Raw genomic sequence first — 57,671 nt, forward strand, 5'->3', positions numbered from 1 at the left:
TTATTTTATCTCAGAATTTCAGAGCCCATAACTTTCCCTTTATGAGAAAAACATTGTTTATAGGAGGTCTGAATTTTCATCTCTTTTCTTTTTGCAAAAATAGTAATTTTAAATGAATATTCAAATTCTATTTTTCAAGGATCGTTTCAATGGCTGCAATCTTCTTGATTTTTTCTTTTAACTCATTGTTTTTCTCTTCATTAGAAATTTCCTGAGCTGCTTTGTCAAAGTTGTCATTAAAGAAAGGTAGTGAAAAAGTTTCTACCACATTTCCTCCATGAGAAGGGAAACGCTTTGATGCAGCTTCCAAAACTCCCGCTCCACCTCTGCCTCCAGGAGATGTAGACATCAATAGCATTGGTACTTCATTCCAAACTGTTCTGTTTTTGATTCTCGATACCCAGTCGAACACATTTTTGAATGCTGTAGAATAGGTTCCGTTGTGCTCTCCTAAAGAAACCAATAATACATTGGCACCATCTATTTTTGCTGCAAAATCATGAGCTTCCTGAGGAACACCTCCCGCTACTTCTCTTTCATGCTTATAGATTGGCATTTCGAAAGGATTTAAATCAATCACTTCTACTTCTGCATTTTCAAATAATGTTGATGCATAGGCTACCAGCTGTTTGTTCATTGAAGCTTCTGAGTTACTTCCTGCTATTGCTAAAATTTTCATATATGAAGTTTATTTTTAAGATTACAAATTTAGTTTTTTATTTAAGATAAGATGGCAGGTCCATTGGGACTTCCATTAATAATACTTCAGTGTCTTCCACTGCTTCAATATTAAAGCTCTGTGTATCCCAGATACCCAATCCGTCTCTTTCATTCAGAATACGGTCTCCGATTTTTGCACTTCCTTTTAAAACAAATGCATAGACTCCGTTTCCTTTTTTGTTGAGCATATAATTTTTGCCATTTCCTTTTTTAAAGTTGGCCAGATTGAACCATGCATCCTGATGAATCCAAACTCCATCATCATTTTTATCTGGGGATAAAATCTGTTGGAATCCGTTGATCTTTTCACCTTCTTTAATGCTTTTCTGGTCATATCGGGGTTCAACATTCTGCTCTTTCGGGAAAACCCAGATCTGCAGGAATTTCACCTCTTCATCTTTATTTTTATTGTATTCGCTGTGCATTACACCGGTTCCGGCACTCATCACCTGGATTTCTCCTTTTTTGATTACCGCTGTAGTTCCCATCGAATCTTTATGTTCCAAATCTCCTTCCAAAGGAATGGATATAATTTCCATATCCCTGTGCGGGTGTGTTCCGAAGCCCATTCCCTGAGAAACGGTATCATCATTCAATACTCTTAAAACACCAAAGTTTGTTCTGTCTCTGTTTTGATAGTTGGCAAAACTGAATGTATGGTAAGAATTTAGCCATCCGTGGTTGGCATGTCCTCTTGAATCTCCTTTATGATATACTGTTTTCATTTCTGTGATTATTTATGGTACAAATGTACGGTATGTGGATACTTTAAAAGTTGATGTAGGGTAAGAAAGGAAACTGGGGAGATAAAAGGGTAAAATATCCGGCAAGTTGGAGAGCGCAAAGACGCAAGGTATTTTTCTTCATTGTGTTTTTAAGGCGCAAGGATTTTATCTGCGATAAAATTTTATACTGATTATTATTTTTCCCCGCAGATTGAGCGGATTAGGCAGATTATGAAAGAAAACGCAAACATCTGTGTTATCTGTGAGATCTGCGGAAGATTATTATATTTTAATCATTAAGAAAAACCTATATATTAAGTAGACTTTAAGTTTTGGCTAAAGCCAATTAATGAATAGATAAAGAGAAGACGGGCTAAAGCCCGTCCCTATTGAGTTTTATGATGTTATTTCAAATTACATTTCAAAACACATCACTTTTCTAATTTCTAACTTCTAGTTTCTACTTAAAAATGCACCTGCTTGATCTCTTCTTCAATTTCCTTAGGAGTTTCATCTTCAGATTTAACAAAAATCATGGTCACTACAGCTCCTATCAGCATGCAAACTCCGCCTACCACGACATAATCCATCGCTTGTTTTCCAAAGATGCCACTTACAATAGGTCCTCCGAACAAACCATTGATAATCTGCGGAATGACAATAAAGAAATTGAATATTCCCATATAAACTCCCATTTTCCTTTGGGGAATAACATCAATAAGCATCGCATAAGGCATTGCCAGAATACTGGCCCAGGCAAAACCTAATCCAATCATTGAAATCCATAAATGATCAACTTCTTTAATGAAATACATTGAAACAAGCCCTAATCCTCCACATAATAAGGCTAAAGCATGGGTTTGTTTTTTTCCAATCAGCTTAGCTATTGGCGTCAATAAAAACGCAAATGGAATAGCCCAGAGATTATACATTCCAAAGAGTTTCCCCGTTAAATCTCCAGCATCATTAAATGCTTTTGAGTGGGTATCTTCCGGAGAAAGTCCTAAATGATGGGTTGCTAATGCGCTGGTTGTAAATACCCACATCGTAAATAATGCAAACCATGAAAAGAACTGAACAATTCCCAGCTTTTTCATCTGTACAGGAATTGAAGCGAAGTCTTTGAAAATATCCGAAAATTTAGATTCGTGTTTCTCTGCTTCTTTTTCGTCCTCAAATTCAGCAAATTCCTGAGGAGAATATTCTCTGGTTGTTATGATAGTGTACAGAATAGATATGATCAGCAGCCCGGCCCCTATATAAAAGGAGAAGATGACATTATCAGCCACAAATCCTGCAGGCGCTTCATTGGAAATCCCCATTTTTGTCAGCCACTCCGGCAGATAAGATCCTAATACAGCTCCGATTCCGATCAGAATCGTTTGTACTGAAAATCCTATCGTTCCCTGATGTTTCGGGAGCATATCTCCAACCAAAGCTCTGAAAGGCTCCATTGCGATATTCACCGAAGCATCCATCATGGCAAGGAATATTACGGCTAATAAAAGAGCATTGGCAGCAAACATCTGAGTAACAGAAGCGGCATTGGGAAGGAGTACCAGCCCAACGGCACATAAAACGGCTCCAATTAAAAAGTAAGGTTTTCTTCTTCCTAACGGACTCCATGTATTATCTCCCATATGTCCGATAATAGGCTGAACAATCAATCCTGTAATGGGTGCTACAAGCCAGAACCACGATAATTCGTGGACATCTGCTCCTAAATTACCCAGAATACGGCTAGCATTCCCGTTCTGTAATCCAAATGCCATCTGAATTCCGAGAAACCCCATACTCATATTGATGATCTGAAGCATTGATAAATTGGGCTTTTTTCTTCTTCCCAATGCTCCCGTATCATATTTCCCTACCATCTCTGCCATTATAACTTCAGTTTTTGGATTAATGCATCTTCGATGGGTGCTTTCTCAGTAACCACTTTATCCACCACTTCATTAGGAACTGTCACAGAAAGAACATATTGCTTCACCTTCCAGCTTCCGTTGATTTTTTCTACCACCCCTGAACCTCTGCAAATTTTCATTTGAGTATCCAATAATTCATCAAACCAAGCCAGTTTTCCGTCTTTGCTGAAGTAAATATTTCTTTTAAGGGAAGTAAAATTCCAGGTTTTCTTTTTATCAAAATGAGGTTTCGCCCAAATCATGAATTCTTTTTTGTCCCAGATCTCAGTAGCATCTGTTCCAATAAAGGTAGATTCATCGGCAAAGAAATTAAAATAAGCACTGTAATCTGCTTTTGCAGCAGCTACATTGAATGCATCAAGCATAGTACTGATCTCTGTTTTTTCTTTGTCAAATCTGGTCTTTGACTGTGCACTCAGTAAAGAAAATCCCAGTAGAAAAAGGATTAATGTATAAACAGTCGTTAATTTTTTCATAGGTAATAATTATTTTTCAAGTTCAATGATTAGTGGAGTTTTTGCAGGAATATTCATACTGTTTTGTAATGAAATTTCTTTTCCTGACATTATCTCTTTTCCTTTTGTAAAGCCATTAAGTGATTCTGCAAATCTTTTCAAGTCTAACGTGTGATCTTTTTCATTATTGTTGACAACCACCATTACACTTTCTTTTGCATTATATCTGAAATAAACAAAAACACCGTCCTGAGGAACGAAATTTTTAGTTTTCCCATTATGAATCACCTCTTTACCTTTTCTCCAGTTCAGCAGCTTCTGAGTAAACTGGAAAAACTCTTTCTGCTCCGGAGTCTGAGCGGACGGGTTAAAAGCATTTTGTTGATCAGACTTCCAGCCTCCAGGAAAATCCCTGCGGATATCTGCATCACCTCCTGTCTTTTTATCTCCTCTCATTCCTATTTCTGATCCGTAATAGATCTGTGGAATTCCCCGTACTGTTGAGATCAGGGTAAGTCCTATTTTGTAAGCATTAGGATTTGCATTAAAGATTTCATTCCATCTTTCGGTATCATGGTTTTCAAAGAAGACCAGAAGGTTATTGATATCCGGGTAAAGGAAATCGCTGGTAAAAGAGTCATACATTCTTATCATCCCTTTATCCCAGCCTTCTTTTTCACTAAGAGCTTTAGGCATATTTTCAAAGAGCATAAAATCCATTACCGACGGTAAATTTGAATTGTACCCTTCTATTTCTCCTATTTTCGAATTTTTCTGCCATGCTGCAATTTGTGCTGCTGTATACAGCCAGGTTTCTCCAACAATATTGAAGTGCGGATATTCATCTGTAATGGCTTTAGCCCATTTTGCCATGGCTTCTTTATCATTGTAAGGATAAGTATCTACGCGGAATCCGCCTAATTCCGCATATTCAATCCACCAGATTGCATTTTGGGTTAAATATTTCAGGACCAGCGGATTTTTCTGGTTGATATCAGGCATTGTAGTATCAAACCATCCGTCCAGCGCATATTTTTTATCAATATCAGAAGCGTTGGTGTCAAATTGCGTTGTCGTTTTATAATTGGAGCGCTTAAATCCTTTCTCCCCTTCATCAAACCAGTGTATCCAATCTTTTGAAGGAAGGTCTTTGATCATCCAGTGTGAGCCACCCCAATGGTTGGTAACATAATCCATCACCAGCTTCATATTTCTTTTGTTGAGCTCCTGAGATAAGGTTTTATAGTCTTCATTGGTTCCGTAGCGGGCATCAATTTTATACAGATCGGTCTGGGCATAGCCGTGATAAGAGTATACTTTTTCGTTATCCTCATTCACCGGAGTTAACCAAACGGCTGTAGCTCCAAGGTTCTGAATATAATCAAGATTGTTGATAACACCCCGGAGATCTCCGCCATGTCTTCCGTTTGGAAGGCTTCGGTCTGCTTTTTCTGTAAGCTCCGGTCTGGAATCATTTTTCTCATCACCATTCGCAAAACGGTCCGGCATGATAAGGTACATCATATCTTTTGAGGTAAAAGATTCCCGGTTGGCAGATCCCTGATTTCTCTGTTTCAGTTCATAGGTATATGAGCCTACATTTTTTTTACCTTTTCTAATACTGATGGTAAACTTCGGAACGTTTATTTCGTTGGTATTGATGGTAATAAAAGCATAATTCGGATTTTCCACTTTCCGGATTTCTTTGATCTGTACTCCATCTGAAAGCGTAATCTCATTATTGGCAATGTCTTTTCCGTAAACAAGAATCTGAAGTTCAGGATTTCTCATCCCTTTCCACCAAAAAGCAGGCTCTACTCTTTCCACTGTTTTTTGGGAAAAAGCGGCAGAAGCTATTGAAAGGGCAAATGCTGCATATATTGTCTTCATATTAGTGTTCAATTTAGCATTAAATTTTCATATATTATAGGTTTAATGCATAATTAGAATGCATCTTTTTTATCGTTATAAATATAAAACTTTAAGATACCACACCTGTTTTTTGATTCTTATCATAAATAGTTAAATTTTTCATAAAAAATTCACCTGAAAATTTGACTTTTCATCCTTTTTATCTTTAGTTTTACAGAAAAAAGATGTTGGATTTCAGTAATATGTTCAAAACTGAGGGGCCGGATGTTGTTTACACCTGGACTATTCCTGTGTTTGCTGTAATTATTTTTGCAGAAATGGCCTACAGCCACTTCAATAAAGAAAAAATTTATGAAACCAAAGATGTAGCAACCAATGTTCTTTTTGCTTTGCTCAATTACGGGCTGGATATCATCATGAAAGGTTTTTCTTTGTTTGTGATGATGTTTTTTTATCAGCACCGTATCTTCGACTGGCAAGAAGGGATATGGTATTGGATTGCGGTATTCCTTGCCCAGGATTTTGCCTATTATGTTCATCATTATGTAGATCACCACTCGCGTGTTTTTTGGGCGGTACATATTACCCATCACAATTCTGATTATTTCAATATTAGTACAGGATTTAGAAGCCCTGTATTTCAACCGTTGTACAGATATTTATTTTTCTCCCCACTAGCATTCATGGGCTTCCATCCATGGCATATTCTGGTAGCTTATTCTGCAATACAGATCTATGGTACTTTTGTACACACCCAATCGATCAAAAGTATGGGCTTCTTAGAATATATCCTTGTAACTCCTTCCCATCACAGGGTACACCATGCCTGTAATATCAAATATCTTGACCGTAATATGGGAATGGGACTGATCATCTGGGATAAAATTTTTGGAACATTCGAAAAGGAGGATCCTGAGGTTCCTGTGAAATATGGCATCTATCCTAAGATGGAGTCTAAAGATCCGGCAACTACTCTATTCTATGAATGGCGAAGAATAGGCAAAGATATCAGACAGCCCGGAATTTCTTTTAAAACCCGATTGAAATACCTTTTCTACTCTCCGGGATGGAGACATGATGGTACCGGAAAAACGGTAAAACAGTTTCAAAAGGAATATAAGGAAAAGAAAAAAAATAAAACTCCTTCCTTGAAGAAACAAGAACCAAGTACGGAATATCAATATTCACAATTGGAGAAGCAAGCGGGAGATCAATAATCTTTCTGCAAAAAAATACCCCGGAACATCGAAAATTCAATGAACCGGGGCACCTTAGTGTATCGTTAAAATTATTTCACTGGCTTGATAGAAACTGCGAAACCACCGCTTCTTACCATTTTAAAATTAATTTTTGACTTACTTGTAATCTCTTTCTTATAGATATTATAGCTTTGAGGATTATCAATATAATCAGCATCTTTTCCATCTTCATAGATCATTGCCTCATATTTTACCCCTTTGTCCAAGAATGAGAAGTCTACTGTGTATTCGCGTTTGTTTTCATCGGTAATACCTCCTACAAACCAGTTTTCAGTACCTTTTGCTTTTCTTGCCGTGATCACATAATCTCCTGGTTCTGCAGATAAGATTTTCGTATCATCCCAATCTGCCGCTACATCTTTAATAAACTGAAACGCATCCATATGTTTTTTGTAGTTCTCAGGAAGATCTGCAGCCATCTGAAGCGGCATATACATCGTTACATAAAGTGCCAGCTGTTTTGCAAGCGTAGTTTTTACAAAACGCTTATCTCCAGGGAAATAATAGTCCAGCTTCGTCTGGAAAATTCCCGGTGTGTAATCCATAGAACCACCCATCCATCTTGTGAACGGAAGAACGGTCTGGTGATCAGGCTTATTTCCTCCGAATGCTTCATATTCTGTTCCACGGGCTGCTTCAGCAGAAATATAGTTCGGATAGGTACGGCTTTCTCCTGTAGGACGTACAGATTCGTGAGAATTGACCATGATTTTATAGTCGTTTGCTTTTTCAGCAATTCTATAATAGTGATTAATTGTCCATTGAGAATAATGATGTTCTCCTCTAGGAATGATATCTCCTACATATCCTGTTTTCACAGCGTCATAGCCATATTTATTCATGGTTTGGAACGCTTTGTCTGCCCATCTTTCATAGTTCGTAGCAGAACCTGAGGTTTCATGGTGCATAATCAGCTTTATTCCTTTTGAATGTGCATATTCATTCAACATTTTGATGTCAAAATCCGGGTAAGGGGTAATGAAATCAAAAACGAATTCTTTGGAGTGTCCGAACCAATCTTCCCAACCGATGTTCCAACCTTCGATCAATAATCCCTGGAATCCGTTTTCTGCAGCAAAGTCAATATATTCTTTAACTTTTGTATTGTTAGCAGCGTGTTTTCCATTCGGAGTCAGTTTAGCAAAATCGGTTTTTCCTAAATGAACATTTTCAGCGGTAGAATAAGCCCACTGTGATTTTCCGATGATCATTTCCCACCAAACTCCCATGTATTTTGTAGGGTGAATGTAAGATGTATCGGTATATTTTGTAGGCTCATTAAGGTTAAAGATCATTTTAGAATCCATTACCTGCTCTGCTTTCGGAGCTACAATAATAGTTCTCCAAGGGGTTACCGAAGGCGTCTGAATGTATCCTTTCGCCCCCTGTCTGTCGGCTGTCAAATGCGTTTTGAACTTATAGTTCTGTGCATCTACTTCCAGATGGGAAGCCGGATAATCTAATACTGCTGCCTCGGCAACGTTGATATACAATGGCTCTTTTCCTTCTTTTTTAAGCATTAACGGAGACTGAACTGCATTTTTCACCAATGACTGGGAAGCGTTCGCATCGTAAGCTTTATCCCATTTTGAAGGGATTTCAGAAACTTTTGTTTCCTGATACTGATATTCCTGAGAATCGTAATCCGCTACCATCCACCATGCTTTCATGTCGGTAGGGAAATCGATTTCAGAGTCTTCTTCTCTAATAACGAAATAGTTCAGGTTCTTTTGCTGAGGAAATTCATATCGGAATCCAAGACCATCGTTAAACAATCTGAATTTCACGACAATACTTCTGTCTGTAGAAGCCTGATTCAGTGTAACTGCCAGTTCGTTGTAATGATTGATATAGTTTTTCTTTTCTCCTAAAACCGGCTGCCAGGTTTCATTTTTGGAGTCTCTTTTTTCATCTGCCTTTACAAAACCGTTATTCAGGTCGTATTTTGCATCTTCTGGTTTGGCTATTTCAGAAGCGAATTTTATGGCTGTGTCTTTAAATAATCTCAATCCCAATTTAGAATCTTCAACTACTACCGCTCCGTTATATTTCAGGTTATAGTAAGGTACTCCTTCTTTCAGCTGAAAGTTCATTTCAAACTTCCCGTCCGGAGATTTTAAAGATTGTGCTTTCACACCTGCGAACATCATTGAGAGCAAAAGCGCTCCAACTGTAATTTTCTTCATAATGACTATTTAATTAACTTAAAAAATAGATAAAGTGCCGCGGTAAAGCAGCACTTTGCTTTATTTTAATTTGATTTACAATTTTGTAACGGTTAACTTATAATATGCTGAATTGTGTAAATCCAGCTCAATTTTATAGCTACCTGCCTGTGAAACTTTATATCCGGAATCTCCCGTAACAGTTCCTTCGGTATTAAAATAAGTTTGCACCCCTTTTCCGGAGGTCAAGGTCTCATCATCTTTTTTAGGCTGGAATTTCAGAACCCAATCATCATTGGCTCTAAATTTAAATACACCTGTATTACTCAATGCGATAGAATTAATCACAAAAGTCTTTGTTGTAGGATTGTATACAAAATCAGTATCTGAATTCCATCCTGTAGGTGTTGCATCACCAATAACTCCAAAGTTTGCCAGCACAGAAGAGTAAGTATTCGCTGCCCAATTTACCTTAATATAATAGGTTCCTATTGCAGGGGCTTTTATGTTTGGCCCGTCTAGTTTTAATTTTCCGGTATTGGTTCCATCGTCTCCTTTATTTCCCGGCCAGTCCTGATTGATAGAAAATTTATATTTTCCATCATCATCACCAGCAACAGTATTGATCCAGATAAATCCTCTGTATTCATCATTTTTTCCCGGAGAAAACAAATTTGGAGAATTAGCCGGAGTCCAGTTTGCATACCCTGCTGCTCCCGCATATGCTCCCGGCACATTGATCTTAGGATATACCAGATCCGGGTTTGGTGTATAAGGAGTTACTTTGAGTGCAATTACATTGGAGTAAAAAGCTGCTGACCCTACGGAAGTTTTCAATCTTACCTCGATATCATTTACTACATCCGGTACAGCTCCAATAGAAAACATGGCTGCATTCATTGCTGCATGGGTAGCAGCACCTGAAGTCATATCATTAGAGAAGTCAATGGCAGCACTTTTTTTGAAACCATCACCCTTAATTCCAAATTCTATTTTCTGATTGGGAACTACTGCAATATTAAATGTTGGTTTTGTCCATGTAAAACTGATGACAGCATCATTGGCATTGAGCTCATTAAGAACAATTGCACTTTTATCAGCAGAAACTTTACCTGCGGATGTTTCGTTTATAACAGCCTGATCCTCGTCTTTTTCACAGGAAATAACTAAAAGTCCTGTAAAAACCAAGGCTAATATTTTGAATAAATTTTTCATTTTCAACAGAATTTTAAATTAATACCCAGGATTCTGAATCAGGTTGGGATTTGCTACAATATCTTTAGCAGGAATCGGGAAAAGGTTTCTATAGCTTTCTACGGCTTTACCATCTTTCACATTCCCTTTCCATGGCCATACATAATCTCCTGTAGTAAATTTATTGAAACGGACAAGATCACTTCTTCGGGTTGTTTCCCAAGATAATTCTCTAGCTCTTTCATCTAAAATAAAATTAAGATTGATAGAAGATACGTCTCCGCTTGTATTTCCATAAGCACGCTCTCTCAGCTGGTTGATATAACCAATCGCGGTAGCCTGATTTCCACCGGCACCACCTCTAAGCACCGCTTCCGAATACATCAGATAGATGTCTGCTAAACGATATAACGGAATATCAGCCTCAACCCAGTTGGTATGAGCTCCAGCAGATCCATTGCTTTTAACATTTTTGAATTTGATAAAAGCATAACCATCCGTAAATGAACCTAAATCATTAATTTCCAGGTTCTGCCCTGTAGTAAAGAATCTTCCTCTTTTGTCGCTTCCATTGGAAGGAAATAACCCTACAAATGATTTTGTAGTTCTTAAACCACTCCATCCACCGTTCACTCCAAAGTCAACCGCTTTCATTTCTCCCCCTATTGCAGCATGCACCAGGAAAGTCGTTCCACCGTTGGTTTGAGTATTGATTCCGTCAAAATTTACACTTAAAATCTGTTCCGGGTTATTGATATTGTTATCCGCAAGGAATAAATCTTCGTACTTCGGTTTTAAGGAGTAACCTGCTGCAATCACTTTGTTACAATAGGTGATACAATCTGTATTTCTCTGCGTTCCTGTATATACTTCTGCATTTAAGTATAATTTTGCCAGCAATGACCATGCAGCGGCTTTATCTGCTCTTCCATAATCATTGGTTTTAGGGTCCTTCAATTCTCCTGCTACAGCAAGCAATTCAGACTCAATATAATTAAACAACGCTTTTCTTTCTATTCTTTTTGGCGGATTGATAGATCCCGGCAGATATGATTCATCTACAAAAGGAACATTTCCGAACATATCTATCGCGTGATAATACGACTGAGCTCTCAGAAAACGGGCTTCTGCTCTCATTAATTTTGCCTGAGCAAGATTATCTCCGGTAATATTATTAGCTGCTAATTTTTCATCCGTTACATTTCTCAGAAATTCATTACAAAAAGCAATTTCTGTATATACTCTATAGTACATTGCCGCAATAAATTCGTTGGAAGCGTCCCATGTCATTTTGTGAAGGGTATGAAGGTTTCCATCGTTCCATCCAATGACTGCTTCATCAGTGGTCACCACGTTCAGGTTGTACAATAGTCTTGTATACTGGGAAAAACCACCATTGATCCCGTTAATATCACTATCCGGCTGATCTCCGTCTCCACTGACCTGGCCTCCCATGGCAAGTCCTCCGTAAAGTTTTGCCAGAACATTTTTATAATTGGCAAAATCCTTATAAATACTGGCTGAAGTAACGTCTGTGATAGGTTCTCTTTCAAGATCTTTCACACAAGAAGCTGCCGTCAATAAAAATACTGCTGAAAGAGGCAATACTATATTTTTAAGTTTAATTCTATTTAGTTTCATTGAATTCTTATTTAAAATTGGAAGTTAAAGCCCAAAGAGTAAATCTTAGGCATTTGATAGTAACCGTTGTCTATTCCGCCAAAAACTTCAGGATCTACTCCAGAGTATTTAGTGATCACAAAAACATTCTGTGCCATGGCATATACTTTCAGATTACTTCCTTTAGTGAAAATTTCTCCGAAATTGTACCCGACATTGATATTATCTAATCTCAGGAATGAAGCATTCTCAACGTAAATATCTGATTTATACTGAGGAACTGCGAATTGGTACTGAGGTGCAGTAGAGAATACATTCTGAAGGTATTCGTTTGTAGATGCAGACTGCAGTGAACTATTTGAAGCGGCATTATTATATACATAATTTCCTAATACTGCTCTTGCACTCAATGCAAAATCCCAGTTTTTGTGAGATACTTTGGTTGAGAAACCTAAAATTGCATCAGGTGTCGTAGATTTGTAATAATACATATCTTTTGTATTGATTATTCCATCTCCATTTCTATCTACATACGCACCATCAACTGGTTTTCCGTTCGTATCATATACCTGCTGGTATACCCAGAATGAATTAGGAGCATACCCTACAGCATGAGCCTGGATTCTGTTTCCTGAACCTCCTTCAATTCCTCCGACTTCCATATTGAAAAACTCATCAGCTCTGTCTTTAAGCTTGGTGATAACCGGTTTGTAATGAGTAGCATTAAAACTTACTTCCCAGGTTGTGTTCTGATTTTTCACCGGAATTACAGTAATACTTCCTTCAATCCCTTCATTTTTCATATCTCCAACATTCTGCCAGCTTGCGTTACTTAAGCCCCCTGCAGGTTCATCGGCATATACAAGAAGGTCTTTCGTATCTTTTCTGAAAACATCAATTGAACCTGTAATTCTGTTTTTATTAAATCCAAAATCCAATCCTAAATTTTTGGTAGTCGTTGTTTCCCACGTAAGATTTGGGTTATAGTTAGCAGGTCTGAACATAAAATAAAATTCATTTCCGAACTGATATCCTGCTCCCTGATAACTTGGATTGTAGGCTGCAAAAGCTGGGTAATTATTAGGTTTATTACCGTTCAATGCAGGCAATTCCTGCTGACCCGTTTTACCCCATCCTGCTCTCAGCTTTAAAGTGCTGATTGAGGATATATTTTTGATGAAGTTTTCTTCATTAAGCTTCCATGCCAAAGAAACTCCCGGGAAAACGCCCCATACATTATCTCTGGTTCCGTTAAAGAATCTTGAAGAACCATCTTTACGAACTGATCCTGAAATAACATATTTATTAGCTATCGTAAAAATAGCTCTTCCATAAAATGAGATCAATGTATTTTGAGTTTTGAAATCTAAATCCTGCGAATTAATTCCTGTCCCTCTATAAGTTATAGCTCCTGGAAGATAAATATTGAAATCCTGATAAGAATACCCTGCAGTAATATCCACACCTGTGTTGATCGCACTGATAGTCTTTACATAATTAAAATAGGTTTCCAAAAGCTTGTTTTTCTTTTCCATCGAATAGAAATTTGAGCTTCCTTTATCTTCAAAACCTGGTCTTAAATTAGCATTCTTAAATTTATGCCCGTCACTTTTTGTGTAATCGTATCCGGCATTTACATTGAAATGCAGGTCCGGAAGAAAGTGAAATTTATAGTCTAACTGAATATTCCCCAATCCTCTGAGTACAGAAGAGACATCTCTTACCCCATTGATCATTCCAAGCGGGTTTGAATTGGCATTCACATTATATCCTGTTGCAGAACCCGAATCCAGCCATTCATAATACCCTCCATAATTGGAATTTCCTGAATATACTGGTTGTGTAGGATCAAAATAGGTAGCCGCCTTGATCACTCCACCGTCTACAAATCTGTTATCTGTAAATGTTCCTTTTACATTCACATTCACTGATAAATGATTGTCAAAGAATTTGGGACTTAAATTCAATCCCACAGAAGTTCTGCGGAAAGAATTTGATTTTACGATACCATTCTGCTCATTATAGCCTAATGATAAACGATATGGCAGCTCTTTAATTCCTCCTGAAAGGGCTACGTTATTATCTGTACCCCATGCTGCCTGGTAAATTTGATCCTGCCAGTCGGTATTGGCATTTCCCAGTTTGGTTTTATAACCTGCAGGGGCATACGTATTCACAAAATCTCTAAACTCCCGGGCATTTAATACATCTACCTTACCCATTTTAGTAGAAACTGAAGCAACTGTGGAGAAATTCACTTTAAATCTCCCGGCTGTTCCCTTCTTGGTTGTGATAAGGATAACACCATTAGAAGCTCTGTTACCATAAATGGCAGTAGCAGAAGCATCTTTCAGAATATCAAATGTTTCAATATCATTTGGATTAATTAAGGATAAAGGATCAGAAACTCCGTTCATTCCTACAAAATCCTGAGGAACTCCATCAATTACAATTAATGGTGAGTTTTCTCCACTTAAAGAAGAGGTACCTCTGATTCTGATCTTGGTTCCGGAACCCGGTGCCCCACTGTTATTGGTAATCTGTACCCCTGGTGTTTTACCCTGGATCAGCTGTCCGGCGGAAGTAGCTCCTCCGTTGAAGTCTTTTGCTGTGACAGAGGTTATAGAACCGGTAAGATCAGATTTTTTCTGTTTTCCATATCCGATCAAAACCACCTCTTCAATCTTCTTCTCCTGAGGAAGAGAATCTTTCTTCTGCGCGTGCATTACTGTACTGGCCAATAAAAAAGCAGGCGCGATTTTTAATACTGTTGTAAAGTTCTTCACAATCATATTCTTTTATAGTTTCGTTTTTTCAGTCATTTTTTGGCTTGGAGCCAGACTCGCAATTTATAAAAAAATTAGAATTATCATAAATTTAATATAATTTTAGTTAATTTTATGTATATTACGAAACCGATTTTAGTTAGTTTTTTAAAATCCAATATTTTACAACGACTTATGCAATGCATAATATTTACTTCAAATTAACAATATGTTAAACATTTGTTTAACTTTATTTCACATCGAACCTTTAGAAATTGCATAATTGATCATAATAACACCGTCAATAGCGGTATTCAGCAGATAATCCTTATCTTTGCAGTCAAAACTTTACTATAAATGTCAAACAGAAAGATGATTACGGCAGCTTTGCCTTATGCAAACGGGCCGGTTCATATAGGACATTTGGCAGGTGTTTATATTCCTGCGGATGTTTACGCAAGATTTCAGAGAAGATTAGGAAAAGATGTAGCGTTTATCTGTGGTTCAGATGAGCACGGGATTCCTATTACAATAAGAGCTAAAAAAGAAGGAGTTACTCCTCAGGATATCGTTGACAAATATCACGGGATCATAAAAAAATCTTTTGCTGATCTGGGAATTTCATTTGATGAATATTCAAGAACGACGTCTAAGAACCATTATGAAACCAGTCAGGATTTCTTCAAGGTTTTATACGAAAAAGGAAAATTCACAGAAGAAGTTTCTGAGCAGTATTTTGATGAGCAGGCAGGAGAATTCCTTGCTGACCGTTATATTGTAGGAACGTGTCCTAATTGTGGTAACGAAAATGCTTACGGTGACCAGTGTGAGAAATGTGGTTCTACCCTATCTCCTTCTGAGCTGATCAATCCGAAATCAATGCTTAGCGGAAATGTTCCTATCCTTAAAGAAACAAAAAACTGGTATCTGCCTTTAAATGAATATGAAGATTTTTTAAATGAATGGATCATTGAGGGCCATAAAGATGACTGGAAGCCCAACGTATATGGACAGGTTAAGTCTTGGTTGAATGACGGCCTTAAACCTCGTGCCATGACCAGAGATCTGAACTGGGGAGTTCCGGTTCCTCTTCCAAATGCAGATGGGAAAGTATTGTACGTATGGTTTGATGCACCTATCGGTTATATCTCTTTCACCAAAGAATGGGCAGAGAAAAACGGAAAAGACTGGAAAGATTACTGGCAGAGTGAAAGCAGTGACCTGGTACACTTTATCGGAAAGGATAATATTGTATTCCACTGTATTATTTTCCCGGCAATGATGAAGGCTCACGGAGACTACATTATGCCTAAAAATGTTCCTGCTTTTGAATTTCTGAACCTTGAGAACGATAAGATCTCCACTTCAAGAAACTGGGCAGTATGGGCTCATGAATATGTAGAAGATTTCCCTGGACAGCAGGATGTTTTAAGATATGCTCTTCTTTCATCGGCTCCGGAAACTAAAGATAACAACTTTACATGGAAAGATTTCCAGACTAAGAATAATTCTGAGTTGGTAGGGATCTTCGGAAACTTCATCAACAGAGTGGCAGTTCTTATTCATAAATATTATGATGGTGTTATTCCACAAGGAGATGTAAACAGCCCTGAATTACAGGAAATAAGTAAATCGGCAAAAGAAATCTCAGGATTTCTTGAAAATTATGAGTTCAGAAATTCATTAACTGCATTGATGAACCTTGCCCGTTTTGGAAACCAGTACCTTCAGACTGAAGAACCTTGGAAAACCATTAAAGACAACCCGGAAAAAGCGGCTCAGTCTTTATTCGTTGGAGCACAAATAGCTGTTGCTTTAGCGCAGTTATGTGAACCTTTCATGCCTTTCAGTTCTGAAAAGCTATTGAACATGTTCAATGTTGAAAAAAAAGACTGGAATGCGATTGAAACGCAATCAGTTTTAATTGAAACAGGTCATAAAATCAACGAATCATCTCTTCTTTTCTCAAAAATTGAAGATGATGTAATTGAAGCTCAGATCCAGAAATTAGAAGATACAAAACAAAACAATAAAAAAACAAACCCTAACGCAAACCCTATGAAAGAAGAGATCACATTTGATGACTTTACTAAAATAGACCTTAGAACAGCCACTATTACAGAAGCTGAAAAAGTAGAAAAAGCAGATAAATTATTAAAACTTACTGTAGATACAGGAGTAGATGTAAGAACTGTTGTTTCTGGTATTGCAGAAAGTTTCACTCCTGAAGAATTAATCGGGAAGCAGGTAATGATCCTTCTGAACCTTGCTCCAAGAAAAATCAGAGGAATTGAATCTCAGGGAATGTTATTATTAACAACAAAACCAGACGGAAAATTATCTTTCGTAACACCGGACGACAGCAATGTTGAGAACGGTATTGAGATCGGATAATCAACCTCAATATAAGATAACAGGCTGTTTCACTAGAAGCAGCCTTTCTTTTGACAGATAATATAAGGAGCTTATTCCCGCTATCCACTCTTACTCCTCGCGCCTGACTCCCAGCCCGAGCATGGGCCGAAGAATCCCAACCGTATGCTGCGGGGTAACCGTTACTATCGGGGCTAGGTAAAGGCACAAAAAAAGTCATCCCGGTTTACAGAATGACAATGTATGCTAATTTATGAGATTGCTTCGCTTACAGCTCGCAATGACTTGTTGTACATTATTTCTTAGTCAGTTTTGCTAAGTAAGAATCTTCATCCTTCAAAACTTTTTTTATTTTGAAACCATTGTTTTCAGCTGCATTCTTCAAGGTATTGAAGTCAAGATACAGCCAGGTGATCGGTTCCTCAGATTCTCCTTTGTAATGAACCACATACTCCAGTTCTCCATAATATCCTCCGGCAGGAATATACACTCCTCCATCCTTATCACGGTCAAACATATAAAGAATATCTGTACTGTCAATCAGAACCTGTCCTTTATCATTTAATAAAGTATGTAATTTCTGAAGATAGGTGTCAATTTTAGCAAGGCTTTCAAAAACACCGGTACCATTCATCAGTAATAAAAGAGTGTCGAAGGTCTCCCCGGAAAAATCAAGCATATTTTCACAAACTGCTTTATTAATTCCTCTCAGCTGACAAACCTCAATAGATTTTGGTGAAATATCCAATGCGGTCACATCAAGATTCCTTTCATTTTGAAGGTATAAAGAATGAGAACCGGCACCGGCACCGATATCCAGAACTTTTCCTTCGGATAACTGCAGTGCTTTCTGCTCAATATCGTTCATTTCTTCAAAATCTCTGAATAAATAATCTACCGGAAGTTCATCCAGCTCAGAAATTGATGTTTCAGTCTGCAGATTTTCCGGATTTTCATTGTGGTAATAATCCCAGATCGCTCTGCCCATTAAATCTTTCATACCTGCAAAGATACAGCTTCAGGGTACAAAGTTCAAAGTTTTCAGGGTAATGTTTCGGGTTACGAGTTACGGGATTGTTATTGCGAGTTACTACTTTCTAGTTTCTTTTTGCTGCTTATCATTATCCTGAATCTCATCTCTTACCTCTCCATCCAAAAATTCACCATTGACATCAATAAACCTTCATCGATATTTCACAGAATATTTTCCCAGCTACCTACTACCTTTTATCTGCCACCTGCCAACTACTCCATCGAATCCTTCTCCTTATGTCTGTCTGCCTGAGATTCATTCTCCGCAACTCCTGCTTTCCAATAAGAATAGGCATATAATTCCTGAGAGGTCCAGTTTTTTTCTTTTCTGAGATAAGTACGAATCTCTTTCACGCTTGAGAATTCACATGCAACGTAACCAAATTTGGTTGTCTCGGGAAGATCAATATTTTTTACAGTATCTGAAATTTCACTGCTGATCTGAGGGTGGGCATTGTGCAGCCATTTAAAATCAATTTGAGCTTTGGTTTCAAGCAGTTGTTCGTCTTCTTTTCCATGAACTTCAATAATACAGGTTCCTTTTGCCGTTTCAGGAAGCGTTTCCAAAATAGCACTGATCACCGGAATGGCTGTAGCATCTCCTACTAACAGATACCAATCTGCTGTCGGATATAATTCTTTACCTTCCAAACGCATCATCACTCCCAGTTTTGAACCTGCTTCCGCCTCTCTCACCCATTTAGAGGCAGGACCTCCGTCTCCATGGTCTACAAAATCGATAATTAATTCATTTTTCTCCAGATCAATTCCCCGGTGTGTATAGGTTCTGATGGCCGGAGCGATCTCTTTAGGCGGATACACCCACTGATGATTTTCATCCAGCGTCGGAAAATGAATCTCGTTCAAACCAGCTGGAGGGACTGCAATTTTATTATTGTCGCCCACCACGGTATTTTTGAATACCTGAACTTCCGGTGAATATAAATACACTCTGATAAAGTGGTCAGTAATATATTCTTTTCTGGTTACTTCGGCAACGATCTGCCCTGTTGAAATTTTAGCCATAACTGATTTTTTAAAGTTAAAATCCGGTTTCCGATCGATCTCAGAAACCGGATTTGAAATACAATATGTTTTCAGATCAAGGCACTTTTACCTTCATCTTATTTTTAAAATTCAAAAGTGTAAGAAAGATTGAATGTTCTTCCTCTTCCTTTATAATTGAACAGATCCGGAAGTCCATACGTAGAATATAAAACCTGGGAACGCTTACTCCAAATGGTTTGATAATCCGTATTAAACAGGTTCTGGATTCCCAGACTGAATTTCCCCCAACTGAATCGATATCCCATCATAAGGTCTGAAGTATTGTAGCCTTCCACCACATTATTAAGCTCGTCTTTCTGCTTGAAGTTCTGCAATGACTGGAATCTGAATGACCAGTTTTTGATATTATACCCGATATAGGTCACCAATTTTGACGGAGAAGCATTATAGATTTCCTGTTTCTGCCATTCTCCCTTGTTATCTACCTCAGATTTGATCAAAAGTCCGCTTGCTCCGAAATACACTCCATTGTTTAAAGCATAGGAAACCTCAGCTTCGATTCCCATATTTCTTAATTTCAAATCATTCACAAGGATCTGGAAGGTCTTCTTGTCCACTGCAACGGTCTTATCAGAATTACTAAGGAATCCGGCAATCTGAGCTTTTAAACCTCCTCTATTGACGCGGTATCCTACCTCAAACTGATTGGTTTTAATGGCCTGCAAAGGTTGTTCTTTTACATTGATACTGGATACTACATCCCAGTTTGTTCCCACCAATTTGTACTGACCAATCCCATAAAACTTAGCAGGATCTGCTAAACTTGCTCCCTGGGAAAAGGTTCCCCAAACCTGGTGCTGCTCATTGAATTTATATAATAGTCCCGCATTCGCCAGTGTCACATTATAAGAACTTTCACCTCCGGGAATTGCCGATGCTGAACTTCCATAGCCCATGGCAACCTGCGTCTGCTGTTCTGAACCTACAAAATCATCCATTTTCACATTGATATGCTGATAACGAATTCCTGCATTCAATTGAAGCTTTGGAAGAATATTATATTTTGCCTGAACATATCCCGCGTAGCTCTGTGAGTGGTTGGTAGGATATCTTCCCAGACTGTATTTTGTTTCATTGACTAAACCTCCGCTGGACATAGTCTTAGCAATATCATAGACAGATTGTGCTCCCTCAAATTTTTCAAAATCAAAATCTGCTCCATAAGTAACGTTCAGTCCTCTCCATGATTTTGATAATAAAGCCTTAATCCCTGAATAATAAGTATCCTGCTGAGAAGAGGACATATAAGGTATTTTTCCTGTCTGCAATGTGACATTACCCGGGAATGGATAAAATCCTAACTTTTCACCACGGGTAGCTAACTGCACATAAAGGTCCTGTCCGCCCAAAATTCCGTTTCCGGTATAGGCTACCGTAGCCATATAACGTTCTGTTCCTACATTTTTATCGGATGAAAAACCATCTCTCATTTGCAGCAATGAAGCATTTTTTGTTGTGAATGCACTTAGATTTTCACCCAAGAATAAACTTCTGTCCCCGTTAAACTTAGAGTTGTAATACTGAAGGGAAGCTGTTATTTTATGCTTATTGTTAAACTGATATCCTCCTGTAGCCAAAATGTCAATCGACTGGTTGTACTGAAGGTCAGTTTGTGTAATATCTGTAAAAAGCTGTTTCTGGTCTGCTCCATATACTCCACCGTTCTGCTGGTACGCAACTCCCAGTCTTCCGAAGAACTTATCTCCCTTGGCAGCTATGGATTGAGCGGCACGGAAATCATGATCATCTTTGCCCATAAATCCTGTACGTACCCCCAATTCTGTTTCTCCACTGATCCCTTTCTTGGAAGGTATTTTGGTTATAATATTGATAATACCACCCGTAGCATTTCCTCCATAAATTGAACTTGCTCCGGAAAGGACTTCAATTCTTTCAATATTAAAAGGATCAATAGCATCCAACTGGCGGCTGATAGAGCGGATACTGTTCAGAGAAACTCCGTCGATCATCACCAACGCTGAACGTCCTCTCATATTCTGTCCGTAATTGGTTCTTCCCTGTGGACCAATATCCATAGAAGGAATCAGAATCGACAACATTTCTTTGATAGGAACACCGCTTTTAGCCTGTTCCTGAATTTTTTCTTTCTGTACTACCCAGACTGTTCCCGGAATTTCAGAGATTTTTGTAGGCTTTCTGGAAGCTACGATCACCACATCGTCAATACCTTTAGAGGCAATAGAATCTTTAGCGGTCTGGGAAAATAGTAATCCCGAAGCCAACAGACCTATGAATGCATACTGCTTTTTCATTCTTTCTACTCAAAGTTTTATAATCTCACAAAGATAATTCTTATTTAGAAAGAATAAAAATAACAAAGTATGAGATTTTCCCTTATTTTATCATCTACAAACATCTTTTTACAGAGAAGTTATTTAATCTTATCAAAAATATTGGATATATATTAAAACCATTAAGAAGGATTTAAGAAATAAAGGATAGTTAAGATAAATCATTCTGATTTTAAGCTTAAAGCGAAGCTTATCTTAATGCTCTAAACACCTTATACAATCTTAATGTTTCAAAAAAATTAAAGCTTGCATCTTCTTAAAAACGTAAAATCCCGGCCCACGAAGGACCAGGATTCTACTAGTGAAAAACAAGGTATCTTTATACTGCAGGACCTGCAGCATCTTTTATCTCTTCTAATAATTGTTTTCGTTCGCGTAGTCTTCTTCTTGCAATGACAGATTTACCGCCCAGAACTCTTACAAATCTGAAATACTGAAAGCGTTTTGCTCCGAAGTGATGCGTAGCAACATAAATCAGCACTCCAAATCCGACTAAAATAATATATCCGAATATCTTTTTGCTCGCTATGATAATGGCATTAAGCTGAATGGCTTTCATATTAGCCGCTACATTCTGAGGCGTAACAGTCATTCCGTCCATATAAACTGCTAAGTCACCTATTGCTGTAATCTGGAAACGATATTGAAACCATGAGTACAGTGTTGAAAAAATTCCCACGGCCAGAAAAGTTCTCCAGACCAATACAAGTCCGATCGCCGCAAGCATTTCATCCATTTCAAGTTTATCCAGAGTATAAAACCATACAGAGATAAACAGGGAACACATTCCGTAGCCTTTTAAAAACATAGGCAGATACCAGTTGTCATAACTGAACTCCAATACCATAGAAAAATACATAATAATGGCATATCCGATCATTGCTGAAAAACCGGAAAAAATATACATTTTCAAAGGTTTTTCTTTTTTGAACCAGAAAATTGCAATGACTCCAGCCAGAATAATTCCCGGAATCATCAGTAAGCTCAGTCTTGTATTCGTCAATTGATCATAACCCAGGACCCCCACTGCAAAAGTATTCTGAATAGAAGCGGTTCCCAAGAACATTCCAAGCCAAAAAAGCATAAACAAACCGTGCTGTACATTGTTTTTTGTGAAAATTTTAAATGAAAGGTACGGTCGTTTTAATGTCAACTGACGGATAGAAAGCAGTGCAAAGCTCAAAAAAGCAGTAATACTTGCATAAATGATATTCTTTGAATTGAACCAATCCTGCTGTCTCCCAAACGAATATACATACGCCGAAAACATAAAAGTGGAAATGAAAAGTAAAATACTTAACCAATCAATATAATGCAGCGGAACCTTTAATGCAAAGTATTTATTATGCATAAAAATCCAGTGTATCAATGCCAGTATAAAGCATAAAACGGCTGTAAACAGGTAAAACTGCTGCCAGTTGTAAAGAAGGGCAAATTCTGCGGCATAATAGGTCGCCACCTGATTCATCACCAGAACGAATGTATAGAAAGCCCCATAAAATATCCCTCGGTTTCCAATCATGACCATCAGGGGAAGAAACAATTCTATGGTCACCATCATCTTCATAAAACCAATCAATAATGAAGTAGCTATAAAGACCGCTGGCTGTAAGGTGGTTCCGTTCACATAGCTGAGCAGTCCTAAGAGCACCAGAAGGAGAACAAGCTTATCCCTTACTTTGAACCTCATTTTGATTCTGATGACCACAGGCATACAGGCTCCCATCCCAATGGTAGTCGCATAGTTGGCCCACATAAAATATTCTGTCATCGCACCGGTACCACTTGCCAGAGAACTGATATTCCCTGTATACACCCCACCAATAGGCATTACCACAGCAAGCAGTAATACAATCAGCAGCAGCTGTACGGGTTTGGGTACCCAATCGCTATATAATCCTTTGTTGTACATGATTTTTTAGGTAATAGATTTCAGATATCAGATGGCAGACTTCCAACATTCAGCCTTAGCTTTCCCCAAGCATAATGTCTGGAATCTGATATCTTACATCTTTTAGTCTTTATTAATATTCACATTCATATTCATTCCTGCGCTCAGTTTATCCAGATCTTCTTTTTTGTTGGAAGCCGTGAATTCTATTCTTACAGGAATTCTTTGTTGTACTTTGATGAAATTTCCGGTGGAATTGTCAGTCGGTACGCTTGAATATCTTGATCCGGTAGCTGCAGAAACGGCTGTTACTACTCCCTCGAATTTCTGTCCTCCTAAAGCATCAGCTGTCATTGCTATTTTTTCTCCTACTTTAATATTTGGCATCTGGCTTTCCAGGAAATTGGCTGTTACCCATTTCTGACCATTCAGAACAATGGTTGCAACCTGCTGTCCCGGCTGGATCAGCTGACCTTCAGAGATGGTTCTTCTTCCCATCACTCCATCATAAGGCGCTGTGATCACGGTATACGAAAGATTGATTTTCGCCATATCCAAAGCAGATTTTGTTCTTTTGATCTCTGCATCATTGATTCCCAATTTGCTTTTCACTTCTGTTGTGGAAAGATTTGCTGACTGCTTTTGATTCACTAACGTTTCGTAAGCTGCCTTTTGAGCATCATATTCTGTTTTTATCTGATCGTACTGTTGTCTTGTTACTGCTTCAGCCGCTAAAAGGTTTTTATATCGGTTTAAATTCTGCTCGGCATTCCACAATCTGGCTTTTGCTCCGGCAATATTAGACTGCATAACGTTGATGTTATTGGAAACCGTATTCACAGATGAACTGGTGGCTGTTTTCTGAGCCATGGCATTCTGATAGGCAGCATCAGCCTGTCCTAACTGGGTAATGATTTCGCGGTCATCAAGAATAACCAGTGTATCTCCTTTTTTTACATGCTGGTGTTCAATAAATTTAATTTCTTTGATATAAGCAGAAATTCTGGTATTAATTGGATTAATAAATTCCTCTACCTGTGCTGCTTCTGTATAGGTTTTGCTCCCGATATGAAAATATTCACGGATCAGCCAGAATAATCCGAAACCGATCACCAAAAAAACGATGATATTCGAGATGATGGCTCTGATTTTATTAGTTTTATTTTTCTTTTTCTTGTTTTCAGCAGCGGATGCTACCGGAGCTGTCGTTGTATTTTGAGTGGTTTGTCCCTTGTTTTCCATTGTGTTGATTTTCAGTTTTAAAAATTAAAGTGTTCCTGTAGATTTCAAAAGGTTATAATACTGATACAAAACATTGATTTCAGCGTTGGCATAATCAAGTTCTGACTGCAGTTTCTGGTTTTGGGCATCAATCATTTCTGCCTGTACTGCCAGTTGGTTCAGATATTTGGCTTCCGTAATCTTGTAGTTTTCTTCTGCCAGTCTTTTGGAATCATTCAGGATATCCGCCTGCTGAATCGCTTCCTGATATTTTGTATAGGCTGCATTCACTCCCATATCTACGTTCTGCTGTACCAGAGTCATCGCATCATTCGCCTGATTTTTCTGCAGGGTCCCTAATTTTACTTTTTCTTTCGTTTTATACAGGGTATCTATATTATAACTCAAAGAAACTCCGGTCTGCCAACCTCCTGAATACATATCCAAAACAGGGTTTCTTGTCGTGATAGGTCTTTGCAAAGTATATCCGCCAAATCCGGCTACAGTAGGCGCATTATCTGTTTTTATAATTTCAATATTTTTATCGGCAACATCTATGTTTTTCTTGGCAGATTTTAGCAATGGGCTGCTTTCGTGAGCAAGATTGGTATAATAATCCATTCCTATTCCTGCTTCTTTATTGTTTAAAGTTTCAGTAGGAACAATTTCTGTATCAGAGGATAAACCTAGCGCGATATTTAAATTATAATTAAGTATTTTTTTATTATTTGAAAGGGTCAAAATTCCCTGATCCAGGTTTTTGATAGCCAGCTCTCCACGAATCACTTCATTTCTCGTTACCATCCCCTGCTGGTAGAACTTCTGAATATTTTTAAGACGTTCCTGTGCCAGCTTTTTATTATTCTGAAACACATCTTCCTGGTTGATGATTTTATAGACATCCAGATAATTGGAAATCACTAAAAATTTTACCTCCTGCTTATTTTTTTCTAAGTCCAGTTCGGAAAGCTGCTCACGAAGCCCTGCCATTTCAATCGATTTGTTCACCAATCCACCTTTGAAGATCAGCTGTGTTGCCTGTACAGCATAAGAACTTCCATAATGCGGCATCGGAACTGTTGTAGAGTTTGAAAAATCCTTATCGATTGCTACCGCGTCTCCTAAATAGAACTGACTTGTAGAAGCTGTGATAGTGGGCAGTTTCTGAAGTTTAGCAACATTTGTGCTTTGTTTTGCAATACCAATGTTCTGTGCGGAAACTTTAAGCTGCTGATGATTCTGAACAGCGAGTTCCGCCACCTCACCTGCGGTCATCTGCTTGATCTGTTGTGAAAAAAACAGCGCAGGAAAAGCTGCTATCAAAACGGATAGTGCTGTTTTTATTTTCTTTGTCATTTTACCTTGTTTTACAGAAGCAAAGTTATAACAACAACAAAATCAATCAAATGTTTGATTTCGGGAAAAAGATGTTCAAATGTAAGATTTTAATTTTCGAACTGATGCCTGTACTGTGTAGGGCTTACTTCAATATGTTTCTTGAAAAAGTGAGAAAATGAGTATTGATCGCTAAATCCGAGAATAGAAGAAATCTCTGAAACGGGTTTATTGGAAGAGTTTAAGAGTACTTTAGCTTCATTGATGACTATTAAAGCTATGACCTGACTGGCAGACTTGCCTGTGATGGTCTTCACAACGGAAGAAAGATGTCTGGTTGTAATTGATTGTCTTTCGGCATAAAACTCAACTGCTCTTTCTGTAAGATGATGTTCTGCAATATCAGTAAGAAACACAAACACGATTTCTTCCTGTCTGGACATCTGATTCATAGAACTGTTATCTTCCTTGGAAATAATTCCCGCCATCTGATAGCAGAAAACAGAGAAAAGGTGCTCTACCATTTCTTTCTTGTACAGCATTTCCGTATCAGAATCCAGAATATATTTCAGGAAATTGACACTTTTCCAGACCACTTCCATTTCGTCCTCAGGAAAAGGCACTCCTTTGTTCATCTGCTGTCTGAAATAACGATAGGTAATCAAACGGTTAAACTTCAATGATAAAGCCGAAATAAATTCTCTTTTATAAGAAACCATCCGGGACTGAAAGTCGTCTGTCACAGAAACCACTTCATAGATGGTCTGCGGATCGGTCACCATAAACATGTTGGCAGAAACCTCCAGGTCACTGAAATGCTGACGAAGTTTTATAGTTCCTGATTTAATAAAAATAAAAGCAGGATTATCGGGACGGAAAGGCTTATCGACAGCAATTCTCTCGAAAATATTACGTTCCGTAAAAATATCGACTCCGAATTTTTCTAGGGCAGACATAAGACAAATGTAAGCAATCTTACCAGTGATTACAAAATTTTATTATTTTAGCGTTTATCCAATTCCCTGTCAGTATGAGAAAGGTTGATCTATTATTTGCAGAATACAGTAAAAGCCATAGAAATGCGGCCAACAAGTTCATTCACTGGATTTGTGTGCCTTTAATTTTCTGGACAATTTTGGGCTTTGCTTCCCTGATTCCCTCCCCTCATTTCTGTGCTTCCTACTTTGGATGTGTAAGTATCATAAGCCTTTTTGTGATTGTTTTGATCACTTTATTCTATATCAGACTTTCTTTTTTGATCGCCATTGTAATGATTGTTGTAATGCTTCTATTAGAGCATTTCATTTATCTCACCAATATCAGTTTCGGAAAACGGTCCTGGATGGTTTATCTTTCTGTTTTCGTTATTACCTGGATCTTCCAATTTGTAGGTCATAAAATTGAAGGAAAAAAGCCTTCTTTTCTCAGAGATCTACAGTTTCTTCTGATAGGACCGATTTGGCTTTTAGGTTTTATTCTTAAGAAGGCAGGAATCAAATATTAATCTTCCAAAGCATACACCGCAAAGCTTGCCAGCCAATGATCTCCTCCATAATTTCCCTGAAATAATAAAGGTAATCCGTTGGCAAGAAATACATCTGCTTTTTTCTGAAAGTCTTTCTTTAGTGGATGGTTCGCAGGAAGGGCCTTCGAGATCCCTTTCATACACCATGCTTTAGAGAAAGAAAGTCCTACTAAGTGAACGGTCTGATAATCGCTAAGATCACTTACCACAGGTATTTTCTCAATATTTTCGAGACTTCTTTTTTCGTAGAAATTATTCAACCATACTATAAATTCTTTTTGAGGAAGAACTCTTCGCATCAGATCTGCAATTTCAAGACTTGGCGAAAAGAAATCCGAACCATCAGGTTCAAGATATGCTGGTGTTTTCTGATCTTTCAGGAAAAAGTATTTTGCCTTTTCTATCAATTGATTTTCAAATTCTTTATCTTTATTGGCTCGTGCCCAATCTATCGCAAAAGCCATTGCAAAAGCTGTATTAGGGTGAACTCCTGTCCTGTTCGGATAGGTCTGTTTTGGAAGATAAACCTTCCAGGACTTAAGGATCTGATCAGTGAGTGGCTTTAGGTTCTGATGCCATATTTTAGCTTTTGGATGATCCCAATTGGTCAGCTCTTCATCCAGTTTTAATATCCATGCCCATCCGTAGGTTCTTTCGAAAGTTCCTGTTAACTGATATTTTGTAAAATAATCTGCTTCCGTCTGCAGTTTCTCTTTCTGAAATGATTCATCCAGAATTTTTTCAATCTCTTTGGCACTAGACAGATTAGGTTTTGTTTTTAAAAGTCTTGCAAGCATCCAATGTCCATGAACAGAGCTATGCCAGTCGAAACATCCATAAAAACTGGGATGAAGATCTTTTGGGGTCAAAGGAACTTCGCCTGCATTATTGATGATATGGGCTGTTTTATTCGGATATTCCTGATTGATACAGTGAAGAGGTTTATCGGACAATTTCATGGCCATCTCGTCTGTAAGTTTCGGAGCTTCCTGGGCATACATCAGAAATGGTGAAAACGCAAATGCTAAAAGACTTTTTTTCATGAATTAAAAATAGAAATAATTTATAATCTCAGCAATTTTTCAGGCTGGTTTTAAAGCTAATTATGGAATTAACATTCACCATTCTTTCGTTTTACATTTTAATCATTTTTACAAATGATCATTTTTGAGCACACTTTTTGATCATATCCCTAAAAAACTAACATACCCATGAAAAACATTATTCTCCTATTATCAGGTCTTATTCTGATCAATTGCAGCAAATCAGGTGTTGAAAAACAGGAAGTGAAAGCCGACCTAGCGGAAGTTCTAACCGAAGATAAAACACCTTCTTCTTCAGCTGCTCCTATACCTCCACCGCTTTCTATTTCTGAGAAGGTAGTGTCCGATGAAGATGGAACCAACAAAGAAGTTTATACCCCAAAGAAAACAGATACGATCTCCAAAAAAATTATCAAAAACGGAGATATGAAAATTCAGGTGGGTGATATTAAAAAAACACAGAATCAAGTCAATGAGATCATCAAGAAAAACAATGCTTATATCCAAAAGGAACAGTTTCAAAATACGGATATGGATGATAATCTTACTCTTATTATCCGTGTACCCCATAAAAACTTCGATGCATTGATCAGCTCATTTTCAAACGGAGTAGGATCTGTTTTGTCTAAAAATATTTCATCCAATGATGTGACAGAGGAATATACTGATGTAGCCATTAAGCTGGCCAACAAAAAAATATATCTTGAAAAATACAGGGACATGCTTAAAAGTGCTGCTACCACGAAAGATATGCTTGAAATTCAGGAAAATATCCGGGAACTTGAAGATGAGATTGACGTGGCTGAAGGCAGGCTTCGTTTTATTGATGACCGCGTGAATTACAGTACCCTGAATTTGAATTTATATAAAGAGAAAGTGAGAAGTTCGGCTACCTCAAAAATCGGTTTTGGAAGCCGCTTTATTGATTCCCTGACTGAAGGCTGGAATAGTTTTGTGAGTTTTCTGCTGGGAATGGTTTCATTATGGCCCTTCTTTTTAATCATTCCATTTATTGTGTTCTTTTGGAGAAAATGGAAATCTGGAAAAAAGGATAAAAATTAATTTATTAAAAAATCCGGGCATCTTCGATGCCCGGATTTCTACTGCATTATCAACAATTTAATTGTACTGTTTCCAGTATGATGTTAAAAACAAAAATAATGCAATAGCCGTGTTAAGGGCTGTTAAATATTTTTATTGGAAAAGCTAAAAAAGGATGAGCTTTTCATAGAATAAAACCACCTTGCTAGCAAGGTGGTTTTATTCTTATTTTAAATTTTCTTTATTACTTTCGGATTGTTTTCGTGATGCTGCTTCCATCTTTATAATGAATTCTCACAAAATAAATTCCGGCCTGCAGATGACTGATATTAATACTGTTCTTTGTTGGGTTTACAGAAGAAAGCATCTGAAGTCCACCAGGATTAATGACCTCCACTCTACTCATTTTTCCATAATAGTCTTCCGGTGAAAAACTGATCATGTGATCAGACACAATGACTAAAAGGCCAGCTTCTCTACTTGTAAGACCGGCCGTACAGCCTGGGCCTTCTGTGCAGGCATTGATTACTTTCCAGACAGCATTACTTCCCGGAGTTTCTCCTGGGTTAGCATACCATTTATTTTCCCATATTTTGCAGGCATAGAAAACCTTTGTTCCTGCTGTTGGATACGTTTTTGCCGGATTATATTCTTGTGCACCACAATAGGTAACCGGACCGCTTGATTGACAGCCAGGACCTTCTGTACATGCACTTACTTCCTCCCATACCATATTTGTTCCCGGAAGCTCTCCCGGATTCGCATACCATTTATTTTTCCAGATTTTACAGGAATAAAAAACTTTTGCTCCGGCTGTAGGATATGCATTGGCAGGATTATACTGTTCTGCTCCACAATACGTTTGACCATTCCCTGGTGTACTCTTCTTCGTTCTGATTTTTAATTCATTACTCATGTCAGAAATCTGATCGTTCATCGCCACAGATCTTACCGTATAACGATATTCCGTGTCTTGCGCTAATCCTACTCGTGAAAAGCTTGTTTGAACGGTTTCTCCTACTTTGATCCCATTTTCAAATACCTGATAGTTTTTGATGCCTTGTGTATGGGTCGAAGCCATCCACATTAATGAAACGGAGTTTTCAGTAGCTCCCATCGAATGAAGGTTGGATGGTGCTGTAGGTTTTTCAATTGTCCCTTCACTGTTTGTTTTTACATTGAGTGGCGTACTTTTCCCCGAAGTGAGCCCTGAAGAACCTTTCGCCTGTATTTCGTACGTATAAACCGTATTGGCACTTAAGCCTGTATCTTCAAATGCAGCGCCACTTACCTGCTGAATATTTTGTCCATTACGGAAAACAGTATAAGATACCGCATCCGGCTGTGGTGTCCAGCTTATTTTAGCAGAAGAACTGGTTACTCCCACCTGTGTTAATCCTGTAGGAGTTGCAGGTGCCGAAACTCCTGTTCCGGAGGTTACATTAACGTCAATCACATTATAGAATGCATTGACGGTATCTGCGACATCCCAAACCGCTAAAATAATATGGTAACCTGTACGGTTGGCAGGAACTGTAATCTGATGAGAAACATTATCCTGCGGTGGAGTACCATTATGCGCGATTGTACCAATAAGTTCAAGATCCTGGCGGGAAAGAGGTTTATTGGGGTCCCAGCCTTGCTTTGTCATGTAATAATGCCATTTTGCAGTCGCGTGATACGCCGAGTATTTCCAGATAAAGGCATTCACACCCGTGGAGATATTGGTTTTCTTCCAACGATCAGCAGTCTGGAGATCCAGTGTAGTGTCTCCCCCTATACTTCCATTAGCCGAAGCAATCTTTCCATCTGCCGGACCCAATGCAGGAAATCCTTTTGGCGCTTCCAGAGAACCTGGCTCATTAATTACAGAACCATATTTTCCAAATGCCACTGAATAGCCAAGCGAAGCTTTATCCAGGCTTCCCTGATATCCTCTTGAGGCAGGGCTTAGTACATATCCGTGTGCAGACAGATGAATTAAAGAAGGTACCAGCATCGCAAGCATGAGCATTACCGGAAAAAAAATTTTACGTGTCATCATATTTTAAATATTTGGTGTTGATTTTATTGGATCAGTTTTGTATAAAAATGAATTTTTAAACCATTATACTCCGAATAACTAAAGAAATATAAAGGATAATGATTTAAATCTATCAAAACAATTTACATTATAAAATATTTAATAAAAAATCAAATTAAACAAAACACATTAGTTAATATTTCAAGTTAAAACACAAAATAGCAATTCATAACATATTATTATTAACATATAATCACAATATTTTAAAACATAAAAATATGAAAAATAAGGCAAATTAATCACATATTATTGAAATAAATTAAGTTTGAATCAAGATTAAAAAGCAGAAAGAGAGAAGATGAAACTGGAAAATAATGTTAGTTCCATGATTTCTAAGGAATTAATAAAAACTCTTATAAATAAAAAAAAGCTGGGAGATTGATCCGATGACCAACTCCCAGCTTGTAAGTATAAAATACTCCTATTAATTTATGAACTATAAGGAGTTTTGTCTATTTCCCCAGCACAAATACGGCAGGGATTTTATGAAGTTCAGGCTTTTGTTTCTGCCAGTCTTTTATTGATTTTGTCTTAATGAATTCATGTTCAGGATCGTTGATATTAGCAGCGATACACAGCTTTGTATTCGGTGATAAAAACTTGCACAAATCTTCAAAAAGCGGGTTGTTTCTATACGGTGTTTCCATGAAAATCTGCGAATAGCCCGTTTTCTGAACAAGACTTTCGAGATTCATGATCTGTTTCTTTTTCTCTCCTTTCTCAATCGGAAGATAACCATTGAAGGTAAATTCCTGCCCATTGAATCCACTGGAAATCAACGCAAGAATAATAGATGAAGGCCCTGAAATCGGAATCACCCTGATGTTTTTCTCATGACACCATTTTACAATAAGATTTCCCGGGTCTGCAATACAAGGCAGTCCTGCCTCAGATAACAATCCGAAGTCCTGCCCTTTCAGCATCAGTTCCTGAGCTTCTTTGATATCTGCATTTTCCGTGTATTTATCCAACAAGAAAAGCTTCAGATCTGCCTGTTTCTTTTCCGGAGCAAAAAATTTTACAACCTTTCTCGCTGTTTTTTCATTTTCTACGAAGAAATAATCCGTTTGCATGATATAATCCTTCAAGATAGGTGAAAAGTGGTCAATAGAAGTGTTTTCTGATAAATAAGCAGGGAGTAAAAAAAGCATAGGGGATTAATTAAAAATTATAGATTATGAATTATAAATTATGAGTGGCTTGGGTCAGGTGGGCAGCAATTTTATCACACCCTTCATCCAATAGCTGAAAAACATGTTCAAAGTCTTTCATATCACCCCAGTATGGATCCGGCACTTCTGTATTATCATGTTCACCGGCAGCCTCTAAAAATAAAGAAACCTTCAGTTGTTCTTCTTTATTTTCTGCTCTGGAAGCCACTTCACGATATACCGAAGCATCCATACAATAAATCTTATCAAAGGTTTTAAAATCGGCTTTGGTAATAGGCCTTGACCTTTGTTGTGATATATCAACATGATGGTTTGCAGCAGTTTTAACAGCTCTTTTGTCGGGATGTTCTCCTTCATGCAATGAAATGGTTCCGGCTGAGTCTACTACAAAATCTTCCGGCACCTTCGTTTTCATAATACCTTCTGCCAAAGGGCTTCTGCATATATTCCCCAGACAAACCATTAATATTTTCATATGCTAATTATTTAAAAAGAGTCTTTGTGATGACAAAACTAAATAAAAAATGAAGAATAAAACTATCCTTCATTTTAATTTATTTCAGTTCAACACTGTTTATTGTTTGATTCTTTCTGTAAGGTCTTTTACGTATTTCTTGATTTCTTTATCAATTTTCGATACGTCTTTGATGGTATCACAAGCATACATTACTGTCGAGTGGTCTTTACCTCCCATTTCCTCACCGATTTTACTAAATGTAGAATTGGTTAATTCTTTAGAGAAGTACATCGCAAGCTGTCTTGGTAATGCAATCTCTCTTTTTCTTGTCTTTGACAGTAATTGTTCTTTTTTGATTCCAAAATAATCACATACCACTTCCTGAATGTAAGGAATATTGATGATTTTTTTCTGATTGGCAGCAATTCTGTTGATAGTCTCCTTCAACAATTCAAGACTCAGGTCTCTTTTATATACTGTAGAGTAAGCGATCACAGAGTTGATGACCCCGATCAGTTCTCTTACATTGGTTTTCGTTTCTACAGCAAGGAAGTCCAGCATATCTCCCGGAAGAACGATTCCGTCTCTGCTTAGTTTATCTTCAATGATTTGTCTTCTTGTAGATAGATCCGGAGATTTGATTTCTGCAGAAAGTCCCCATTTGAAACGGGAAACAATCCTGTCCTGAATATCCATAATATCTGCAGGCGCTTTATCAGAAGTAAGGATAATCTGCTTTCCGTTCTGATGCAGGTGATCAAAAATATGGAAGAAGCTATCCTGTGTTGCTGATTTTCCTGATAAAAACTGAATATCATCAATGATCAGTACATCTACCATTTGGTAGAAGTTGGCAAACTCAGTCTGCTTGTGTGCTTTGGCAGCAGAGATAAACTGCTGGATAAACTTTTCAGAAGACAGATAAAGAACTACTTTGTCTGGAAACTGATTTTTTACTTCAAGACCTACAGCCTGTCCCAAGTGGGTTTTTCCAACTCCATACCCTCCATATAAGAATAACGGGTTGAAAGCTGTTGCACCGGGTCTTTTTGCAATGGATCTTGCTACAGTGGCTGCGAATTTATTGCTTTCTCCTTCTACATAACTATCAAATGAATAGTCAGGTTTCAGGTTAGAATCTATATTTACTTTTCTTATTCCAGGAACTACAAAAGGATTTACAATATTTGCAGAGAAACCTTGTGGCATTGTTTCCTGAGTTTTTGGAGTGGGAACACTTTGTCCCTTGATGTTCATGGTAACCGGTTTTTCTTCACCTTTTGGTCTGTTTTCCATCACAGAATACCATAATTTCACTCCTTTTCCTATATTTTTCTTCAGGGCAGCAGAAAGCAAGGATAAGTAATTGTCCTCTATATATTCCTTGTAAAAATCACTCGGTACGATAAGTGTAAGATTGTTAGCTACTAATGAAAGCGGCTGAATCTTATCAAATAACATATCGAAAGATTTTTCAAGTTTTTTCAGGTCAGAATTGTCTTCAGCTGCGTTCAGGTTATCACGCATAAACTGAAGGCATTTCTGCCATATCATCATTAAATTGTCATCCATTTTTATGCCCCGATTATTCTTTGTTTGTACTGTGTTTAGAAGGAAGACAAAGGTCCAATTTTTTCTTTTCAAAAAAAAATATTGCAGCTATTGATTATTTAAAAATATATTTGTATGTATAATTTAGCACCTAAAATGATACACACAACACACTCAATACGAGTACGTTACGCAGAGACGGATCCGATGAAATATGTATACTATGGCAACTACGCAGAGTATCTCGAAGTGGGAAGAGTTGAGCTCTTCAGAAGCATAGGAATTTCATACGATGAAATTGAAAACCAAGGAATTTGGCTTCCGGTTTCGGAATATAAAATTAAATATATCCGACCCGCTTTGTATGACCAAAAATTAGAAATTCATACTTATGTCAAAAAAATTCCGGGAGTGAGGATTGATTTTGAATATGAAATTTACAATGAAGAGCATATTAAAATAACAGAAGCTTCCACTACTCTATTCTTTCTGGATGCAAAAACGAATAAGGTCATCAAGTGTCCGGATTTTTTGATGGAAATGATTGAGAAGAATTGGAAGGTGTAGGAGGCGGGTAGCAGATGTTAGGTAGCAGGTTGTAGGTTGCAGGGAAAATACTCAGTCTAATATTAATGGAGGACTATTGATGTCAACGGTGAATTTTTGAATGGAGAGCCAAGATTGAAGAACTAATAAGTATGACTAGAGATCCAGGAAGGAAGGAAGGAAGGAAGGAAGGAACTACCCAACCAGCAACAAAAAGATAGCTGCCGATACCTTTAATTTTAAATCCAAAACATTGAACATTGAGTTCCATTTATGAATTAATTCGCACCTTTGTACCTTTATTTTAATCATCCCTATATATATTAATATTATGAAGATTGCATTTTTGGGACCCCACGCCAGTTTTACCCAGCTTGCCGCTGCCCAGCTTTTTCCTGATAATGAGCTATTACCACAAGCCAGTATTCTGGATTGTTTTAATGCTGTTGAAAGCGGAGAAGCAGTAAAAGCGGTTGTGCCTTTGGAAAACTCTATTGAGGGAACCGTTTCGATGACACTGGACTATTTATATAAGACTCCGTCTATTAAGATTGAAGCAGAAGCAGTAATGCCCATTGCACACCACCTTATGATTCATCCGGAAAATTCTATTGAGAATATTGAAAGAATATATTCACATCCACAAGCTCTTGCACAAAGCTTCCATTTTCTGGATACTCATTATAAAGAGATTCCCAAACAGGACTTTTCTTCTACAGCCGCCGCTGCAAAATTTGTTTCAGAGAACAAGGATACTCCTATTGCAGCAGTAGCCAACCAGTTTGCAGCCAATTTATATGGACTGAAGATTATCAACCGCAATATTCAGGATTTTGAACAGAACCACACCCGGTTTATCATCATCTCTAAGCAGCAGGACAAATATGAAAATGATAATCTGGAAACTTTGGGTGAAAAATCAGGAATGCTGATTACTCTCCCTGAGGATCATCCCGGTGGATTACATCAGGTTTTATCTGTTTTTGCGTGGAGAAAGATGAACCTCAGTAAAATTGAATCCAGAACCTTGAAAACAGGACTGGGCAATTATTTCTTTTTTATCAATGTCGAAGGCCCATGGAAAGAAGTCCTACATGGCAATGCTCTTAAAGAGCTAGAATCGATCCATGCCAATGTTGATTTTCTTGGAAACTACAAAGAATTCCTCTTAGAAAGCTAAAAAAAAGTAATACATCTACTAAAACACTGCCTCCAAGGCAGTGTTTTTTTTATAATAAAACCTGCCAATACTTATAAAAAAGCAATTCTTTCATTGCAAACATTCTGCTTGTTTAATTCATTCTCAGTAAAAAAATAACCCACCATTAAGGGAGAATTATTTTTTATTAAAACCCTTATAAACAGACAATTAATTAAAAAACAATTATAATAACTCGTAATTATATTATGAAGTAAAATCATTTAAAATATAAACATATGTTTAAATATATTACAACATATTAATATTAAAAATAAAATATTCACAATGTAGAGTATAATTTTTATTGTATATTTGCTAAGCAACTAATTAAAAATCTTGATCATGAAAACTAAACTTTACAGCTTAATGTTGGCATGCGCAACCGTACCTTTATTTTCACAGGTTGGTATCAACACAAGCACGCCAGCCGCCACACTAGACGTTAACGGAACATTAAAAGTTAGAGACATCCCAGCAGCCACAGCACTACCCGGATATCAGGTTTTAGCAGTTAACCAGGGAACGACTCAGGTTTTCTCAGTGGACCCGGCATTATTATCCGCAGCAGCCGGAACTAACAGCACAGTGTATAACGCAAGAAAATCCACAGGTCTAAATATTCTGAGTTTAGGAGTTTTACCTGGATCGTTTCAACCAGTAAACTTTGTGACAACAGACAGAACCATAGGAAGTGCCGCTTTATTTACAGATGCAGACGGTTCATATACAATCCCATCTGCTGGTGTATATGCTGTTGGATTTGCATTCAGGTATGGAACAGGACTACAGGCTTCGCTATTATCAGGAGCTCCTGGTATCGGAATCGCAAGAACAAGGGCGGCTGTAACAACGCTAATAGACACACGTCCTTTCAGTGGTGTTAACCTTGCCCTAGCAATCAACATTACATTTTCTGATTCCAGTATCAATTCACTATATTCTTTCCAGGCTGGTGACAAAGTCTCTTTTGGGCTTGTTGACACAGGAAATATTAGTGTAGGTTTACTAGGATCCAGTATTGCATCGTTCTACATTTACAAAGTATCCAACTAGTAAAACATATTGTTAGTTATCTATACCGTTAACCCATCACCGATATTGTGATGGGTTAATTTTTCAATAGCTTCTCAAACATTTCTTTATATTTGATAAAAACTATGAAATGAATGAATTTGTTGCTGTCATCCTAATCGTTATAATTTTCATCATTTTCAATAACCTGAATACCAAAATCAGAAAACTTGAAAAGGAAATCTCAGACCTTACTTATAAAATCAATAAGGTTCAGGCTCCGTCTGAAGTGATTCATAAAAAAACTTCAACGGAAGAACCTATTATTCCACAGCAAGTACAAGCTCAGCAAGTCTATCATGAAGATGTAAAGCATAGTGAAGAACATCACGAAGTATCAACACCTGTTCAAAAAGACTGGCTCACCCCTGTTTTTGATTTTTTGAAACAAAACATCCTTACCATTGTTGGTATTTTTACCCTTGTTCTGGGTATTGGCTATTTTGTAAAGTACGCTATTGATAAAAACTGGATCGGAGAAACAGCAAGAGCAGGAATTGGATTGTGCACAGGAGCTGGTATTGTCCTTATCGGTCATTTTCTCAGAAAAAATTATACCGCATTCGCATCTATTATAACAGGAGGAGGAATTGCCGTTTTATATTTCACCGCTACTATTGCTTTCCGTGAGTACCATCTCTTCACCCAAAACACGGCTTTTATCATCACTGCACTGATTACTGCAGTATCTATTGTCCTATCCTATTATTATAAGAGTGAAGTATTGATTATTTTTTCATTAATAGGCGGCTTCACTGCTCCTTTGATGATTAGTACCGGACAAAGCAATTATCTTTTCCTTTTAATCTACATCAATTTACTGAATATAGGAATGCTTGCTGCAACATTGCTTCAACACTGGAAGAGCATTGGATGGACAGCTTATCTATTCACTACCCTTTATCTTTTGTACTGGACTGCTGATCATCCCGAACTCTTGAGTATTGTCTTCTATATCATTAGCTATATCATCTTCTATGTTTTTGCCTTATATGAGTACTTTAGGAAGAATACGCTTTCCATTTCGAGTATTCTCATGCTTGCTCTGATTAATTTTTCAAGCATTATTGGCCTCATTTATACATTTAATGAATTAAAATATGAACCTGCAACTATCTTCCCGATAACTTTTGCAGTGATCAACGCTATTCTTTTCTTCAGGGAATATGGACGAAAAAATCATGGTTCCGCTTATTCTGTATTTGCAGGAATAACAATAAGTTTAATCACTACGGCTGTTGCAATACAGTTCAAAACCCACCTCATCACAAGTGTGTGGGCGATAGAAACAGCTTTACTTCTTTTTATCTGGAAAAAAACAGGTCAACGAATTTTCAAAATCTGTTTTTACGTTCTTTTCCCGTTAGTCATTATTGCACAGATGATTACCTGGGCTGAATATTCTGACACAAAGAATCTTGGTATTATTTTCAATCCTGTATTTTTGACCAGCCTGGTTACTATTGCTTCAACAGTCATCAATCTATTGATATTAAAAAACACCCAGAAAGAAAAAGAAGAGAATACAGGCAATTTCCTGGAAGACCTTATTACTGTGATCAGCTACGGGGTTATTTACATTGCTCTTCTTCTGGAAATCATTTATCATATCTCCGATATGCCATGGGCAGCCATTATAAACGTAGGATTGTTATACAGCATTTTCTACATCTTTATTCTGTTGCTTTTCAGAAAGAATTTAAAGATCAGTAACAGCTTTCAAAATGTATTGATTTACCTGTTTCTTTTTTTACTGATTCTGAATATCTCTTTTTCAACATCTTCTGTAGTGACCGCTGTTTTATCAAAAAAACTACAGCCCGGATTTTATCTGCTGCACCTTCTTCAGTGGATTCCTTTTATATATGCTTATATTAGGATGATCCCTTTTTCAGGATTTCACGAACGCAAAATATCTTACTGGATTCTTTCATTCGCTTTAATCATTTCTATAAGCTGCGAGCTTCACCACTCCTATGTTTTAAGTGTTTCCAATGATATTCAACATTCTTATAAAGTAAGTGAACACTTTAATATTCTTTATTTACCCATTATATGGACAATTCTTGCCAGTATTTTTATTTATATCGGTTTAAAGAAGAATATCCAGGAATACAATAAGATTGGTTTTGCCCTAGTAGGTCTTATGGTAGTAAAGCTTTATGGTTATGACGTATGGCAAATGGACAATATCTCAAGAATCAGCGCTTTCATCATTCTTGGAATGATCTTATTATTAAGTTCTTTTGCTTTCCAGCGTTTGAAAAATATTATCAGAAATATGGTTGATAAAAAAGGTAAAAGCGAAGAAACCACTGATTTATAATGAGTATAAATGTTTTTATCTCTAAATAAAGTTTAAAACAATTCAAGATTTTATTCACATTTTATAAAAAATAACTATATTTATCACGTTTTTAACAGTTACATATTCTGATTATGAAAAAATTACTCTATTCTTTTTTAATACTATCTTCTGCCACTTTATTTGCACAGCAAAAAAATCCCGCTGTAAAGTTTGCAGTTGCTGACAATGCTATTGGAACAGTAGAACTGTTCAATGCAAGAAAAAATGTATTGCAGGTTTCTAAAGTATACAATACTGCGGCAAGCCTTCCCCAAAGTTTAAAAAAATACAGTTCTGTTTTTACAAAAGGGGTGACTGAATACAAATTCAAAAACGGAGAAAATATATTTGACAGAATGCCATTATCTGACATCAACGTACAATACAATGTTGCAGCAGATACTCCTGTATTTATTGAAGGATATGAATTTACGGATACAAGCACTGTGATTTATCCTGAGATCAAGAAAAGAGCAGAAACAAAAGATCACAACGGTAAGAAAACGTTATTTATTTACACTACCGAATAATTGAATACTATAAAAAAAGGATCCTGTTTGGCAGCATCCTTTTTTTATTTCTAATATTTATTGTTCCATTTTTTCTTAAGCTCTTCGTAAATTTTCTTTTCCGTGGAATTATTACCCGGTTCATACAGTTTTATATTTTTGATTTCCTCAGGAAGAAAGTCCTGGTCTACAAAATTCCCTTCATAAGAATGGGCATACTTATATTCTTTCCCATAATCAAGATCTTTCATCAGCTTTGTAGGAGCATTTCTCAGATGAAGCGGAACAGGCAGGTTTCCGGTCTGTTTCACCAAAGCCACTGCTTCGTTAATCGCCATATAAGCAGAGTTACTTTTGGGAGAAACTGCAAGATATATAGCCGTTTCACTTAAGATAATTCTTGCTTCAGGATTCCCGATCACATTCACAGCCTGGAAACAATTATTGGCAATCACCAGTGCATTCGGATTAGCAAGTCCGATATCTTCAGACGCCAGAATAAGCATCCTCCGGGCAATAAATTTAATATCCTCTCCCCCGGCAATCATCCTCGCCAGCCAATACACAGCTCCGTTAGGATCACTTCCCCTCATCGATTTGATAAAGGCTGAAATAATATCATAATGCTGTTCCCCGTTTTTATCATAAAGAGCCATTGTTTCCTGAAGGACTTCAAGAACATCGGAATTGATAATTTCTGTGGTTGTTGAATTTCTATACTGATTCAAAACCAACTCTACGGAATTGATCAGTTTTCTGGCATCACCGCCTGAATATTGAATGAAAGCTTCTTTCTCAAGGATTTTAAAGTCGGTTCCTTCTTCCTTATTGTATCTTTCGGAAGCGATATCAATCAATTCTTCCAGCTTTTCATAGCTTAAAGCTTTTAAAATATACACCTGGCTTCTTGAAAGCAATGCCGAAACTACCTCAAAACTTGGATTTTCTGTGGTGGCTCCTATCAAAACAATCCAGCCTTTTTCTACCGCATGCAGCAGTGAATCCTGTTGAGACTTGTTGAACCTGTGAATCTCATCAATAAATAAGATGGGGGATTTTCCAGAAAACAGATTCTGTTTCTTCGCATCTTCAATCACATCCCGTACATCTTTTACTCCGGAAGAAACTGCGGAAAGCTTATAGAATTTCCTTCCCGACTGCTCCGAGATAATTTCTGCCAATGTTGTTTTTCCGGTGCCGGGAGGTCCCCACAGGATAAGGGAATTCAGGGCATTATTTTCAATCATTTTCCTGATCGTTCCTCTATCTCCGGTAAGGTGCTCCTGCCCCAATACATCGTTCAGGGTTTTGGGTCTTAATTTTTCAGCTAATGGAATATTTTGATTCAAAGTAATTCTATTTTTTCAGATCAATGTTCCGGATTTCCGATCTCCGAAACTTATAACAAATTTAAACTAATTTTCATTTTTTTACCCTATTTTTGCATTGTTTTGAAACTTACATTCAATAAAATCATTACATTTCCGCTGGTAATTTTGATCAAATTTTACCAATGGTTCATCTCGCCCTTACTTCCCAAAAACTGCCGTTACGAACCCACCTGTTCTCATTATATGATCGAGTCACTTCGTGTTCATGGGATTTTTAAAGGTTTCTGGCTGGGATTTAAAAGAATTTTAAGATGTCATCCATGGGGAGGCAGCGGTTACGATCCCGTTCCACCCAAACATAAATGTCAATAATCAAACTATTAAATCAATAGAAAAATGAATACTATTTTTTTCAGAATTTATCTTGTGCTATTTGCGTTCATGACGCAGCTTCTCTTTGCACAGGAATACCCTGGAGGTTTATCTGACGGAACTTTAGATATCAACGGAAACAATGTTCCTGTAAAAATCTATTCAACCACTGAGTTGGGAGATCTGAGTACTTTTCCAGACAGAGAAACAGATAAAAGCCCATCTCTTGTTGTCATACTTAATGAATCCAATTTTGAACCTACTAATTATGGTATTTCAACGTTGTCAAGATTCAAAGATTCAAAATACCAGTTTTTTGATAAAAACTTTAAGCTGATTGATACATCCGCTACTCCTGAAAATATTACAACATTCAAATATGCGGTGAAAACAGTGAAGCCAATCGCTGACTCTGATAAGGTAGCGCTTGAAACTCCGTTTAAAATATGGGACCCTTCAAAAGGCATTCATATCGGATCATTTACGCTTCATTTTTATAGCCTGATGTTCGTATTTGCTTTTGGTTTTGGATATGTTTTAATGACCAGAATCTTTAAGATTGACAATATAAACCAGAAATATCTGGAACCTCTTTTTACATTTACATTGATAGGAACAATCCTGGGAGCAAGATTAGGACATGTTATATTTTACCAGCCTGAATTATTCAAAGAAGATTTCTGGAGCGTATTTTTACCGATCAGTACAAAAAACGGGTTGAAATTTACAGGATTTTCAGGATTAGCAAGCCACGGAGCTACCATCGCACTTATCCTTACGACTCTTTATTATTCATATAAGATCATCAAGAAAAATCCTCTCTGGGTATATGACAGATTGGGAATTGTAGTGTCATTGGGAGGTGCATTTGTGAGAATGGGGAACTTTTTCAATTCTGAAATTGTTGGAAAACCGGCAGATCCAAATTCTCCGTTTGCTTTACTTTTCCCACAGCAAAGCAGTGAATATGGTCTTACCGTACCACGTTATCCAAGCCAGTTATTTGAAGCTGTAGGGTATGTTCTGCTGTTCATTTTATTATGGATCTTATACAGAAAAACAGATAAAAAATATCAGCAAGGCTGGTTATTCGGTCTGTTCTTTATCATTCTTTGGGCTATCAGATTCTTTGTTGAGTTCCTTAAAGAACCGCAAGGAGATGAGTTTATCCAGATAGGTGGTTTGAACACAGGTCAGGTTCTTTCTATTCCTTTTATGATTGCAGGAGTTGTGATTATGATTGTTTCTAAAAAATTCAAGATCACTCAGGCAGAAAATGAAAAACCTGAATAAATTTCGGTAAAAGAACGAAACCGCTAAAAAGCTAAAGAGGCAGATTTGTAGAATTACAAATCTGCCTCTTTTATTTTATAGATCTTAAAAAACCATTTTACTCATGGTCTTTTCCTGATTATAAATTCCTCACCGCCCTCCTGTTCAGTTCATCAAAAACATTTCCGAATTCATCAATAACATCAGTAGGCAGCATCGATTCTTTTGAATCTTTTTCTGAAGCAAGATCAGCAGCTCTTCCATGCAGCCACACGCCCAAAATACAGGTATGCTCTTCCGAATATCCTTGTGCTAACAGCGAAGTAAGGATTCCGGTAAGAATATCTCCGCTGCCTCCTTTTGCAAGGCCCGCATTTCCGGTTATATTGTAGAATACATTTCCTTCCGGAGTAATAACTTGGGTATGGTGATCTTTCAGAACAATAAAAACACCATGCTCTTTTGCTTTTTCTTTAGCGAGTTCAAGCCTTTTAAAAGAGTTTTCTGTACCGCCAAAAAGCCTTTCAAACTCTTTCGGATGCGGGGTGATAATTGACTTTTGGGGGATTGATTTCAGGTTTTTCGGATCTTCAGCAATGATATTCAAAGCATCAGCATCCAGAATCAGAGGCTGGGTATATTTTTTAAGAAAATTCAAAAAGTTTTTCCCGGTATCGGGATCGGTTCCCAAGCCAGGTCCTATTCCGCAAGTAAAATCTTTATCAATTTCGAAATTTGTTACAAACTTCTCTCCTCCTTCTATGAACATTGCTTCAGGACATGAAGTCTGCAGTATTTCATATCCACATTCCGGAGCTAAGGTAAAGGTAAGTCCTGCTCCCGTTTTTAAAGCTGATTTTGTAGCGAGTACCGCTGCTCCTATTTTCCCATAGCTTCCTCCTATGATTACAGCTTTGCCATAGGTTCCTTTATGAGAAAATTCTTGTCTGGGGATGAATATCGGCTCTATCAATTGATCATCGATTACAAAATATTCAGCATCGGCTGTCTCAGCATATGGTTTACTCAAATCAATATCCAGTACTTCTACTTTTCCTGTATATTTACCCGTTTCAGGATGAAGAAAAGTTCTTTTCCAGCATTGAAAAGTCAGGGTATAATCAGCTTTCAGAATAACCGCATCATTATCAAACATTCCATCTGCAGACAGCCCGGAAGGCACATCAATAGAAATTTTAATATTCTTCTTTTGATTCAGTTTTTCAACAAGCATTTTATGATCTCCTTCCAACGGCCGAGACAATCCTGTTCCAAAAAGGGCATCTATAATGATGGTTTTATCATCGAAATTATATGGCTCATTATGATCAAATTTCCTGACCGAAATTCCTGATATATCCCGAAGTCTTTTCAGATTGACAGAAGCATCTTCTGAAAATTTTCTTTTGGAATCACTTATAAATAGATCCACATCAAAACCTTTCAGATAAAGCATTCTTGCCACCGCCAGTCCATCACCTCCATTGTTTCCGTTACCACAAAATATGGCCAGTTTTTTATGATTTTTACAATGTTCAGAAATCCAGTGGGCAACAGCCATAGAAGCTCTTTCCATCAATTGAATCGAAGAAATGGGCTCATGAGAAATCGTAAACTGATCCCAGCTGCGTATTTGTTCTGCGGTGAAAATTTTCATAAGTAAACTAAACTTTTAAGCAAATTACAAAAGATTTTTCATTATGATATCACGTCGTTAATAAAAATAAGGAGGCATCATGAATGAGATAAAGGATCTCTGTAAAGCCAAAATATTTATTAAAACAGAGTATAAAATTTCAATAGAAAATTCAATATTTTGGGAATAAAAAACTATAAAAAGTAGTGTTTTTTACATTTTTTAATTATATTTTTGTGTATATACTAATTAAAAAAATATAAATTATGGGATTTGTTAAAGAATTTAAAGAGTTTGCCTTTAAAGGAAATGTTCTCGATCTTGCTGTCGGTGTGATCATTGGTGCTGCATTTGGAAAAATTGTTTCGTCTTTAGTAGAAGATGTAATCACTCCTCTGATATTAAATCCGGCATTGAAAGCAGCGGGAGCAGAAAACATTGCAAAACTTACGTGGAATGGTGTTGCTTATGGAAATTTCCTTTCAGCAGTAATCAGCTTCCTATGTATTGCTGTAGTTCTTTTCTGGATCATCAAGCTAGCTAATAAAGTTAACAAAAAAGAAGCCCCAGCTCCTGCAGGACCTACAGATGATCAAAAATTACTGACAGAGATCAGAGATTTATTGAAAAGTAAAAATATATAATCTGTACATAACAGCTTAAACATAAAAAAGCACCTCCATGGAGGTGCTTTTGTTATATCGTTTCAAATTATTGAATCTGTAAAATGCTTGAAATCTGCTCTGCAAGAGAAAGCCCGATTCTATCCTGTGCTTCAAGAGTAGAAGCACCGGTGTGAGGGGTAAGAGAGATTTTAGAGTGAGTAAGGATTTCCTTAGAAGGGGTTGGCTCGTTAATGAAAACATCTAGTCCCGCAAATCTTACTTTACCGGAATCCAATGCATGGATCAAAGCTGTTTCATCAATAACTCCTCCTCTTGAACAGTTGACAATAGCCACTCCGTTTTTCATCATTTCAAATTCATTCTGACCAATCATATACCCGTCTTTCTGCGCAGGAACATGCAGGGTAATAAAGTCTGAATGTTTCAAAACTTCTTGCAGGGGTTCTGTTTCTATATCAACATTAATGAATTGATTATTGTAAAACTTCACTTTGATGCTGGCTTTTCCTATATTATTATCAGCAGCAACCACTCTCATCCCAAGTCCTAAAGCAATTCTTGCTACTTCCTGTCCGATTCTTCCCATTCCGATGATACCGATGGTTTTTCCTCTCAATTCAATACCGGCAGCATATGCTTTTTTAAGACCTCCAAATTCAGTATCTCCTACCAAAGGCATTTTTCTGTTGGAGTCCTGAAGAAATCTCGCTCCTGAAAATAAATGGGCAAAAACAAGTTCAGCCACCGATTCTGAAGATGCGGAAGGCGTATTGATCACGTGAATCCCCTTTTCTCTTGCGTAGTCTACATCAATATTATCCATACCTACTCCCCCTCTACCGATGATATCGATGGATGGGCAATTGTCTATAATATCTTTTCTTACCTGTGTAGCACTTCTCACCAGCAGGGTGCGGATTTTATGCTCATTAATATAATCTACCAAAAATTCCTGTGGAACTTTTGTAGTGATCACCTCAAAGCCTTTTTCTGTCAATGCATCAATTCCAGATTGATCCAGGCCGTCGTTTGCTAAAACTTTCATAAAATATCAAGTATATTAAAAAATGAAAGATTTAAAAATTAAAGGAACAGGTTCACATTTAATCTTTAAATCTTTGAATTATATTTTTATTCGCCGTCTTCTTTGAATACTTCAATGGTGACTTGTTTTTCTACCAAATCCGTAAATCTTCCTTTATACCTTGTCGCTCTTACCAAGTGATTGTCTATCCAGTGATAATTTCCTCCTCTTGGTTTTCCGCAAAGCACGCTGTGGTATTTGAAACCATGCTTATCCAGCCAGTCTATGGTGATTTGTTTCAGATTTTCGGTTCTTGAAGTAAAAAAGCAGATCTGATGTCCTTCGTCATACCATTTGTTGACAGTTTCCAGTGCATCAGGATAAGGTTCGCAGGTAACCATTCTTTCCGGTTCTTCGTTGGGAACGTCATCAGTAATGGTTCCGTCGATATCTATTAAGTAATTTTTTGTTCCATCCTTTAGAATAGGACTAATGTGTTCAATGTATTCTAATTCCATCACTAAATATTAAGTAACAAAGTTAGCGCTTTTACAACTATCAGGCATATTAATCTTACTTTATGTTAATATTTTACTATAAAAACTATTATCTAAAGAATAATATCAATATTTTATTAATCATTTCACAGCAAATAGTTAAAATTTTTCGTTTTATATTTTCTTTTTAGTGAATAATTGAATTTACCTATTATTCTTCCTCTTAATAGCATTATTACAAAAAGTATGATGTTTATCTAAAAATTTCCAAAATACATTTATTACTCTTACATTTGTAGGAATGGAAGAATTTGTTGTTTTAGTAAATCCTGAAGATGAAGTTATGGGGCTGATGGAAAAACAGCAGGCTCACATCAACGGCCTGTTACATCGCGCTTTTTCTGTATTTCTTTTCAATAATAAAGGAGAAATGCTTCTTCAGAAAAGGGCTTCAGGAAAGTACCATTCTCCTAACCAATGGACTAATGCCGTGTGCTCGCACCCAAGAGCAGGAGAAACTTATGAGGAAGGCGCTGTTCGCAGACTTAAAGAAGAGCTGGGAATAGAGGCCGAACTTTCAGAAAAATTCAATTTTATCTACAAGGCAGATGTTGGTGGTGGTCTTTGGGAACACGAGCTGGATCATGTATTTGTGGGAAATCATGAAGCTGATTTCAATTTAAATAAAGACGAAGTGGAAGAGGTAAGATTCATTTCCATAGAAGATCTGGATAAAGAAATTTCTGAGCATCCTGAAAACTTTACGGAATGGTTCAAAATCATTCTGGAAGAATATAAACACCATTTTTAATGATGAAAAAAATATTGTTTTTTTCTGCTCTTTTGACAGGAAGTCTATTTTTTGGCCAAAAGGGAAAAGTATATGAAAATTCCAACTACTCCATTAATGTTCCTGATGGCTGGAAATCTACTAATGACAGTGAGATCATCAACATTTTTCCTACCAGCCAGATAGGCGCTATTACCATTTCGGAATATCATGATTTACCGCTTCCAAAAGAAGAAGTGAAAAAATTCATCCTGGCACTTTATCAATCAGAAGATCAGGAGAATAAAGTAAAAGATAAAAAGAGCCAAAAAGGATATACAGAATATCTATATGAGCACTTTGATGAAAAAGAAAAGCTGTTCTGGGTAACCAAAGCTTTTCAAAAAGACAAAAACTTATATTTAGTTTCCATCAATTGTGGCCAGAAATTCTGGAACGGAAACTACATGACCTTATTCAATGAGACTTTTAACAGTTTTAAAATAAAGAAATAAAAATTAAATATGAAGAAAACAGCCTTGTACGACAAACATGTTTCTTTGGGAGCTAAGATCGTACCTTTCGCAGGTTTTGAAATGCCTGTTCAATATTCAGGGGTTACAGAAGAGCATTTTGCAGTAAGAGAAAAAGCAGGACTATTTGATGTTTCCCACATGGGACAGTTTTTCATCGAAGGGCCGGGTTCAAAAGACCTTTTACAGTTTGTAACGACCAATAACGTTGATGCGCTTGAAAACGGAAAAGCTCAGTATTCTTGTCTTCCGAACGAAAAGGGAGGAATTGTAGACGACCTTATCGTTTACAAAATGGATGATGACAAATATTTCGTGGTGGTAAACGCTTCCAATATTGACAAAGACTGGAATCATATTTCAAAATATAATACTTTCGGAGCTAAAATGACCAATGCTTCTGATGAAATGTCTTTATTGGCAGTTCAGGGGCCTAAAGCTACTGAAATCCTTCAAAAGCTTACGGAAGTAAATCTTTCAGAAATTCCTTACTACCATTTTACAGTAGGAACTGTTGCCGGAGAAAATGATATCATCATTTCGAACACAGGATACACAGGAAGCGGTGGTTTTGAGATCTATTTTAACAATGAAAGTGCTGAGAAACTTTGGGATGCTGTAATGGAAGCAGGTAAAGAAGAAGGAATTATTCCTTGTGGATTGGCTTCCAGAGATACTTTAAGATTAGAAAAAGGGTTCTGTCTTTACGGAAATGACATCGATGATACGACTTCTCCTATTGAAGCTGGTTTAGGATGGATCACCAAGTTTGATAAGGATTTCGTTTCTAAAGATGTTTTCGCAAAACAAAAAGAAGAGGGAGTTACCAGAAAATTAGTTGGTTTTGAACTTACAGACAAAGGAGTTCCAAGACATGATTATCCTGTAGTAGATGCAGAAGGAAACGTAATCGGAAAAGTAACTTCAGGAACACAATCTCCTATGAAGAAAGTAGGTTTAGGTCTTGCGTATGTAGACAAGCCTCATTTCAAATTAGGTTCTGAAATCTTCATTCAGGTAAGAAATAAGAACATTCCTGCAAAAGTAGTGAAAGCTCCTTTTGTATAATTGGAAAAAAATAGTAAAAAGAGAAGAGGCTGTGAACAAATCACAGCCTCTTTTTTGTTTAAAGACAGATACAGCATATTTTTCTATCAGGAGAGCAGACATCGCCTACTCCGGGTGTATTGGAAATCACTCCGCCTGCACCCCCACATAATCTATTACAGTTAACCGGAAGAATGTTACCTCCACCATTAATTTTTTTTAAAGCTGATCTGTTAAGATTCTTTGTTTTTAAAAAGTTTGTTTTCATATTATAAATTTTGGTGATTATAAATATAAGTATTTTTGCCATAACAAACACCTTAAAAAACAAACACTGCATTGAAAATCAAATATTTAAATTAAAAAAAGCTATGCTCAGTAATTGAACATAGCAGAATATACTATTGACTGTATTTTTCAGTCGTTAATCTAAGGGTTTACTCCAAAAAATGTTTGAAGAGCTTCCACATTTGATTTATCATTTCCTACAAAAATCTCCTGATCTGTAATGAAAACGGGACGCTTTAAAAATGTATAATGATCCAACAGTAATTCTTTAAAATCTTTTTCTGTTAAAGATTTCACATCCAAACCTCTCAATTTGATCTGCGTAGACTTTCTGCTGAATAATGCCTCGTATGATTTTGTTTTCTTATACATCTCGGCCAATTCTTCTTTAGTGATTGGCACTTTTTTGATTTCACGAAGTTCCCAGTCTGTAAGGTCAAATTGGGCTAAAATTTTTCTGCAGGTATCACATGTGTTGAGATAAAATACTTTCTTCATTTCTATTTCTAAATCTTTTGTTTGTTAAAATTCTCTTTCATTGAAAGTTTCGTCTTTCAAAAGTAGGATTTAATCTAAAACTTTGGAAATTATTAAATAACTTTATTAAAATTTTATAAAGATGCAGAACAAGCCTATTACGTTTCAGTTTATTTCAGAGCCTTCAGATGTTAATTACGGAGGAAATGTACATGGAGGAAGCGTTATGAAATGGATTGATCAGGCGGGTTATGCGTGTGCAACGACCTGGAGTGGTAATTATTCTGTCACAGTCTATGTAGGCGGAATCCGTTTTTATGACCCAATCAAAATCGGGGAAGTGGTAAAAGTAGATGCCCAGGTGATCTATACCGGAACTTCAAGTATGCATATTGCGATCAATGTTTTTTCAAGAAACCTGAAACAGCCCACTTTTGAGAAAAAAACCCATTGTATCATCGTTTTTGTTGCCGTGGATGAAAATGGTAAAAAACTTCCTGTGCCCAAATGGATCCCAACAACCGAAGAGGAAAAGCAGCAGGAAATATATGCTAAACGCCTGATGGAGCTGAGAACCCAGATTGAGGATGAAATGAAACCTTTTTTGTAAGGGATGCGAGGTTCGGGAGTTTGAGAGTGGGAGTATTTGAGGGTTTGAGGGTTTAATGTTGTGGGTATATAACTTGTAACTCGCAACGAATATAACTCGTAACCCGAACCGCGAAACAAAAAAACCAGCAGCAAAAAAATTCTTTTTAAAAACAAATTCTTTTTATATTTGTAGTATCAAAAGGAAATGGTGTTCTTCCTTACCCAACCGCTTTACAAAAGCTGATGACGCCTGATTAATAGATTATTAACCAATAACTAATCAGGAATAATATGTCAAAAAAACAATGGACACTTGGTAAAAAAGCAATTTTTCACACTTATTTTTTCTTCAGAAAATTTCCAGCGCTGCCTTATATTTTAAAATGGCTGTGTATCAGTATTATTATTGGTGCTTTGGTTGGAACCGCTTCTGCAGGGTTTCTTCAATCATTGGAATGGGCAACGAATTTCAGAGAAAATAATCTCTGGCTAATTGCATTGCTTCCTGTTGGAGGATTTCTGATAGGACTTCTTTATTATTACTTCGGAAAAGAGGTTGAAGCCGGAAACAATCTGTTGATTGATACAATTCATGACCCCAAAGGAATTATTCCGTTTAAAATGGCTCCTTTTGTTTATCTGGGAACCATTGTAACCCATTTCTTAGGAGGATCTGCAGGCCGTGAAGGAACAGCACTCCAAATGGCCGGTGCTATAGCAGATCAGCTTACCAAGCCTTTTAAACTGGACAGAAATGAAAGAAAAATACTAATCATTGCTGCTATTGCTGCCGGATTTGGTTCTATTTTTGGGACTCCTCTGGCCGGAGCGGTTTTTGGTCTTGAAGTTTTTCTGATCGGAAGAATACGGTATAATGCCATCTTTCCTGCTTTTGCCTCTGCTATTCTGGCAGACTGGGCTACTAATCTCTGGAATGTAAAACACACCCATTATCATATTGATTTTATCCCAAAACTTGAGTTTTTACCAATTCTCTACAGTATTCTGGCAGGAATTGCTTTCGGAATCTGTGCTGCGACTTTCAGTAAAATCATTCATTGGATGGGATCTGTTTTCAAATCCAAAATTAAATATCCTCCACTTCGTCCTGTAGCAGGCGGAATTATTATTGCACTGGCTGTTTTTGCGATGGGTACTACCCGATACATTGGATTAGGAATTCCTGTGATTGTAGAATCTTTTGAAAAACAGCTTCCATTGTATGATTTTGCTTTAAAAATGATCTTTACCATCGTTACGCTTTCCGCCGGATTCAAAGGTGGAGAAGTCACTCCTTTGTTTTTTATCGGAGCAACTTTAGGCAGTGCATTATCTCTTTTTATTCCGTTACCATTCGGATTATTGGCAGGAATGGGGTTTGTAGCAGTATTTGCAGGAGCCACCAATACGCCTTTAGCCTGTATGCTGATGGGAATTGAATTGTTTGGTGCTGAATGTGGAGTGTATGTGGCTATTGCCTGTGTTATTTCTTATCTTCTTTCGGGTCACAACAGTATTTATACCCAACAGAAAATCGGGGAAGCTAAAAACAGAAGGTATGAAAGTCAGCAGGATCAATCAGTTTCAGATTTTTTATAAAGGGTTATGGGATTCGTGATTCGGGGTTTTGAGTTTCAAAATGTAAAGGTTATAAGCAGGCAACTACAACAAATAAAAATAACCAGTATTTAGCAACAAAATAAGTGAACAAGTATCAACCCGTATCCCGAACCTCGCTACACTAAACTCCTCCCACTCTCAAACTCTCTCACCCACCTTCTCCATTTCCAACTATAATTCGTAATTTTACCCCATGTTCGATTACAGATTAAAAGTTTTCCATACGGTAGCTTCCCGATTAAGTTTCACTAAAGCTTCAGAAGAGCTTCATATTTCACAACCCGCTGTTACTAAACATATTAAAGAAATTGAAATTCAGGTAGGTGCCAAGTTATTTGATCGTAAGGGAACTTCTATCCAGCTGACTCAAAGCGGAAAGATTCTGTATGAACATGCTGAAAAGATAAGAAATGTCTACCGCGACATGGAATTTGAAATCAGCCAAATCAATCAGCAGCATAAAGGAAAACTGATTATCGGGGCAAGTACAACTGTTGCACAGTATATTTTACCTGAGATTTTAGCAAAATTCAATACTTATTATAAAGATATTAAGATCGAACTTCTTACCGGAAACACGGAAGCAATTTCTACACTTTTAAAAGAAGAAAAAATTGATCTGGGTATTATTGAAGGAGAATCTCAGTCTTCTTATTTTGAATATAAGACTTTTAAGTCTGATGAAATTGTTCTCGCCGCAAAATCAGATCACCCTCTTGCTCATAAAACCTTACATGTAAAAGATCTCTATCAACTCGATCTGATCTTCAGGGAGCAGGGATCCGGGACTCTTGAATTTATACAAAACCGGCTGAAGGAGAAAGAAATCAATATCAATGAATTAAATACGGTAATCCAGCTGGGAAGCAGTGAAAGTATAAAAAACTACCTTCTCCACTCTGAATGTATGGCATTCCTATCTATCAGTACAATTCTGAATGAATTGAAAAACAATATCCTGACTGTTATTGATATTAAAAACTTCAGTATTGAAAGAGATTTCCACTTTATTCTACCTAAGGGTGAACAGTCTGAACTGATTAAGCTTTTCCTGAGGTTTGCAGAGTAATCTCCTTATGATGTAAATCTATTAATAATAGAAAAATCCTATTATTTTTTAGCATTGTTATTAAAAACATACAAAGCTTTTAAGTTTTGGCTGAAGCCAATGGATTTTTTTTAATTTATTTGGCTGGGCTAAAGCCCAACCCTATTGATATACTCAAGCAAAGAGTAAAATGTAACGATAAGATCTTTTATCTTTTATCTTTTATTACTTATAACTTTTAGTTATCCGATATAACAAAATACGATTTACTTTGTAATAGTATTTTCCGGAATTTTGATGCAGATTTTAAAAGTTCGCATTATGAAAAATTTCATTCAAAATGAAATGACACGGAAAGTATTTTTTATTGTATTGGCTGTTCTGTGCCTTACCCCGCTTATATCTTCACCCATTGCTTTAGGTTTAGGTTTTGCCCTGGCTGTTTTTATAGGAAATCCTTTTGAGAAACATCTTCATCATTATATTCATTTACTGCTGCAGATTTCAATTGTAGGGCTGGGATTCGGACTGAAGCTCGATGAAGCGCTTCACGCCGGAAAAACAGGATTGATGCTGACTGTTGTAAGTATTGTTACGGTAATGGTTTTGGGCTATTTTCTTGGAAAAATATTTAAGCTGGAAAGACCTTTATCCTATCTCCTTTCTGCAGGAACAGCTATTTGTGGTGGGAGCGCCATTGCAGCGATATCTCCTATTATCAAACCGAGCACGAAACAGATTTCACTTGCGCTGGCTATCGTTTTTACCTTAAATTCTATTGCCTTGTTTGTCTATCCTGCCATAGGGCACCTGCTGAATCTTTCTCAGGAACAGTTTGGTCTTTGGTGTGCAGTAGGTATTCACGACACAAGTTCTGTGGTAGGGGCTGCCAGTAAATATGGAGATGAAGCTTTGAAAATAGCAACTACCGTAAAGCTGGCGCGTGCCTTGTGGATTATCCCAATTTCATTGATTACCATGTTTATTTTTAAAAGTAAAGACTCAAAAATAAAGATTCCCTGGTTCATCGGTTACTTTATTGTGGCTATTCTTTTGAATACGTATTTCCCGTTTCTTGACCGCTTCAGTACTTCAATAACAGTTATAGCAAAATCCGGATTGAATCTGACCTTATTTTTCATTGGCTCTACTCTTTCTCTTCAGACACTGAAATCAATAGGATTAAAGCCTTTACTCACCGCTGTGATCCTTTGGATTACGATAAGTGTTGGCAGTCTTCTTTATATTATCCATTAAAAGAGCAGAACCCTCTTGAAATCAAGAGGGTTCTGCATATTAAATGTGGAAATGTTTATTTCGTATTGAAATAATTTTTTTATACTGCAGACTGGTTACAAGTATAAACCTGTAGACAACCTATATATTGAGAGCAATATTCAGGTCCTGTTACAGATCCTGAGCAGCTGCATCCGCAAAGAGATAAATCTGGCTTACCGCTTATACCTCCAGTAATATTTTTCAAGTCTTGTTTTCCTAGCTTTTTAGCATTTTTGATTGCGTTCATGTGGTTTAGTTTTAATTAGATAAATTAGTTTTAGTTGTCTCCCAAAGTTAAACAAATATTAATTACGTGCAACAAAAATCAGTATAAAATTTAATAATTTATTGATTTTAACTGAATTATTATATTCAAAATAAGGAATGTCAGATTCTCGTTTTTTAAACAATTTAAATTATTCTGTAAACTCAAGGTCTTTATCGTGAGTTTCTGAGATCGTAAGCGAAGAATAAAATGCAAGTCCAAAAACTACGACTCCTACTATGGCAGCACTTTCTATAACCGGGAAATGACCTTTAAGGGAATCAAAAGCCAAAATCATGACAGGTACAAGCCCTCTTACCATATTGGGAACGGTTGTCGTTGCTGTATTTCTTATATTGGTTCCGAACTGCTCTGCTGCAAGGGTCACAAACATAGCCCAATATCCTGTTCCAAACCCAAGCCATACGCAGAACAAATAATATTTTGTTTCTGTATTGGTATTCCCGAATAACATAATTGCCACCCCGATAATCGTAAAGATCAGCATGTAAAAAATGGCCATTTTACGGGATTTTAAAGCGTGAGAAATAAAACCACTCAACAGATCACCCACAGAAATCCCTATATAGGCCCACATAATTGCTTTTCCTGGATTGATATCCTTGATTCCCAATTCAGGGGCAAATTGATTGGCTAAAACGGCCAGAATCCCTATGCAATACCAAGTAGGTAATCCTACCGCAATACATTTTAAATATCTTACCAATCTGTCTTTATTGGTAAAAAAGGATAGAAAATTCCCTTTCGAGACATTTTTATGAACGATATTTTTATAAATTCCGGATTCGGATACACTTATTCTCAGGATTAATAACAGGATTCCCATTATTCCCCCAATAATATAGGAGATATTCCATCCTCCGGCCAATTCTACCGTAAGCTGAGCCACCACCGCTCCCATTAGTCCAAAACCGGCTACCACTGAGGTTCCGATTGCTCTTAAATTCTTCGGCAGGCTTTCAGAAACCAATGTAATTCCTGCTCCAAGCTCTCCGGCCAGTCCTATTCCTGCAATAAACCTTAAGCCCGCATATTGATATACGAGATGCTCTTTTGGAAAGTAAGGAAGGAATCCACAGGCTATATTGGCTAAGGAATACACCAAGATAGAGCCAAAAAGAACAGAAAGCCTTCCCTTTTTATCACCAAGGCTTCCCCAGAAAATTCCTCCGATAAGAAGCCCTATCATCTGGCAGTTCAGAATAAAGGTTCCGTCTGCATCGGGATTAAGTCCCAATGCTTTTAAGCTCGGTATTCTAACGATTCCGAATAAAAGGAGGTCATAGATATCCACAAAATAGCCTAAGGCAGAAATAATAACGGGAATAGAGAAAATGTACTTCAGTTTTGAAGACAAGGACAGTTCTTGCATTTTTAAGTTTTGATAAAAATAAAAAACCTTTCAATTTCTTGAAAGGTTTTTATCAAATATCTTTTTTTGATTATTATCTGGCAATATTCACAGCTCTCGTTTCTCTGATTACTGTTACTTTTACTTGTCCCGGATAAGTCAGTTCATTCTGAATTTTCTCAGAGATATCGTAAGAAAGCTGAGAAGCGACTTCGTCATTTACTTTTCCGCTCTCTACCATTACTCTTAGTTCTCTACCTGCCTGGATTGCATAAGCGCTGGATACTCCCTCGAAACTTAATGCTGCAGATTCAAGGTCTTTCAGTCTCTGAATATAAGATTCCAGCACCTGTCTTCTTGCTCCTGGTCTTGCTCCTGAGATCGCATCGGCTACCTGAATGATCGGCGATAATAACGACTTCATTTCAATCTCATCGTGGTGAGCTCCAATAGCGTTTACTACTTCAGGGTTTTCACCGTATTTCTCAGCCCACTGCATCCCTAATAGAGCGTGTGGTAATTCTGATTCCTGCTCAGGAACTTTACCGATATCGTGTAGTAGACCTGCTCTTTTTGCTAATTTTACGTTTAATCCTAATTCAGCAGCCATTGTTGCAGCGATGTTTGCTACTTCTCTCGAGTGCTGTAGTAAGTTTTGTCCGTAAGAAGAACGGTATTTCATTCTCCCTACGATTTTGATCAACTCAGGGTGTAATCCGTGGATTCCTAAATCAATGATCGTTCTCTTCCCTACTTCAATGATTTCCTCTTCAATCTGTTTTTTAGTTTTTTCAACTACTTCTTCGATTCTTGCCGGGTGAATTCTACCATCGGTAACCAATCTGTGAAGGGATAGTCTTGCAATTTCTCTTCTTACCGGATCAAAGCATGAAAGAAGGATCGCTTCCGGAGTATCATCAACGATAATTTCCACTCCTGTTATAGCTTCTAAAGCACGGATATTTCTACCTTCTCTACCGATAATTCTACCTTTCACTTCATCAGACTCGATATTGAATACTGATACTGAATTTTCGATAGCCTGCTCAGTTCCGATTCTTTGGATCGTTTGGATAACGATTTTTCTCGCTTCGTTTTTAGCATTCATCTGAGCTTCTTCCATGATGCTCTGAACGTGCGCCTGAGC

The 57,671-nt window shown here is 37.2% G+C and carries 49 protein-coding genes and 1 riboswitch (1 of these 50 cut by a window edge); of the genes, 19 read left to right on the plus strand and 30 right to left on the minus strand.

Annotation, left to right across the window (positions count from 1 at the left end; translation table 11 throughout):
• Positions 1 to 127: 127 nt before the first annotated feature.
• From DBR39_RS20480 to DBR39_RS20500, 5 genes are all read right to left on the minus strand, one after another.
• Positions 128 to 679 (minus strand): NADPH-dependent FMN reductase, encoded by a 552-nt coding sequence (locus DBR39_RS20480; protein ID WP_124536204.1) that lies wholly within the window; start codon positions 677 to 679, stop codon positions 128 to 130.
• 37 nt (positions 680 to 716) lie between these two features.
• Positions 717 to 1,445, minus strand: a complete 729-nt coding sequence (locus DBR39_RS20485; RefSeq protein WP_124536206.1) for a pirin family protein — start codon at positions 1,443 to 1,445, stop codon at positions 717 to 719.
• A gap of 464 nt (positions 1,446 to 1,909) precedes the next feature.
• Positions 1,910 to 3,328: an MFS transporter gene (locus tag DBR39_RS20490; RefSeq protein ID WP_124536208.1), complete on the minus strand. Its 1,419-nt coding sequence runs from the start codon at positions 3,326 to 3,328 to the stop codon at positions 1,910 to 1,912.
• The gene (locus DBR39_RS20495) at positions 3,328 to 3,846 is read right to left on the minus strand and encodes a nuclear transport factor 2 family protein (RefSeq protein ID WP_124536210.1); all 519 of its coding nucleotides are present in this window, start codon (positions 3,844 to 3,846) and stop codon (positions 3,328 to 3,330) included. Before DBR39_RS20495 ends, DBR39_RS20490 begins: the two co-directional genes overlap by 1 nt.
• A gap of 9 nt (positions 3,847 to 3,855) precedes the next feature.
• On the minus strand, positions 3,856 to 5,715 hold the full coding sequence (locus DBR39_RS20500; protein WP_124536212.1) for a glycoside hydrolase family 13 protein: 1,860 nt from the start codon (positions 5,713 to 5,715) through the stop codon (positions 3,856 to 3,858).
• Positions 5,716 to 5,921: 206 nt separating this feature from the next.
• On the opposite strand from DBR39_RS20500, the gene DBR39_RS20505 reads away from it, so the two are divergent.
• The gene (locus tag DBR39_RS20505) at positions 5,922 to 6,914 is read left to right on the plus strand and encodes a sterol desaturase family protein (RefSeq protein WP_124536214.1); all 993 of its coding nucleotides are present in this window, start codon (positions 5,922 to 5,924) and stop codon (positions 6,912 to 6,914) included.
• Between the two features lie 71 nt (positions 6,915 to 6,985).
• Here DBR39_RS20505 and DBR39_RS20510 read toward each other — a convergent pair whose 3' ends face one another.
• The 4 genes from DBR39_RS20510 to DBR39_RS20525 all read right to left on the minus strand — a co-directional run bounded on the left by DBR39_RS20510 (position 6,986) and on the right by DBR39_RS20525 (position 14,721).
• A complete protein-coding gene (locus DBR39_RS20510) occupies positions 6,986 to 9,142 on the minus strand; it encodes a glycoside hydrolase family 97 protein (RefSeq protein WP_124536216.1) in 2,157 nt (718 codons plus the stop codon).
• A gap of 75 nt (positions 9,143 to 9,217) precedes the next feature.
• Positions 9,218 to 10,336 (minus strand): SusE domain-containing protein, encoded by a 1,119-nt coding sequence (locus DBR39_RS20515; protein WP_124536218.1) that lies wholly within the window; start codon positions 10,334 to 10,336, stop codon positions 9,218 to 9,220.
• An 18-nt stretch (positions 10,337 to 10,354) separates the two neighbouring features.
• Positions 10,355 to 11,956: a RagB/SusD family nutrient uptake outer membrane protein gene (locus DBR39_RS20520; protein ID WP_124536220.1), complete on the minus strand. Its 1,602-nt coding sequence runs from the start codon at positions 11,954 to 11,956 to the stop codon at positions 10,355 to 10,357.
• An 11-nt stretch (positions 11,957 to 11,967) separates the two neighbouring features.
• Complete coding sequence (locus DBR39_RS20525; protein WP_124536222.1) at positions 11,968 to 14,721, minus strand: SusC/RagA family TonB-linked outer membrane protein; 2,754 nt, start codon at positions 14,719 to 14,721, stop codon at positions 11,968 to 11,970.
• 336 nt (positions 14,722 to 15,057) lie between these two features.
• On the opposite strand from DBR39_RS20525, the gene metG reads away from it, so the two are divergent.
• The gene (gene metG / locus DBR39_RS20530; protein ID WP_124536224.1) at positions 15,058 to 17,094 is read left to right on the plus strand and encodes a methionine--tRNA ligase; all 2,037 of its coding nucleotides are present in this window, start codon (positions 15,058 to 15,060) and stop codon (positions 17,092 to 17,094) included.
• A 274-nt stretch (positions 17,095 to 17,368) separates the two neighbouring features.
• On the opposite strand, the gene DBR39_RS20535 is transcribed toward metG, so the two are convergent.
• The 7 genes from DBR39_RS20535 to DBR39_RS20565 all read right to left on the minus strand — a co-directional run bounded on the left by DBR39_RS20535 (position 17,369) and on the right by DBR39_RS20565 (position 26,888).
• A complete protein-coding gene (locus DBR39_RS20535; RefSeq protein ID WP_124536226.1) occupies positions 17,369 to 18,073 on the minus strand; it encodes a class I SAM-dependent methyltransferase in 705 nt (234 codons plus the stop codon).
• A 245-nt stretch (positions 18,074 to 18,318) separates the two neighbouring features.
• Positions 18,319 to 19,131, minus strand: a complete 813-nt coding sequence (locus DBR39_RS20540; protein ID WP_124536228.1) for a siderophore-interacting protein — start codon at positions 19,129 to 19,131, stop codon at positions 18,319 to 18,321.
• Positions 19,132 to 19,235: 104 nt separating this feature from the next.
• Positions 19,236 to 21,446, minus strand: a complete 2,211-nt coding sequence (locus tag DBR39_RS20545) for a TonB-dependent receptor (protein WP_124536230.1) — start codon at positions 21,444 to 21,446, stop codon at positions 19,236 to 19,238.
• Between the two features lie 358 nt (positions 21,447 to 21,804).
• Entirely contained in the window at positions 21,805 to 23,397 is a 1,593-nt protein-coding gene (locus DBR39_RS20550; RefSeq protein WP_124536232.1) for an MFS transporter, read from the minus strand.
• Between the two features lie 102 nt (positions 23,398 to 23,499).
• Entirely contained in the window at positions 23,500 to 24,618 is a 1,119-nt protein-coding gene (locus DBR39_RS20555) for an HlyD family secretion protein (RefSeq protein ID WP_124536234.1), read from the minus strand.
• A gap of 24 nt (positions 24,619 to 24,642) precedes the next feature.
• Positions 24,643 to 25,953, minus strand: a complete 1,311-nt coding sequence (locus tag DBR39_RS20560; protein WP_124536236.1) for a TolC family protein — start codon at positions 25,951 to 25,953, stop codon at positions 24,643 to 24,645.
• Between the two features lie 89 nt (positions 25,954 to 26,042).
• The gene (locus DBR39_RS20565; RefSeq protein ID WP_124536238.1) at positions 26,043 to 26,888 is read right to left on the minus strand and encodes a helix-turn-helix domain-containing protein; all 846 of its coding nucleotides are present in this window, start codon (positions 26,886 to 26,888) and stop codon (positions 26,043 to 26,045) included.
• Between the two features lie 74 nt (positions 26,889 to 26,962).
• Between DBR39_RS20565 and DBR39_RS20570 the strand changes: the two genes are divergently transcribed.
• A complete protein-coding gene (locus DBR39_RS20570) occupies positions 26,963 to 27,436 on the plus strand; it encodes a DUF962 domain-containing protein (RefSeq protein ID WP_124536240.1) in 474 nt (157 codons plus the stop codon).
• Here the strand turns inward: DBR39_RS20570 and DBR39_RS20575 are convergent.
• On the minus strand, positions 27,433 to 28,500 hold the full coding sequence (locus tag DBR39_RS20575) for a DUF2891 domain-containing protein (protein ID WP_124536242.1): 1,068 nt from the start codon (positions 28,498 to 28,500) through the stop codon (positions 27,433 to 27,435). The genes DBR39_RS20570 and DBR39_RS20575 overlap by 4 nt on opposite strands.
• 168 nt (positions 28,501 to 28,668) lie before the next feature.
• Here DBR39_RS20575 and DBR39_RS20580 point away from each other — a divergent pair, with 168 nt between their 5' ends.
• Positions 28,669 to 29,562, plus strand: coding sequence for a DUF4349 domain-containing protein (locus DBR39_RS20580; protein WP_124536244.1), 894 nt, complete (start codon positions 28,669 to 28,671; stop codon positions 29,560 to 29,562).
• Positions 29,563 to 29,785: 223 nt separating this feature from the next.
• Here DBR39_RS20580 and DBR39_RS20585 read toward each other — a convergent pair whose 3' ends face one another.
• The 4 genes from DBR39_RS20585 to dnaA all read right to left on the minus strand — a co-directional run bounded on the left by DBR39_RS20585 (position 29,786) and on the right by dnaA (position 34,825).
• Positions 29,786 to 31,585, minus strand: a complete 1,800-nt coding sequence (locus tag DBR39_RS20585) for a lytic polysaccharide monooxygenase (RefSeq protein ID WP_124536246.1) — start codon at positions 31,583 to 31,585, stop codon at positions 29,786 to 29,788.
• Between the two features lie 491 nt (positions 31,586 to 32,076).
• Positions 32,077 to 32,775: an SAM-dependent methyltransferase gene (locus DBR39_RS20590; RefSeq protein WP_124536248.1), complete on the minus strand. Its 699-nt coding sequence runs from the start codon at positions 32,773 to 32,775 to the stop codon at positions 32,077 to 32,079.
• Positions 32,776 to 32,806: 31 nt separating this feature from the next.
• Complete coding sequence (locus tag DBR39_RS20595) at positions 32,807 to 33,271, minus strand: low molecular weight protein-tyrosine-phosphatase (protein ID WP_124536250.1); 465 nt, start codon at positions 33,269 to 33,271, stop codon at positions 32,807 to 32,809.
• A 99-nt stretch (positions 33,272 to 33,370) separates the two neighbouring features.
• Positions 33,371 to 34,825, minus strand: coding sequence for a chromosomal replication initiator protein DnaA (dnaA, locus tag DBR39_RS20600; protein ID WP_109738306.1), 1,455 nt, complete (start codon positions 34,823 to 34,825; stop codon positions 33,371 to 33,373).
• A 135-nt stretch (positions 34,826 to 34,960) separates the two neighbouring features.
• Here dnaA and DBR39_RS20605 point away from each other — a divergent pair, with 135 nt between their 5' ends.
• The 5 genes from DBR39_RS20605 (at position 34,961) to DBR39_RS20625 (ending at position 40,499) form a co-directional block, all read left to right on the plus strand.
• Positions 34,961 to 35,371, plus strand: coding sequence for an acyl-CoA thioesterase (locus tag DBR39_RS20605; protein WP_124536446.1), 411 nt, complete (start codon positions 34,961 to 34,963; stop codon positions 35,369 to 35,371).
• A gap of 310 nt (positions 35,372 to 35,681) precedes the next feature.
• Positions 35,682 to 36,530 carry a prephenate dehydratase gene (pheA, locus tag DBR39_RS20610; protein WP_124536252.1) on the plus strand — a complete coding sequence of 283 codons (849 nt, stop codon included), beginning with the start codon at positions 35,682 to 35,684 and terminating at the stop codon, positions 36,528 to 36,530.
• Positions 36,531 to 36,893: 363 nt separating this feature from the next.
• Complete coding sequence (locus tag DBR39_RS20615; RefSeq protein WP_124536254.1) at positions 36,894 to 37,604, plus strand: hypothetical protein; 711 nt, start codon at positions 36,894 to 36,896, stop codon at positions 37,602 to 37,604.
• 109 nt (positions 37,605 to 37,713) lie between these two features.
• Positions 37,714 to 39,948: a DUF2339 domain-containing protein gene (locus DBR39_RS20620; protein ID WP_124536256.1), complete on the plus strand. Its 2,235-nt coding sequence runs from the start codon at positions 37,714 to 37,716 to the stop codon at positions 39,946 to 39,948.
• A gap of 113 nt (positions 39,949 to 40,061) precedes the next feature.
• Positions 40,062 to 40,499, plus strand: coding sequence for a hypothetical protein (locus DBR39_RS20625; RefSeq protein ID WP_124536258.1), 438 nt, complete (start codon positions 40,062 to 40,064; stop codon positions 40,497 to 40,499).
• Positions 40,500 to 40,549: 50 nt separating this feature from the next.
• On the opposite strand, the gene DBR39_RS20630 is transcribed toward DBR39_RS20625, so the two are convergent.
• Entirely contained in the window at positions 40,550 to 41,827 is a 1,278-nt protein-coding gene (locus DBR39_RS20630) for a replication-associated recombination protein A (RefSeq protein WP_124536260.1), read from the minus strand.
• Between the two features lie 102 nt (positions 41,828 to 41,929).
• Here DBR39_RS20630 and yidD point away from each other — a divergent pair, with 102 nt between their 5' ends.
• Both yidD and lgt read left to right on the plus strand, forming a co-directional pair.
• Positions 41,930 to 42,181, plus strand: coding sequence for a membrane protein insertion efficiency factor YidD (gene yidD, locus DBR39_RS20635; protein ID WP_047423501.1), 252 nt, complete (start codon positions 41,930 to 41,932; stop codon positions 42,179 to 42,181).
• Between the two features lie 444 nt (positions 42,182 to 42,625).
• On the plus strand, positions 42,626 to 43,474 hold the full coding sequence (gene lgt, locus DBR39_RS20640; protein ID WP_124536448.1) for a prolipoprotein diacylglyceryl transferase: 849 nt from the start codon (positions 42,626 to 42,628) through the stop codon (positions 43,472 to 43,474).
• A 118-nt stretch (positions 43,475 to 43,592) separates the two neighbouring features.
• Here the strand turns inward: lgt and DBR39_RS20645 are convergent, their stop codons facing one another.
• The gene (locus tag DBR39_RS20645) at positions 43,593 to 45,110 is read right to left on the minus strand and encodes an NAD(P)H-hydrate dehydratase (RefSeq protein WP_124536262.1); all 1,518 of its coding nucleotides are present in this window, start codon (positions 45,108 to 45,110) and stop codon (positions 43,593 to 43,595) included.
• 245 nt (positions 45,111 to 45,355) lie between these two features.
• Here DBR39_RS20645 and mscL point away from each other — a divergent pair, with 245 nt between their 5' ends.
• Complete coding sequence (mscL, locus tag DBR39_RS20650; protein ID WP_124536264.1) at positions 45,356 to 45,733, plus strand: large conductance mechanosensitive channel protein MscL; 378 nt, start codon at positions 45,356 to 45,358, stop codon at positions 45,731 to 45,733.
• 67 nt (positions 45,734 to 45,800) lie between these two features.
• On the opposite strand, the gene DBR39_RS20655 is transcribed toward mscL, so the two are convergent.
• Both DBR39_RS20655 and DBR39_RS20660 read right to left on the minus strand, forming a co-directional pair.
• Positions 45,801 to 46,760, minus strand: a complete 960-nt coding sequence (locus DBR39_RS20655; RefSeq protein WP_124536266.1) for a D-2-hydroxyacid dehydrogenase — start codon at positions 46,758 to 46,760, stop codon at positions 45,801 to 45,803.
• Between the two features lie 86 nt (positions 46,761 to 46,846).
• Positions 46,847 to 47,257, minus strand: a complete 411-nt coding sequence (locus DBR39_RS20660) for a phosphoheptose isomerase (RefSeq protein WP_103235036.1) — start codon at positions 47,255 to 47,257, stop codon at positions 46,847 to 46,849.
• A 280-nt stretch (positions 47,258 to 47,537) separates the two neighbouring features.
• Here DBR39_RS20660 and idi point away from each other — a divergent pair, with 280 nt between their 5' ends.
• The 3 genes from idi to gcvT are packed head-to-tail and all read left to right on the plus strand — an operon-like array spanning position 47,538 to position 49,606.
• A complete protein-coding gene (gene idi, locus DBR39_RS20665; protein WP_124536268.1) occupies positions 47,538 to 48,047 on the plus strand; it encodes an isopentenyl-diphosphate Delta-isomerase in 510 nt (169 codons plus the stop codon).
• Positions 48,047 to 48,520 (plus strand): hypothetical protein, encoded by a 474-nt coding sequence (locus DBR39_RS20670; protein WP_124536270.1) that lies wholly within the window; start codon positions 48,047 to 48,049, stop codon positions 48,518 to 48,520. Before idi ends, DBR39_RS20670 begins: the two co-directional genes overlap by 1 nt.
• Before the next feature lie 9 nt (positions 48,521 to 48,529).
• The gene (gene gcvT / locus DBR39_RS20675) at positions 48,530 to 49,606 is read left to right on the plus strand and encodes a glycine cleavage system aminomethyltransferase GcvT (protein ID WP_124536272.1); all 1,077 of its coding nucleotides are present in this window, start codon (positions 48,530 to 48,532) and stop codon (positions 49,604 to 49,606) included.
• 58 nt (positions 49,607 to 49,664) lie between these two features.
• Here gcvT and DBR39_RS20680 read toward each other — a convergent pair whose 3' ends face one another.
• Positions 49,665 to 49,853 carry a hypothetical protein gene (locus DBR39_RS20680; RefSeq protein WP_124536274.1) on the minus strand — a complete coding sequence of 63 codons (189 nt, stop codon included), beginning with the start codon at positions 49,851 to 49,853 and terminating at the stop codon, positions 49,665 to 49,667.
• A gap of 161 nt (positions 49,854 to 50,014) precedes the next feature.
• The gene (locus DBR39_RS20685; protein WP_124536276.1) at positions 50,015 to 50,371 is read right to left on the minus strand and encodes an arsenate reductase family protein; all 357 of its coding nucleotides are present in this window, start codon (positions 50,369 to 50,371) and stop codon (positions 50,015 to 50,017) included.
• A gap of 121 nt (positions 50,372 to 50,492) precedes the next feature.
• On the opposite strand from DBR39_RS20685, the gene DBR39_RS20690 reads away from it, so the two are divergent.
• From DBR39_RS20690 to DBR39_RS20705, 4 genes are all read left to right on the plus strand, one after another.
• Entirely contained in the window at positions 50,493 to 50,960 is a 468-nt protein-coding gene (locus DBR39_RS20690) for an acyl-CoA thioesterase (RefSeq protein WP_124536278.1), read from the plus strand.
• A gap of 173 nt (positions 50,961 to 51,133) precedes the next feature.
• A riboswitch (Fluoride riboswitch) is annotated at positions 51,134 to 51,201 on the plus strand.
• A 31-nt stretch (positions 51,202 to 51,232) separates the two neighbouring features.
• Positions 51,233 to 52,540, plus strand: coding sequence for a voltage-gated chloride channel family protein (locus DBR39_RS20695; protein ID WP_185147238.1), 1,308 nt, complete (start codon positions 51,233 to 51,235; stop codon positions 52,538 to 52,540).
• A 214-nt stretch (positions 52,541 to 52,754) separates the two neighbouring features.
• Entirely contained in the window at positions 52,755 to 53,630 is an 876-nt protein-coding gene (locus DBR39_RS20700) for a LysR family transcriptional regulator (protein ID WP_124536280.1), read from the plus strand.
• Between the two features lie 300 nt (positions 53,631 to 53,930).
• Positions 53,931 to 54,866 carry a YeiH family protein gene (locus DBR39_RS20705; RefSeq protein WP_124536282.1) on the plus strand — a complete coding sequence of 312 codons (936 nt, stop codon included), beginning with the start codon at positions 53,931 to 53,933 and terminating at the stop codon, positions 54,864 to 54,866.
• A 79-nt stretch (positions 54,867 to 54,945) separates the two neighbouring features.
• On the opposite strand, the gene DBR39_RS20710 is transcribed toward DBR39_RS20705, so the two are convergent.
• From DBR39_RS20710 to rny, 3 genes are all read right to left on the minus strand, one after another.
• Complete coding sequence (locus DBR39_RS20710; RefSeq protein WP_124536284.1) at positions 54,946 to 55,134, minus strand: hypothetical protein; 189 nt, start codon at positions 55,132 to 55,134, stop codon at positions 54,946 to 54,948.
• 169 nt (positions 55,135 to 55,303) lie between these two features.
• Complete coding sequence (locus tag DBR39_RS20715) at positions 55,304 to 56,545, minus strand: MFS transporter (RefSeq protein WP_124536286.1); 1,242 nt, start codon at positions 56,543 to 56,545, stop codon at positions 55,304 to 55,306.
• A 73-nt stretch (positions 56,546 to 56,618) separates the two neighbouring features.
• Positions 56,619 to 57,671: the 3' portion of a ribonuclease Y gene (gene rny / locus DBR39_RS20720; RefSeq protein ID WP_124536288.1), read on the minus strand. It continues 516 nt past the right edge of the window; 1,053 of the gene's 1,569 nt are visible here — the last part of the coding sequence; the start codon falls outside the window, past its right edge; the stop codon is at positions 56,619 to 56,621.

The sequence above is a fragment of the Chryseobacterium sp. KBW03 genome (assembly GCF_003852415.1).
Classification (GTDB): domain Bacteria; phylum Bacteroidota; class Bacteroidia; order Flavobacteriales; family Weeksellaceae; genus Chryseobacterium; species Chryseobacterium viscerum.

Bases quoted from the DNA above. Each gene is read 5' to 3' on its own strand.
- DBR39_RS20605 (WP_124536446.1), top strand. From the start codon at position 34,961: ATGATACACACAACACACTCAATACGAGTACGTTACGCAGAGACGGAT.
- pheA (WP_124536252.1), top strand. From the start codon at position 35,682: ATGAAGATTGCATTTTTGGGACCCCACGCCAGTTTTACCCAGCTTGCC.
- mscL (WP_124536264.1), top strand. From the start codon at position 45,356: ATGGGATTTGTTAAAGAATTTAAAGAGTTTGCCTTTAAAGGAAATGTT.
- DBR39_RS20550 (WP_124536232.1), bottom strand. From the start codon at position 23,397: ATGTACAACAAAGGATTATATAGCGATTGGGTACCCAAACCCGTACAG.
- DBR39_RS20520 (WP_124536220.1), bottom strand. From the start codon at position 11,956: ATGAAACTAAATAGAATTAAACTTAAAAATATAGTATTGCCTCTTTCA.
- DBR39_RS20565 (WP_124536238.1), bottom strand. From the start codon at position 26,888: ATGTCTGCCCTAGAAAAATTCGGAGTCGATATTTTTACGGAACGTAAT.
- DBR39_RS20690 (WP_124536278.1), top strand. From the start codon at position 50,493: ATGCAGAACAAGCCTATTACGTTTCAGTTTATTTCAGAGCCTTCAGAT.
- DBR39_RS20570 (WP_124536240.1), top strand. From the start codon at position 26,963: ATGAGAAAGGTTGATCTATTATTTGCAGAATACAGTAAAAGCCATAGA.
- DBR39_RS20670 (WP_124536270.1), top strand. From the start codon at position 48,047: ATGATGAAAAAAATATTGTTTTTTTCTGCTCTTTTGACAGGAAGTCTA.
- DBR39_RS20575 (WP_124536242.1), bottom strand. From the start codon at position 28,500: ATGAAAAAAAGTCTTTTAGCATTTGCGTTTTCACCATTTCTGATGTAT.
- DBR39_RS20660 (WP_103235036.1), bottom strand. From the start codon at position 47,257: ATGGAATTAGAATACATTGAACACATTAGTCCTATTCTAAAGGATGGA.
- DBR39_RS20580 (WP_124536244.1), top strand. From the start codon at position 28,669: ATGAAAAACATTATTCTCCTATTATCAGGTCTTATTCTGATCAATTGC.
- DBR39_RS20620 (WP_124536256.1), top strand. From the start codon at position 37,714: ATGAATGAATTTGTTGCTGTCATCCTAATCGTTATAATTTTCATCATT.
- DBR39_RS20625 (WP_124536258.1), top strand. From the start codon at position 40,062: ATGAAAAAATTACTCTATTCTTTTTTAATACTATCTTCTGCCACTTTA.
- DBR39_RS20595 (WP_124536250.1), bottom strand. From the start codon at position 33,271: ATGAAAATATTAATGGTTTGTCTGGGGAATATATGCAGAAGCCCTTTG.
- metG (WP_124536224.1), top strand. From the start codon at position 15,058: ATGTCAAACAGAAAGATGATTACGGCAGCTTTGCCTTATGCAAACGGG.
- gcvT (WP_124536272.1), top strand. From the start codon at position 48,530: ATGAAGAAAACAGCCTTGTACGACAAACATGTTTCTTTGGGAGCTAAG.
- DBR39_RS20545 (WP_124536230.1), bottom strand. From the start codon at position 21,446: ATGAAAAAGCAGTATGCATTCATAGGTCTGTTGGCTTCGGGATTACTA.
- dnaA (WP_109738306.1), bottom strand. From the start codon at position 34,825: ATGGATGACAATTTAATGATGATATGGCAGAAATGCCTTCAGTTTATG.
- DBR39_RS20505 (WP_124536214.1), top strand. From the start codon at position 5,922: ATGTTGGATTTCAGTAATATGTTCAAAACTGAGGGGCCGGATGTTGTT.
- DBR39_RS20655 (WP_124536266.1), bottom strand. From the start codon at position 46,760: ATGAAAGTTTTAGCAAACGACGGCCTGGATCAATCTGGAATTGATGCA.
- DBR39_RS20700 (WP_124536280.1), top strand. From the start codon at position 52,755: ATGTTCGATTACAGATTAAAAGTTTTCCATACGGTAGCTTCCCGATTA.
- DBR39_RS20585 (WP_124536246.1), bottom strand. From the start codon at position 31,585: ATGATGACACGTAAAATTTTTTTTCCGGTAATGCTCATGCTTGCGATG.
- DBR39_RS20710 (WP_124536284.1), bottom strand. From the start codon at position 55,134: ATGAACGCAATCAAAAATGCTAAAAAGCTAGGAAAACAAGACTTGAAA.
- DBR39_RS20560 (WP_124536236.1), bottom strand. From the start codon at position 25,953: ATGACAAAGAAAATAAAAACAGCACTATCCGTTTTGATAGCAGCTTTT.
- idi (WP_124536268.1), top strand. From the start codon at position 47,538: ATGGAAGAATTTGTTGTTTTAGTAAATCCTGAAGATGAAGTTATGGGG.
- DBR39_RS20695 (WP_185147238.1), top strand. From the start codon at position 51,233: ATGTCAAAAAAACAATGGACACTTGGTAAAAAAGCAATTTTTCACACT.
- DBR39_RS20540 (WP_124536228.1), bottom strand. From the start codon at position 19,131: ATGGCTAAAATTTCAACAGGGCAGATCGTTGCCGAAGTAACCAGAAAA.
- DBR39_RS20515 (WP_124536218.1), bottom strand. From the start codon at position 10,336: ATGAAAAATTTATTCAAAATATTAGCCTTGGTTTTTACAGGACTTTTA.
- DBR39_RS20645 (WP_124536262.1), bottom strand. From the start codon at position 45,110: ATGAAAATTTTCACCGCAGAACAAATACGCAGCTGGGATCAGTTTACG.
- DBR39_RS20500 (WP_124536212.1), bottom strand. From the start codon at position 5,715: ATGAAGACAATATATGCAGCATTTGCCCTTTCAATAGCTTCTGCCGCT.
- DBR39_RS20485 (WP_124536206.1), bottom strand. From the start codon at position 1,445: ATGAAAACAGTATATCATAAAGGAGATTCAAGAGGACATGCCAACCAC.
- DBR39_RS20615 (WP_124536254.1), top strand. From the start codon at position 36,894: ATGAAAACTAAACTTTACAGCTTAATGTTGGCATGCGCAACCGTACCT.
- DBR39_RS20495 (WP_124536210.1), bottom strand. From the start codon at position 3,846: ATGAAAAAATTAACGACTGTTTATACATTAATCCTTTTTCTACTGGGA.
- DBR39_RS20685 (WP_124536276.1), bottom strand. From the start codon at position 50,371: ATGAAGAAAGTATTTTATCTCAACACATGTGATACCTGCAGAAAAATT.
- DBR39_RS20555 (WP_124536234.1), bottom strand. From the start codon at position 24,618: ATGGAAAACAAGGGACAAACCACTCAAAATACAACGACAGCTCCGGTA.
- DBR39_RS20535 (WP_124536226.1), bottom strand. From the start codon at position 18,073: ATGAAAGATTTAATGGGCAGAGCGATCTGGGATTATTACCACAATGAA.
- DBR39_RS20490 (WP_124536208.1), bottom strand. From the start codon at position 3,328: ATGGCAGAGATGGTAGGGAAATATGATACGGGAGCATTGGGAAGAAGA.
- DBR39_RS20680 (WP_124536274.1), bottom strand. From the start codon at position 49,853: ATGAAAACAAACTTTTTAAAAACAAAGAATCTTAACAGATCAGCTTTA.
- DBR39_RS20510 (WP_124536216.1), bottom strand. From the start codon at position 9,142: ATGAAGAAAATTACAGTTGGAGCGCTTTTGCTCTCAATGATGTTCGCA.
- DBR39_RS20480 (WP_124536204.1), bottom strand. From the start codon at position 679: ATGAAAATTTTAGCAATAGCAGGAAGTAACTCAGAAGCTTCAATGAAC.
- DBR39_RS20590 (WP_124536248.1), bottom strand. From the start codon at position 32,775: ATGCTTTTTTTACTCCCTGCTTATTTATCAGAAAACACTTCTATTGAC.
- DBR39_RS20715 (WP_124536286.1), bottom strand. From the start codon at position 56,545: ATGCAAGAACTGTCCTTGTCTTCAAAACTGAAGTACATTTTCTCTATT.
- DBR39_RS20705 (WP_124536282.1), top strand. From the start codon at position 53,931: ATGAAAAATTTCATTCAAAATGAAATGACACGGAAAGTATTTTTTATT.